We start from the raw sequence: 57,671 nt of genomic DNA, 5'->3' as shown, positions 1-57,671 counted from the left end.
TGAGATTATGTTAACGATTGATGCAAGTACAGGACAAAATGCTATTAGTCAAACCAAATTATTTAATGAGGCAGTAGGTGTTACAGGAATGGCATTAACGAAACTGGATGGGACAGCAAAAGGTGGTATAATTTTTAGCATTGCTGATCAGTTTAATATACCTATTCGTTATATTGGGGTAGGTGAAAAAATTGAAGATTTAAGACCATTTGTTGCCGTGGATTTTATTAATGCTCTGTTTGATCAAACAGAAGAGTAAAAGAAATAATGATCCAATTTCAACGCGTGAGTAAAGTTTATTCTGGTGGAAAACCGGCATTGCAAAATATAAACTTTACTTTATTACCCGGAGAAATGGCATTTTTAACAGGTCATTCTGGAGCAGGTAAAAGCACCTTAATGCGTCTAATTTGTGGATTAGAAAAAGCCAATGATGGCAATGTATTGCTAAATGGCATTGATGTGTCGAGATTGAAACGACAAGAAATGCCATTTTTACGTCGTACTATTGGTATGATTTTTCAAGATCATCAATTATTAATGGATCATACTGTTTATGATAACGTTGCTATTCCATTAATTATTTTAGGAAAATCACCCGAAGAAATTCGTCGACGAGTTTCAGCCTCATTGGATAAAGTTGGATTGTTAAATAAAATGAAATTTTATCCAATACAGTTATCAGGGGGGGAGCAACAACGTGTTGGTATTGCTCGAGCAATTGTAAATCATCCTACTGTTTTACTTGCAGATGAACCCACAGGTAATTTGGATGATAAACTCTCAAAAGACATTTTAAAACTATTTGAAGAGTTTAATCAAACAGGGGTAACTGTTTTGATGGCAACTCACAATATGACGCTTATTCGCCACAAAAAGTATCGTATATTGCATTTAAATCAAGGGCGATTAGAGGTTAAATAAATGATGAGCAGTAATCTTAAACCGAACAAATCCAAGGGAAAAGATAAGAATATTTTTTTTTGTCGTTGGAGAAGACAAATTGGTTATGCTTGGCGTAATACCTTTAATAATTTTACTCAACATATTTTTGCCTCATTATTAACAGTTTTTGTTATTGCTATTTCAATAACATTACCGACAATTAGCTATTTACTTTGGAAAAATGCTAATCAAGCTTCAAATCAGTGGAACCCAACACCAAATTTAACTGTGTACATAAATAAAGAGTTAACTTCAAAACAGACCACTGAATTGATTTCTAAGCTTAAATCTTATCCTGAGGTTGAAAATATTGAATATCTTTCCCGAGATCAAACAAAAGAAGAATTTAAAACATGGTCAGGATTTGGCAATGCACTTGATCTTCTGGATGAAAATCCATTACCAGCTGTAGCAATTCTTATTCCAAAAGAAGAAGCAAAAAATACAGATATATTGCATGCTTTTCAATCTAAATTACTTAAAATTAATGAGATTGATGATGTTCAACTTGACGATAGTTGGTTTACTCGATTAACAGCGTTAACAGATATGGTAAAATCTATAGTGTGGATAATTTCGATATTCATGATTGGCGCTGTTTCGCTTGTCATAGGTAACAGTATTCGATTAAACATTTTTGCTCGTAGACAAGTCATTATGGTGATGCAATTAATTGGCGCCACTGAAGGTTTTATATTACGCCCATTTTTGTATAATGGTATATTAATTGGATTTATCAGCACTATTTTAGCATTGATTTTATCAGAAGTCTTTATTTTTCAAATCGATTCAATTATATTACATGTCTCTACTATTTTTGGTACAAAATTTACCCTTAAAGGACTTTCATGGGACGAAAGTATACTAATTGTATTGTTCTCTATAATTCTTGGTTGGCTTTCTGCACTGATATCGACTAAGAAATATTTAAAAACAATGCGTATTGCTTAATTATTTAAGCATAGTTTTTTGTTACTAAATTAATAATAAATGTGAACTAAATGATATTTTAGTAGTCTAATATTACAGTTATATTGTTGCTATTATGAATATGGCGACAAAACTAGTTTAAATTAAGGAGGGAATTTAATGAGTACTGATTTAAAAATGCAAGTAGGTGCTTTAATCCCACAAGGAAATATTGAATCATATCTTCGTATGATTAATACTTATCCAATGTTAACTGCAGAGGAAGAAAAATCATTAGGCGAAAAGCTTTATTATCATGATGATGTTGATGCTGCAAAACAATTAATTTTGTCACATTTACGTTTTGTTGCACATATTGCCCGTGGTTATTCCGGTTATGGTTTACCTCAAGCAGATTTGATTCAAGAAGGTAATATTGGTTTAATGAAAGCAGTACGTCGCTTCAATCCAGAAATGGGTGTTCGTTTAGTTTCATTTGCGGTACACTGGATAAAAGCTGAAATACATGAATATGTACTGAAAAACTGGCGTATTGTTAAAGTTGCAACGACAAAAGCTCAAAGAAAGTTATTTTTCAATTTAAGAAAGAATAAACAACGTTTAGGCTGGTTTAACAGTGCCGAAGTGGATATGGTTGCTGATGAACTTGGTGTAAGCCGTAAAGATGTTTTAGAGATGGAATCGCGCATGTCAGCCCAAGACATGTCGTTTGATATTGATACTGATGATGACGACAATTCAATTGTTGCACCCGCTCTTTATTTGGAAGATGGTAATTCTGATTTCTCTAAATCAATTGAAAATGACAATTGGGAGAATGATGCAACAGATAAGTTACATGATGCATTATCTCAATTAGATGAACGCAGCCAAGATATTATCAAAGCACGTTGGTTAGATGCAGATGACAGTAAATCAACATTACAAGTATTGGCTGATAAATACAGCGTTTCAGCGGAACGTATTCGCCAACTTGAAAAAAATGCGATGAAAAAATTGCGAGTTGCTATAGAAGCATAATTTTTTTCGTTAATGTTAACTTCCTGAGCCTTACTTGTAACAGAGTAAGGTTTTTTTATAACTAAATTTTACTCACTGTTGATTTTGCTGAATTATATTAATTTAATATTTAACAATAAAATATTATTGTATAACAGTAATATTTTATTGTTTTTGTTGTTTTCCTAAGATAAACTATGGTCAGTTTTTATCTAAAGGGAAATAAATATGAACACAACATTAGCTCGATCAAACTTATGCTTAAATCGATATTGTAGATTTATGGCACTCTTAACAACTCTAGTCATTATAACCATGCTGATTGGTGCATTCGCTCCATTACTTTTTTATTTTTTCAATATTGAAAATATTGGTTTAGGATCAGCTGGATATTCTTTTTTTATATCCAATAGTGTTGATGTTGATCCAACAGAATTGGATTTTTGGCAAGCTTTGTTAGCTGTGATAATTGATACGGCAAAAATCCTAATTTTAGTTTATGCTTTTTATCAATTGAAATTGCTTTTTGTAAAATATAGTCAATCTGATTTCTTTTCGGAAAGGTCAACCAATCATTGCTATATTTTTGGTAAAATGTTGGTCACTTGGTCTATTTTTAATATTTTATCTGAGCCTTTATTAACTTTAATTTTAAGTTTCAAACAAACTGAACGTTATTTTTCTTTTTCATTATCTAGCGGTGATATTATGGTATTGTTTCCTGCTATTAGCATTATGTTAATTGGACAAATATTGAAAAAAGCATGTCAATTAGCGGAAGAAAATCGGCAGTTTGTATAAGGAGTTAAACATGCCAATTATTATAAATTTAGATGTAATGCTGGCTAAACGTAAAGTTAAATCCAAAGATTTAGCGGCTGCTATTGATATTACTGAGCAAAATCTATCCTTACTTAAACAAGGTAAAGTAAAAGGGATTAGATTAGCAACACTAGAGGCAATCTGTAACTATTTAGATTGCCAACCAGGTGATATATTAGAACATATTAAAGAAGAAGGTTTTACGAATTAATTGCTAACCATGCTGCTTCTTGAGCATGTAATAGGGCTGTATCAAAAAAAGGAATGGCATAATCTTTCTGTGAAATTAACAAACCAATTTCGGTACAGCCCAAAATGACCCCTTTTGCACCTTGCTTAACAAGTTTATCAATAATATTGAGGTAAACTTGCTTAGACTTTGGTTTAATTTTCCCGAGGCAAAGTTCATCATAAATAATATTGTTGATGATTGTTCTATCTTTTTCATCAGGGATTAAGACACATAAACCTTTTTCAATTAATTTTGATTTGTAAAAGTCTTGCTCCATAGTGTATTTGGTACCAAGTAATGCAATGGATTTTATTTTATCTTTGATTAAATGTTTAGCTGTCACATCGGCGATATGAATGATTGGAATAGTAATGGCTTTTTGAATTTGGTCTGCAACTTTATGCATAGTATTTGTACAAATAATAATAAAATCAGCTCCAGCCAATTCTAATCTTTTTGCGGCATCGGTTAGGATAGTCGCACTTTTATTCCATTCATTATTTGCTTGGCAACTTTCTATTTCCTGGAAATCAACACTGTATAAAAGTGCTTTTGCTGAATGTAACCCACCAAGTGATTTGCCAATAAATTGATTGATGACTTGATAATAAGTCACTGTACTTTCCCAACTCATTCCACCAATTAATCCGATTGTTTTCATATTACTAATACCTTATTTTTTTATAATTACTTTTCATTAATATCATTAATATACATTATAATGATTTTGTTTAATTTAAATTTTTTAATATAGTTAATCGATTCTTATTAAGAATATTTGGCGCAAAATGTTTATTATATGGATCAGGAATGCCAAGCTAATGATGAAGAAATCATTAATTATCGCTATATAACACTAATAATTTTTTGATCGTTTATTTTCATACCGTTGCAGAATCTAAAGTCATTCCTGTATAAGTAGCTTTATGTGATAAAAAATATCAGAAGATACTGCATCAATAGTGGTCGAGATCCCAAAAATAATTTTTATTGGAGTGTTGCTTATGGTTTTAAAACCTATTTTGTTAAGCAAAAAGAGCAGTAAGTTGGAAAATATTAGAAGAGATAATTTATAAACATCAAAATAAGGATATGTATCTCATTACTCAAACATATGATGGTAAATATATTACTGATGTTGTTGATGACAATTTAGATTATGCAGCAGATAAAAAACTCAGCAAATTAGACTTCATGATAAAACCATAATGGCAGGAGGAAGTCCCGATCTTGTTATCTATATAGATGATGATTTTTTTAATGGAATCATCATGGCGTGATTATCTATTTGAAAGTTGGTGTTACAATACCTTCTTAAAAACAGAGTAAGAAAAACAAAATTACGTTATGCAGCGGTACTTACCTGTAAAAGCCAGAAATATTTCACTCTACCATTATTTCGTTTAGGTATTACACCATTAATTTTAACCTTGCATTGAATGGTATTTGAAGCTTATCGTGTGCATATAATAATTAACAATAGGTTAGATGGTGAATCGAAAGATGAAATAAGGTTTAAAATATCAATCTTTTATAGCCAATAATCTGTTTTTTTTAGTAAATTAGTTAACTTATTAATTAAAAGGCAAATAGATATGTTGAAAACACCAAAAATAGTCATCTTAACCGGTGCAGGTATTTCTGCTGAATCAGGGTTATCGACATTTCGCGCACAAAATGGCTTATGGGAAGGTCATGATGTTAATGATGTAGCAACTTACGAAGGATATATGCGTAATCCGGTTGCTGTTCATGATTTTTATAATATGTTACGTCGAAAATTACAAAATCCTGAAGTAAAACCTAATGCCGCTCATTTTGCACTAGCTCAACTAGAAAAAACGTTAGGTTCGGATAATGTATTAATCGTCACACAAAATGTGGATAACTTGCATGAACAAGCCGGATCTAAAAATATTATCCATATGCATGGTGAATTATTAAAAGTGCGCAATGAAAAAACAGGACAAATAATCGATAATTATTATGATGTGAATTATAATGAAAATAAACTAATTCGTCCGCATATTGTTTGGTTTGGTGAGATTCCATTACAAATGGAAGAAATTTATAACGCACTTTTGCAAACGAATTATTTTATTTCGATTGGTACATCAGGTAATGTTTATCCAGCAGCGGGGTTTGTTCAAATAGCCAATCAAGCAAGTGCAAAAACAATTGAACTCAACTTAGAGCCAAGTTTAGGTGAAAATTTATTTGAAATAAAAATTTATGGTCCAGCAAGTAAAACTGTGCCGGAGTTTATAAAAAATCTCATATAAAACATTTAATTAGTTTAATTGTTTTAAATAATTGTTACCACCAAGATTATTCATTTGATTACGAATCCATTGCGCTTTTTTTTGGATATAATGATTTGGTTTAGCAGGGTTCCATTTTCTTGGATTAGGTAATATAGCGGCGAGCAAACTTGCTTGATAGGGTGTCAACTGTTTAGCACTTACATGAAAATAGTATTGTGAAGCTGCTTCTATACCAAAAATTCCATTTCCCCACTCAACACTATTTAGATAAATTTCAAGAGTTCGTTTTTTAGACCAGAGTAATTCAATTTCAAGAGTAAACCAAGACTCAATACTTTTACGAATCCAACTGCGCGAAGACCATAAAAAAATATTTTTTGCTACTTGTTGAGTAATAGTGCTTGCGCCACGAATTTTTTTGTTGTTTTGATTATGCTTTAAGGCTCGCTCAATGGCTTTAAAATCAAATCCCCAATGATTGGCAAAGTTTTGATCTTCAGCGGCTATGACCGCAATTTTAATATTATCCGAAATATGATCCCAATCTTTCCATGTTCGTTGTTGAATAATCTTCTTATCGGAAAATTTTCTTTCTACCATTAGCATTGAACTAAAAGGATCAATCCAGCGCATTAATAAAACGAGTGAAACGGATAACAGCATAAACAATATTATCAATTTTTTAGTAATGTTAAAAATTTTTTTGAATAATGATTTCATGCTGATTAAGACAGATTTTCGTTAAAAATAGGTAAGTAAGATACGATATATTAACATTTAAATAAATGAATTTTTATAAATTTGGTAATTGGATAAAACTGAACATGATGAATCGTACTGAGATAATTGTGGTATATAAGAATTTAAATTAACAATAATTTCTAAAATTTGATAAAGATATTTAATGTTATTTGCAATAAATTTATGATATTTTAACATCAATTAGCATCGTTAAAAATAGTATAAAAATATAATTAAAAAAGGAACGAACTTGGACGATTTTGATTTAATTTTTACCTTAATCGGCATATTTTGTGTGTCCACAGTTACTAAAATGTTTTATGATAAAAAAGATGATATTTTTGTTTTTATTGGTTTTATACTATTAATTTTACTCTTCTTACATATGCTAGATATCATGTCATCTCAAAACAGATATTAATTCTTTTAATTGTAGAGCAGTCTTAATATTAAATGAATTTAAAAAGTAATGGTATCAATCTTAATCATTAAGCTGGTGCTATCGAAATTTTTCATTACCTCCTTATTTTTATCTTATCCAATACATCTTGTGGACGAAATGGTTATTTAATCGATTTAATGAATGAATATAGTTTATCTAATCTATCAGAAAATCAACTTAATAAAATTGTTCCTCAGAATGAAAAATAATGATCGCATCTTAATGCCAACAAATAATAACAACATGCTTTTCAGGTTTTTTTATATCTAAATAATTATATTATGAAATTGAAAAATAACTTTTAATAAATTCGACAATTTGAATCGGTTCATTGATGTCAAACCCTGGTAATGCAGTGTCTAACGGCATATCACTGGCAACAGCAATAGTAAATTCATCGATAAAAAGTGGTTTTTCAGTTGTGCTTCGATGACAAATAATTTTAGGGATGATTTCATCTTTAAATCCTTCAATTAATATAATATCTACATCTGAAAACTGGTTGATTAATGTCGACAAGTCAGCTGATTTATTGGGTGTTTCACAAATAAAAGCATAACGATTATTACATGCAACGATAGTTTGCAAAGATCCAGCTTTACGCAATTTATAACTATCTTTTCCGGGAATATCGAGTTCAATATCGTGATGGGCGTGTTTCAATGTAGCCACTTTAAATCCTTGCTCAACCAGCAATGAAATCACCTTTGTTAATAATGTTGTTTTACCACTGCCGCTATACCCTGTAATTCCAATAATTTTTTTTCTATTCATAGACTCTTAACTCTAACGTGTTATATTTAAAAGTAAATATTACATCATTTTATACAAGATTAAAGGTAATGGTATGTACGATTTTTTAAATGATTATAATCAAACAGTTCACCCTAATTTATTAAAAAAATTTATTGATATTAATAATAAAAAGTTGAGTGGTTATGGATTAGATGAATGTTGTAATGAGGCAATAAATAGCATTAGGAAAATATTAAAATCACCGAATGCCGATATACATTTTATGGCTGGAGGAACCATTACTAATTTAACGGTAATTTCTCATATATTAAAACCTTATCAGGCGGTTATTGCTGCTGAAACTGGTCATATTAATGTTCATGAAACCGGAGCGATTGAAGCAACTGGACACAAAGTTGTAACAGTCAAAACTGAAGATGGAAAATTAACTCCTGAAATAATTACCCCCATTTTGGATTTTCATTGTGATGAACATATGGTGCAACCGAAACTGGTTTATATTTCAAATACTACCGAAGTAGGTACCTTATATACAAAACAAGAGTTGAAAAAACTGTACCAATTTTGTCAAAAAAATCATCTTTACCTTTATTTAGATGGAGCACGTTTAGCAATGGCATTGGCAGCTAAAGATAACGATATTACTTTCCCAGATTTAGCTAAATACACCGACGCTTTTTATATTGGTGGAACCAAAGTTGGCGCTTTTGCTGGTGAGGCATTGGTATTTAATAATCTTACAATCAATCATAATTTCCGTTTTAATATGAAACAGAAAGGCGCAATACTAGCAAAAAGTTGGATTGTTGCTGTACAGTTTGAAGCATTAATGGAAAATAATCTTTATGTTTCGCTTGGTAAGCATAGCAATATTATGGCTGAAAAATTAAAAAACTTGTTTGAAACTGAAGGATTAACATTTGCAGCTAAACCACAATCCAACCAACTGTTTGTTAATTTTCCTAATCAACTTGCCAAAAAAATCGTGTCACTGTATACCGTAGATAATCTAGGGCAAATTGATCCAAAACATATTTGCTTACGTTTTTGTACTTCATGGGCAACACAAAAACTTGAAATTGAAAATTTTTCTAAACAGTTAAAGACACTATTTGGAAAGCAATAATGTATTTTTTTGTTTGCATAAATTTATTTTCACCGCAATATAATTTAAATTGAAAATATCGCTAGACTATCTAAGAAAGGGGGTAATGTTCGAAATTACCTTTCACTTTTTAAAAACACTATAACAATTATATATTTATCTTTTATTTATAGTATGTTATGTTTAAATTCTTCCTTGTATAAATCGACAAAATACCATTTAATATTCATGACTTGATTAAAACGTTAGCTTTTTCCAGCATTTCCAGAGTATTAATATTAGTAAAACCAGACGGATTTTCACTAAAATCAACAGCGATTGCATTAATTTGCTTAAGAAACAGCATAAGCTTACGATCACCATTGACTAAATATTTATTTAATTGCGGAGCGATCGATTTGTGGATCAATAAAATAGTGGGATGATCATTTTTTCCATCAAAAGGATAAATTGCTTGGTGAGTTGTTGTAAATTTTACTAATCGATCAATAAGATCATCTGGTAAAAAGGGGGTATCACAGCTGACAAATAAATTCCAATCTGTCGTGCTTTTTAACAAACCACTGTAAATTCCTGATAAAGGTCCTAAAAATCCTTTTAAATCATCACAAAAAACTAAATAGCCTAACGAGCTATATTGATCAATGTGTCGATTACAATTAATCATTATAAAATTGACGTGAGGTTTAATACGATCAATAACATGTTGATAAAGCGGTTTTCCTGCTAATAACATTAGACCTTTATCCTTACCATTCATGCGGTTGCTTTGACCTCCAGCTAAAATAATTGCAGTAATTGATAGTTTTTGCATAAATTATTTCTCTTTTACATTGCCAAAAAACAAAATAGCATTACTATATATCAAAGTTATTTTTTAGTCGCAAAATAACATATGTCAGCAGTTTATGAATCTTTCTAAATGCACTGTTTAAATTTAAAGTCGAGTATATAATAGAGGCTTTTTAATATATAGATAGTACTATAAAGATTAACATAAAGTTTTATATCATCACCTTCAACTTAGTTGAATATTTAATAAGGTAGTTATTATGAAATGTCACCGTATAGATGAGTTAATAGAGTTATTACAACCAGCATGGGAAGCGGATTCAGATCTGAATTTATTGCAACTTTTAGATAAATTGGGTAAAGAAGCTGGTTTTGACGGTGACCTACAAGATTTGAGTGATGAAGTGTTAATTTATCATTTAAAAATGCGTAACTCAGATAAAAATGAAGCAATACCTGGGTTGAAAAAAGATTATGAAGATGATTTTAAAACCGCATTGTTAAAAGCCCGCGGAATTATTAAAGAATAAGGAGAATAAATTAAATGAAAAAAACGCTTATTGCTATGGGTATATTATTATTTTCGGTAAATTGTTTTGCGGATAACTCTTCAACAAGTGCAATACCAAAGACATCCCAAAGCGAAACACCTGCAACAACACAGGCACCAATTGAAGAGGGTAAACAATATATTGTGTTACCAACTTACCCATCACCTGAAAAAGAAGTGATTGAATTTTTCTCGTTTAATTGTCCTAGTTGTTTCCGTTTCGAATCAAAATTTCATGGTACAAACCTCATAGCTAAAGCTTTACCAGAAAATATGAAAGTTAAACGCTATCACTTATTAGACTTTGGATCGCTTGCTATGGAATTATCCGAAGCATGGGCGATAGCTAACGTTCTTGGTATAGAAGATAAAGCATCACAGGCACTTTATGATGCAGTACAAAAAGATAGAACAATAAAAACCGCTGATGATATTAAAGCAGTATTTGCTAAATTGGGTGTTGATGCGGAAACTTATGAAAAAACTAAAAATAGTTTTTTAGTGAAAGCATTTATGGTTCAACAAGCTGATGCTATTAAAGAAATGAAACCTTCATCTATTCCTTCTATTATTGTCAATCGTAAATTCTATATTAATTCTTCTGGTCTTGATGCATCAAACGATGCTGCATATATAGCGGATTATGTTAGAGTTGCTACTTTTTTATCCAATTTAGATTCTAGTGTTAACGTTGATTCAAAAAAGAAAAAATAATTAAAAGACTCAAGTTTTAGTCATTAGTTAAAAAGCCTTTATATGAAGCAATTCATTAAAGGCTTTTTTTGTAACGATTATGGTTATTCTCTTTCTAAAGCATAAATCGGATCGAGCTTTGCAGCACGTTTGGCAGGAAAATAACCAAAAATAATGCCAATGATACTTGAGCAACTAAAGGCAGCTACAATGGCTATGGAGGAAAAACTCATAGCAAAAGATGTAACTAATGCATTAAAAATAAATCCTACAACAAATGACAACAAAATACCTATTATTCCGCCAGTTAAACATACTAATACTGCTTCAATTAAGAATTGTTGCAAAATGTCACTTGAGCGAGCTCCAACCGCCATACGAACGCCGATCTCTCGTGTTCTTTCAGTGACCGATACTAGCATGATATTCATTACTCCAATACCGCCAACAATAAGTGAAATTAATGCAATGGTTGACACTAATAATGTTAAGACCCAAGCTGAAGAGTTTATTGTTTCACGGATACTATCTGAATTAAAAATGAAAAAGTCTTTTGTGCCATGCCGTTGTAACATGATTCGAGTAACGGCTTGCTCGGCAATCGACAAATCAATATTATCATTAATACGCACTGTAATGCTTTTTAATGAAGTTTGTCCAACCATACGATTGATAACAGTGGTATAAGGTAACCAAACATTTAAACTTTCATTACTACCAAATCCTTGTTGCTGCTTTGAAGCAATGCCGATAATTTTAACTGGTAGCTGACCAACCATTAAAATTTTGCCAATTGGATCTTCATTTGTAAATAATCGCTTAACGGTATTTTCATCGATTACAGCATCTTGTGCCGAATTGTCAATGCTGGTTTGATCAAAAGAGGTGCCTTGTGTAATATCATAACCACGAACAGCAAAAAATTGTTCACCGACACCATTAACTGTTCCGGTTACAGCCAGGTTATTAATTCGGAAATAAACGCTAGTTGATAGATTTGGAGTAGTACTATGAACAAAACTTTGTTGAGCTAAAAAATCAGCATCCGATGATCGTAAAGTTGTAATCTTATCTGCATTACGATCTCCAAAACCATTACCAGCATAAATTTCTAATGTACTTGTTCCCATAGCATTAATATTTGATAATATTTTTTGTTTTGTCCCTTGTCCTAATGCCACCATTGAAACCACAGATGCAATACCAATGATAATACCTAACATTGTTAAAAAGGTTCGTAACCGCTGTGAATACATTGATAAAATTGCCATTTTAAAGGCATCACGAAAACGATAATATTTTGCTAGTAAATTATCTTGTGTTTTAGCTTGTTCAATTTGTTTAACTTGGCGATTGTCGTTAGTTTCTGATTGATAATTAGGATTGATTGAATCTGAAATAATATTGCCATCACTAATTTCAATGATTCGCTGTGCGCTTTGGGCAATATTTGCATCATGTGTGACAATAATAACGGTATGACCTTGGCTGTGCAGTTCGCGCAATATTGTCATAACTTCTAAACCACTTTTACGATCAAGAGCACCAGTTGGTTCATCGGCTAAAATGATTTGTCCACCATTAATTAGAGCACGACCGATACTTACACGTTGTTGTTGCCCACCCGACAACTGATTCGGTTTATTGTGAATTTTATCCCCTAATCCTAAACGAGTTAAAATTTCGGTTGCACGTTTTTGTCTTTTCTCTCCACCAACGCCAGCATAGATAGCAGGAATTTCAACATTTCCTTGAGCAGTCAATGCATTTAATAAATGGTATCGTTGAAAGATAAAACCAAAATGTTCACGACGTAGTTCAGCTAATTCATCAGGCGTTAATTTACTGGTTATTCGACCACTTATCGTATAATTACCACTAGTAGGTTTGTCTAAGCATCCTAAAATATTCATTAAGGTCGATTTACCAGAACCAGATGCTCCAATAATTGACACCATTTCACCAGCATTAATTGTTAAATTTATACTTTTAAGAACTTGCACGGTTGAATCCCCTGCAGGGAATTCACGGATAATATTTTCAAGCTTAATTAGAGGTGTGTTTTTGTTTGTCATATTTAGAATCGCATCCTTGGTGCTTTTGCATTACCTAGAGATGCACCATTAGTGCTACTAACGATAACGGTATCCCCTTCTTTGATACCTGATTTTATCTCGACATTTATATTATTATTAATACCTACTGTGACTTCCCGTTCTTCAATCTCTTTATTTTTATTTATTAGATAAACAATGGCTTTATTTTCTCCTAAACTTTTTTGGAGAGCTTGAGATGGAATCGTCAATACATCTTTTGCAGAAGATAATACAATAAAAACTTGTGCCGTCATGGATATGCGTAAAATATGATCAGGATTATCAACATCAAATAACCCATTATAGTAAATAGCACTTTTCGTTGTTGATGAGCTTGAACTTGTAGTAGTTTCAGTATTAATTGAATCTGGTGCTGGTTCAATTGCGCGTAATGTTAAACCATCAAAACGCTTATTAGGTAGACCTAAAATTGTAAAATAGATTGGCATACCTTTTTTAACATTAATGACATCGGCTTCGGAGATTTGAGCTTCAATCGTCATTTTATCGAGCTGAGCCACTTTTACGATAGTAGGCGCACTTTGTACTGAATTAACGGTCTGACCTTGATCAACGGGAATGGCAACAATCACACCATCAATCGGCGAGCGAATTTTGGTATAGCCTAAATTAACTTTGGCGGTATCTACAGCGACTTGGGCATTTACGATATCTGCATCAAGAGCTGCAATATCGGCTTTAATTGCATCAAGATCGGCCTTTGCCGCATCTAAATCTGATTGAATGCCGACCCCTTTATTAACCAATTTTAATTGTCTGTTGTAGGTCAACTGATAGTTTACCAATTTCGCTTTTTTAGATTTGCGTTGCGCTTCAAAGCTATTAAGGGATGCTTCGGATTGCTTTAAATCATTATTTTGTTTTAGATCATCAATCTCGGCAATCATATCACCTTGTTTAACTTCGTCACCTAATTCAACATAAAGCTTTTTGATTTGTCCTGAAACCTGAGCCCCAACACTTACTTGTTTAAAAGCGCTAATTGTACCGTCTGCTAATACTGATTTTTCAATGTTACCTTTAGTAACGGGTGAAGTAATATAATTAACCGTTGTTTCTGTTGGAAATATAATTAATTTCGCAATATAGAAAATTACGAAAATAATAATTGCTATTAATATGTATTTGATTTTAATTAACTTTAACAATCTCTTTCATCCTTTAAATTTGTTATTTTTGTGATATTGTGTATTTTATCTTAATAAGTTAAATGATATTAATAATTACTCTTAATAAACTGTAATGAATATGAAAATAAATAAAACACTATGAAATATAAAATAATCTAGTTTATTTTTTTCTTAGAAAATAAATAATAAAAATATGTTATTGAATTCATAGAAAAAACAGAATATTCTCGTAATAGGTAACCCCTAACCCTAATTTATACATGTAATTAGATAAATTAGTATACCGAAGTCTTTTTCAAAATGCCTGTTTTATTTTATAACATAATGTTTTTTAATGATAAATAAGCAATGACTTATTTAAAAAGTATTTCTGTGTAGGGCTCAGTAAATGTTTTTTTCTAAACAATAAACTAGGTGAGTTAATGCCTTAACTGTACTTGAAATTAGTAACCATTATTCTTCAGGAAATTCTTTAGCAGAAATCATTAAATTAAGTCAGATAGCAAAAATAACCGTATTGAGAATTTTAGACATATTAAAAAAGACAATATCTCTGCTATCACGCTTTTACTGAAAAATATTTTTCAGTTGGATATCGATTTTTTTAAAACAAATTTCAGCAAAACTAAATGACACCTGCTTCTTAGCCGTCTATCGTGATGGCAGTGCTATGCTTTTGTATAAAGCTGAAGGTGAGCTTGCTGTTAAAACCAACTCACATACTGGTAGTAGCCAAATGCCTTTATATTGTACTGGGCTGGGTAGATTCATTGTTAGCTTATCAACTGTTAGTTGAAATTAATAAAGTTTTAAGTCGTCCATTAGTACAATTTATCAGTAAAACCTTGTCGACCGAGCGCCCATTCATAATAGTATTGCAAAAGTGTAGATTGATGGTTATTCCATGCATGATGAAGAAGGTTTTGTTTGTATTGCATCAGGTATAGTCAATTATAGTAACGAGGTTATAGTAGCTTTAAGAATTGCTGATCTCAGCCATTGAATGCACAATCAAATTGAAAAATACGCTTTTTGTTAAAAGAGACGATAAGCTCAACTTCAAAGCAATTGACGTGTATTTCGACATAACATTAAATTAATCGTGTGTTTCACAAGGAATGATCGCACCAAGATAGTGAATACTCATTGCAACTAAGTCATGTTATAACTTAATTGCTGCCACAATTTAACCAACGAGTAATATTATTAATGTAGGATGCTGCAATTGTATGTGTTCTGATACAAATAATAGTGGTGAAAAAGGTCAAGTTAGTATTGATGTTATGCTAGTGTTTAAAAAAACCGTGAAGATTGGAAATGATTAATGTACCAGGTCCATAAACTTCAGCAATAATACTTGAAAATATTAAAAACATTTTGATTTCAATAAAAAATAATAAAAGCGCTTCTGGTCAGTATTAATTGGATCAATAGCGCTTAAATTTTTTAATTTACTGGATATTTATATTTCATAAATGTAATTGTTAACACTAATTTGGTCGAGTTTTTATACTCAAACATATAGTTAATCTGAAACTTTTTGACAAGAATTGATCTTCTTAAACAGTGATAATGTGATCTTTATTCGGAATTATTGGTGATTGCGCTATAATGACGCCAATTTTTTTCAGTTAATTAAAGATAGCAAAGAGAATGGCATTAAAAATAACCAACAAATGTATTAATTGTGATATGTGTGAGCCTGAGTGCCCTAATGAGGCAATCTCAATGGGCTTTGATACTTATGAAATTGATCCTAACAAATGTACAGAATGTGTTGGCTATTATGATCATTCGACATGTCAGCGTGTTTGCCCAATACAAAATGCTATTATTGCAGATCCAGAGCATGTTGAAACACAGGAAGAACTATTAGCAAAATTTGAACGACTTAAGCACTGATCTTAAGTTAGACTGTCTTAGCTTCTATTCGCAATTCTTTAGGAATTTCAAAAGTGATATTTTCTAAAATACCCTCGGTTTCAATAAGAGATGTGCAACCTAAACCTTTTAAGTGCTCGATAACTTGTTGCACTAAAATATCTGGTGCTGATGCACCAGCGGTTACCCCAATTGTACGTGCATTAATTAACCATTCTTGTTGAATATCCGATGCATAATCGATTAAATAAGCATTTTTACTGTTTCGTCGCGCGAGTTCTGCTAAACGATTTGAGTTTGATGAATTTTTAGATCCGACAACTAAAACAATATCAGCACGTGATGATAACTGTTTAACCGCTTGCTGACGATTGGTTGTGGCGTAGCAAATATCATTTTTACGAGGACTACGAATATTTGGAAAGCGTTGTTTTAGCGCGGCAATAATTTCCGCTGTATCATCAACAGATAAGGTTGTCTGAGTGGTAAAGCAAAGATGATTTTCATTTTTAATTTTTAACTTATTTACATCTTCAGTCGATTCAATTAAATAGATACCACCTTTAGGATTGTTATATTGCCCCATAGTACCATCGACCTCAATATGGCCTGCATGACCGATTAAAATGACTTCTTCACCGCGATAACTTGATCGAGCTACTTCCATATGCACTTTGGTTACTAATGGGCAAGTTGCATCAAAGACGCGCAATTTGCGCTGTTTGGCTTCTTCTCGAACTGCTTTAGATACGCCATGTGCTGAGAAAATAAGAATGGTATTGTCGGGTACATCCCTAATATCTTCGATGAATATGGCGCCTAATTGCTTAAGGCGATTCACCACATAACGATTATGTACCACCTCATGGCGGACATAAACAGGAGCACCAAAAAGTTCAATAGCTCGCTCAACAATTGTAATGGCGCGATCAACACCAGCACAAAATCCACGAGGATTAGCTAAAATTATTTGCATATTACTCAGCAGTCTGTTTCGGTTTTTTACAGTTACAAAAAATAAATAATCCAATGCCTATACAGATAGCGCAGTCTGCAATATTAAAAGTTGGATAGTGCCAATTGCCAAAATTAACATCTAAAAAATCAATCACAAAACCATGGTACAAGCGATCGAATAAGTTACCCAATGCACCACCTAAAATTAGTGATAAGGAAAAATTTTCTAATTTTTTGTGGCGTGAATTACGATAGAGCATATGCATAATTACAACGCTGATAATTAAGGCAATAGCAACAAGCATCTCACGTTGTCCTTCAAAAAAACTAAATGCTGCACCGATATTACGCACATAAGTAATCGAAAAGAACGGTAAAAGATTTACTGATTCAAACAGAGAAAATTTATCAATAATAAAAAATTTGCTTGCAATATCAATTACAAAAACCACAATTGTAACGAGTAACCAGTAAAGTCCATTATCTTTTTTCATATAGTATGCTCATTATTATATTTCCGCCGACAGCTGTCGGCGGTTAAAATATTGAATTGCTATAGATTTTCTTCTATAGCGGTTTTAAATATCAAATTATTGATGCTAGGCGAAATGTCTAACTTCACCTTTACCATTAATATTTTCTTCACAGCGTTTACATAGATGCGTGATTGGATCATTATCGATAGTATAGTGCCAGCAACGCGGGCATTTATCGCCTTGCGCTTTGGTAAGTTCAATTTTTAATCCATTAATATCACTTTGCACGGCATTTTCTGGCGCTGCTTGTAATGGCTTAACATCTGCTTGTGATGTTAATAATACAAAGCGTAATTCGTTTTCTAATTTAGCTAAAGTTGTGGTGATATCTTCATCAGCATAAAGGGTAACCGCCGCTTCAAGAGCCCCTCCTATCACTTTATCATTACGACCTTGCTCAAGCACTTTATTAACTTCACTACGAATCGCTAGAATTTGTGCCCAATATTCACTGTTTAATGTTTCATTGTCTGATAATGTAAACAGTTTTGTGTACCATTCATCTTCAAAAACAAATTCTTGTTTTTCTGTTGCTGGTAGATATTGCCAAATTTCATCTGCAGTGAAGGATAAAATTGGCGCAATCCAACGTACCATCGCTTGTGCAATATGATACAGCGCAGTTTGGCAACTATGACGAGCAATACTATCGCTTTTGGCCGTATATTGACGATCTTTAATGATATCTAAATAGAAAGAACCCATTTCGATTGAGCAAAATTGCATAATACGTTGTACAACTTTATGGAAATCATAGTGCTCATAAGCCTGAATGATTTGATCTTGGGCTTCTTTTGCCATACTCACTGCCCAGCGATCAAGTACCACCATATCTTCTGGTTTAATCATATTTTTGGCTGGTTCGAAACCATTTAAGTTTGCCAGTAAAAAACGTGCGGTATTACGGATACGGCGATAGCTATCCGCAGCGCGTTTAATAATTTCATCTGAGTAGCTCATTTCGCCCGAATAATCGGTAGAAGCAATCCATAAACGTAATATATCGGCACCTAATTTATTCATAACTTCTTGTGGTGTCACAATATTACCGAGTGATTTAGACATCTTACGACCTTGCCCATCAACTACGAAACCGTGAGTTAAGACTTGTTTGTAAGGGGCTTTATTATCAATAGCTGTTGATAACATTAATGATGACATAAACCAACCACGATGTTGATCGGAACCTTCTAAAAACATATCGGCTTCGTGTCCTGCAAATTCAGGACGAACACGAACCACTGAATAAAAAGTTGATCCTGAATCAAACCATACATCTAATGTGTCAGGTACTTTACGGTAATCATCGGCATCAGGACCAAGTAGATCTTTAATATCTGCATCCCACCATGCTTGAATGCCATTTTGTTCAACTAATTTCGCTATTTTTTCAATAAGTTTTAAAGTATCTGGATGCAGTTCTTCTGTCTCTTTATGCACAAATAGCGTCATGGGTACGCCCCATGTGCGTTGGCGAGAAATGCACCAGTCTGGACGGTTCGCTACCATAGTTTCAATACGTGCTTGCCCCCAGTCTGGGATCCAACGAACTTGTTTGATCTCTTTTAATGATTGAGCACGTAGACCTTGTTTATCCATACTTATAAACCATTGTGGCGTTGCACGGTAGATAACTGGCGTTTTATGTCGCCAGCAGCATGGATAGCTATGTTCAATATTTTCAAAGTGTAGTAACGCATTACGTTCTTTTAATAGTTCCACCACCACTTTATTGGCTTTAAAAACAAATAAACCATCTAAACCAGCACCTGTTCCAGGTAAGTAACAACCATTTCCTCCAACAGGATTAGCCACTTCCAGACCATATTTTTGACCAACAACAAAATCTTCTGCTCCATGACCTGGGGCTGTATGTACTGCGCCAGTACCAGCATCAACCGTAACATGTTCACCAAGGACAACGGGTTCATCAAAATCGAGAAAAGGGTGTTTAAAACGCAATAATTCAAGATCCTCACCATGGCAAGATCCTAAGATTTTCCAATTAGCTATATCAGCACGTTTCATGAACGATTCAACTAATTGTGATGCTAAAATTAAGCATTCTTTATCATTGATTTGTACGAGTTGATATTCCACTATTGCATTAAGTGCAATTCCTCGGCTAGCAGGAAGTGTCCAAGGTGTGGTTGTCCAGATAACTGCATAAATCGTTAAATCTGTATTGATTCCAAATTTATTTGCTACCGCTTGATTGTCGGTTGCTTTGAATTTAACATCAATCGCTGGCGATGATTTATCATAATATTCGACTTCAGCTTCCGCTAACGCAGACATACAATCCGTACACCAATAAACTGGTTTAGCGCCTTTAACTAAATGTCCATTTTGAATCACTTTACCTAATGCACGAATAATATTTGCTTCAGTATCATAGTTCATCGTACGGTATGGATTTTGCCAATCGCCAAGTACACCCATGCGAATAAAATCAGCTTTTTGTAGTTCAACTTGTGAAGCAGCATAATCGCGGCAAATTTGACGAAATTCAGCGGGTGTTACTTTTACACCTGGCTTACCGACTTGTTCTTCTACTTTTTGCTCGATAGGCAAACCATGACAATCCCATCCTGGAATATACGGGGAGTCATAACCACTTAATCCTTTTGATTTGATGATAATGTCTTTAATAATTTTATTGACAGCATGACCAATATGAAGTTTACCGTTTGCATAAGGAGGACCATCATGCAAAATAAAGGCTTTTTTCCCTTTTTTTACTTGGCGGATTTTACGATAAAGCTCTTTATCGTACCAATTTTGCAACATCGCAGGTTCACGTTTAGCAAGATCTCCTCGCATTGGAAACCCAGTTTCCGGTAAATTCAATGTGTTTTTATAATCTGTCATGCTGATTTATTCCAGTTAATTTTGTTGATACTACTTTTTAATTGGTTAATTTTGCCCTGATCTCTTTCGCAGTGCAAATATCTTGTGTTATTTGTTCTTTTAAGTCTGACAATGAATCAAATTTTTTCTCATCACGTAATTTACGAACAAATGTAACGTCTAAATATTGTCCATAAATATCACCTGAAAAGTCAAACAGATTCACCTCTAATATTGCTTTTTTGCCTTGAATTGTGGGTCTTATACCTATGTTGGCTATACCTTCATAATCTTGATTGCTACAGCAATTTTTGATTTTAACCAGATAAACACCTTGTAGCGCTGGTTTTTTGCGGTGCAGATGAATATTGGCTGTGGGAAATCCTAATTGTCTTGCTAAAGCATTGCCATGTATTACGCGCCCCTCAATGGTATATTCACGCCCTAAAAGGCAATGTGCTAATTTAAAATTACTATTGAACAACGCTTCTCGCACCGCAGTGCTACTGATTCTTAAATTATTCCAAACCAGTGTTGGCATACTCTGAATAACAAAGTGGCGGTTATAAGAAAAATGTTGTAAAAAATGAATATCGCCTTTACGTTCATGTCCAAACCGAAAATCATCACCAATAGCAATATATTTGGCATTTAGTTTGTTAATTAACCAATCTTGAACAAAAGTATTGGCTGACATATTGGCAAAGGTTTGGGTGAATGGAATTGCAATAATATAGTCGATACCGAGCTTTTCAATTAACATCACTTTTTGTTTAAATGATGTTAATCTTGCAGGCGCTTGCTCTTTACAGAAAAACTCTAATGGCTGAGGTTCAAATAACATAACCACTGTTGGTAAATTTAATTTTTTACCTTGTTCTATTAAATGATTAATTAATTGTTGGTGCCCTAAATGTACACCATCAAAGTTGCCCAATGTTAGTACACATTGAGTAAATTCATTGTTTAAATTACCAATACCGCGGATTATCTTCATTAAAGCGAGTTAATTAATTGTTATGTTTTAACTAAAATAGTAGTCAATTATACCAATCTTTCTTGAAGATGCACGCAATAACAACTGTGCTTTTTATGTTATATATGCAATATTACGCTTATTGAATGAATAACGCGTGATGGTAATATCAAGCTTTAAAGCATTTTTATCACTTTACGTAAATGGACATTGATCATTAAAGAAAAATCACATAATAAAACAATTTGCTATCTTATGATTGTAAATTCTATTGTTGTGCTCATAAAATAAGACACGACTTTCTTTTTATCGTTTAATTGCTATTAATAGTGTTTTAACGCCCTTAAAAATTCTTGCCGGGTGCTTGGATTCGTTTTAAATCCTCCACCTAATGCGGTTGTTGTTGTTAGACTGTTTGAATCTTTAATACCGCGGGCTTTTACGCAATAGTGTGTGGCATCAATTGAAACTGCAACATTAACCGTTCCTAACAGTGTTTGTAGTGCAACCAGAATTTGTTGGGTTAATCTTTCTTGCACTTGGGGGCGTTGTGAAAAAAACTCAACAATCCGATTAATTTTCGATAAACCAATCACTTTATCTTTTGGAATATAAGAAACCGTCGCTTTACCATCTATGGTAACAAAATGGTGTTCACAAACACTCGTTAAAGTAATATCCCGAACAGTAATCATTTCATCAACCTGCATTTTATTTTCAATTAAGGTGATTTTGGGGAAGTTATGATAATTAAGTCCAGAAAAGATTTCATCAACATACATCTTTGCAACACGGTGCGGAGTTTCAGCTAGGCTATCATCACTCAAATCAAGTTCCATGAGTTTCATAATTTCTCGAAAATGTGTTTCGATTTTAGCTTTCCGTTCGCTATTATTCATATCTAAACGACTCGATGGGGTTTCCAGATTTTTAGCGGCGAGTGCTTCTTTTACTTTTTGCGCAGCAAGACTTAATTCTGTCATCTATTACATACTCAGGCGAAAATAAATGCACTATTATATAACATTTATTGAACAATATACAGTTGTTTACTGGTTTTTTATACTGAAACGTATAGTTAATCTGAAACTTCTTTACATTATATTATGGTCGTGAATAAGAATATTATGGTTAATTAGGTTATACTATCAGCCATTGACTTGAATAACATTTGGGTAATAGAAATGCCAAACAATACGCCGATCATCTTAATTGATGGATCTTCTTATCTTTACCGAGCTTTTTTTGCATGCCCTCCATTAACTAACGCCCAAGGTGAGCCAACTGGTGCTATTTTTGGTGTGATTAATATGATTCGCAGTTTGATTAATCAATATAATCCTACCCATATTGCGGTGGTCTTTGATGCTAAAGGGGGATCATTTCGTAATGAGATCTATAGCGAATATAAAGCAACACGTGAGGCCATGCCCGAAAATCTTCGCCCGCAAATTGATCCCATTCATACTATTTTGAAAGCAATGGGATTACCATTACTATGCATTGAAGGTGTTGAGGCTGATGATGTTATTGGTACTTTAGCCAGACAAGCTGAACGCGAAAATTTGGAGGTATTAATTAGTACTGGCGATAAAGATATGGCTCAGTTGGTGAGCGATAAAATCACACTAATTAATACAATGAATAATGCTGTGCTTGATCCAAAAGGGGTGATGGATAAATTTGGTGTTCCACCTGAAAAAATTATTGATTATTTAGCTTTAAGAGGCGATTCATCTGATAATATTCCTGGAGTGCCAGGTGTAGGTGAAAAAACGGCACAAAGCTTATTGACTGAATTTACCAGTATTAAAGATATTTATGCGCGCTTAGATGATATTGAAAAATTATCGATCCGTGGTGCAAAATCTTTAAAACAAAAATTGATTGATAATCAAACTGAAGCTGAACTTTCCTATTTGCTTGCTACCATTAAAACTGATGTAAAATTAGATTTTACTAATGAGCAATTGCTTATTTCCGACATTGATGTCAATAAATTGGTCGAATTGTTTTCTTATTATGGTTTTCATCGTTGGCAAAAAGAGTTAATTGCTGGTACGTTCCTAAAACAGCAAAACAATGCTATCGTAGATGTAGATAAAAGTTCATCTTTATTTGTAGAGCAACAACATCCAACTCTAGCACAAAAAAAAGAGACCGATTATCAATGTATATTAACGCATGAGCAACTGGATGATTGGGTTATCAAGTTATCCAATAGTAAGCAATTTGCTTTTGATACTGAAACGGATAATGTTGATCATGTGCATGCTAAATTAGTGGGTATATCGCTGAGTGTTAAACCCTATCAAGCCGCTTATTTACCACTGGCACATCAGTATTTAGGTGTTCCAGAGCAATTACCCTTAACCGATGTGTTAGCCAAATTAAGCCCCGTACTTGAAAATTCAAAGATCAAAAAAATTGCGCAAAATGCTAAATTTGATTATAGCGTATTAGCTAATTATGGTATTAAGGTAAGTGGTATTGCCTATGATACCATGCTTGAATCTTATGTATTAAATAGTACTGAGCGTCATGATATGGATAGTATGGCACATCGTTATCTCAATCATAAAACCATTACTTATGATGAGCTAACCAAAGTAGATAAAAAGAAAGTTACCATTGATGCTATTGAGATAGAAAAAACGACTCAGTATGCGGCTGAAGATGCGGATATTACTTTGCAACTGCATGAAAAATTGTGGCCAGAACTTGAAAAAGACCAAAAATTAACGAAGCTATTTACTGATATTGAGATGCCATTAGCTATTGTACTGGCTGAAATGGAAAGAACAGGTGTTTTGGTTGATGCAAAGCAATTAAATGAGTACTCTAATGAGTTAGCTAAACAGTTAATTGAAATTGAAGCACAACTGCAATCATTAGCAGGCGAAAAATTTAATCCAGCTTCACCAAAACAGATTCAAGCTATTTTATTTGAGAAACACAATTTACCTGTTTTAAAAAAGACCCCAAAAGGTGATCCTTCAACCAGTGAAGAAGTATTAAGTGAGCTGGCCAACGAATACGAATTACCACGAATGATTTTGTTTTATCGTGGGTTAGCTAAATTGAAAAATACTTATACCGATAAACTACCATTGATGATAAGCCCAATCGATCAGCGTATTCATACTAACTATAATCAAATTGGTACTATCACAGGTCGATTGTCATCCAACGATCCGAATTTACAAAATATCCCAGTACGCAATGAAGAAGGACGCCGTATTCGCCAAGCATTTATTGCACCGAAAGGTTATAAGATCATTTCTGCTGATTATTCACAAATTGAGTTACGTATTATGGCGCATTTATCGCACGATAAAAGTTTACTTAATGCTTTTGCCCATGATAAAGATATTCATCGAGTAACCGCTGGTGAGATTTTAGGTAAAACCGAATCAGAAGTCACCAATGAAGAGCGAAGACGTGCTAAAGCAGTTAATTTTGGTTTAATTTATGGTATGAGCGCTTTTGGTTTATCTAAACAGATCAATATTCCTCGTAAAGAAGCGCAGTTTTATATCGATCGTTATTTTGAACGCTATCCAGGCGTTCAACAATATATGGAACAAACACGCCAACTTGCTGCCGAGCAAGGTTATGTTGAAACCTTGTCTGGTCGCCGTTTGTATCTACCTAAGATTAGATCAACTAACGGTATTGAAAAGCGAGGAGCTGAACGCGCAGCAATTAACGCACCAATGCAAGGTACCGCGGCGGATATTATCAAAACAGCCATGATAAAAATGAGTGAGTGGATAAAAAATCAATCCGCAGGTAATATCAAAATGGTGATGCAGGTACACGATGAATTAGTGTTTGAGGTAAAAGATGCATTTGTTGAACAGTACTGTACAGAAATTAAAAAGATTATGGAAAATTGTTATCAGTTATCCGTACCTTTAAAAGTTGATATAGGAATCGGCAATAACTGGGATGAGGCACATTAATTATTCAAAATACAAAGGTTAAGTATCAATGTTTTATACTCAAACGTATGCTTAACCTCAAACTTTTTTACAACGTTGATCATTAATTCTTTAACATTAACATGACTATTGCCGAAACCTTTTAGCATGTTAGAATAAGCAACTAAAATGAATTTATATCAAAAAGTTATTCTATTAATTTGATATTGACAAAATAAAAGGGCGCAAATGATGACCTTATAGTATCGGCGCTCATTTCTGTTATTATTAGGATTATTTCATGAAAATTAAAACTCGTTTTGCACCTAGCCCAACAGGCTATTTACATGTAGGTGGTGCACGTACAGCGCTTTACTCTTGGCTCTTTACTCGTCATGCAAAAGGTGCGTTTGTATTGCGTATTGAAGATACTGATCTTGAGCGTTCAACACCAGAAGCGATTGAAGCCATCATGGAAGGTATGAATTGGTTAAAATTGTCATGGGATGAAGGTCCTTATTTTCAAACGAAACGTTTTGATCGTTACAATCAAGTTATTGATGAAATGTTAGCTAAAGGTTCGGCTTATCGTTGTTACTGTTCAAAAGAACGTCTTGAAAAATTACGTGAAGAGCAAATGGCGAAAGGTGAAAAAGCGCGTTATGACGGTCATTGTCGGTGTGATGATATTCAAAAACAGCATTCACATACTGAGCCGCATGTTGTTCGTTTTGCTAATCCAGTAGATGGCGTAGTTATTTTTAATGATCTGATTCGTGGTCCAATTGAAATTGCCAATAAAGAGCTTGATGATTTAATCATTCGTCGTACTGATGGTTCTCCGACTTATAATTTTTGCGTCGTTGTGGATGATTGGGATATGGAAATCACTCATGTTATTCGTGGTGAGGATCATATTAATAATACGCCTCGCCAAATTAATATTTTAAAAGCATTAGGTGCACCATTGCCTGAATATGGTCATGTATCAATGATTTTAGGTGACGATGGACAAAAGCTCTCTAAACGTCATGGCGCAGTGAGCGTGATGCAATACCGTGATGATGGTTATTTGCCAGAAGCGTTGCTTAACTATTTAGTTCGTCTTGGTTGGTCTCATGGTGATCAAGAGATATTTTCAGTGCCAGAAATGATTGATTTCTTCTCATTAGATGCAGTGAGTAAATCTGCAAGTGCATTTAATACTGAAAAATTACTTTGGTTAAATCATCATTATATTAATCATTTAGATGCTGATTATGTTGCTCAACATTTAGTTTGGCATATGAATCAACTTGGCTATGATTTATCACAAGGCCCAGATCTGATTACGATTATTAAGTTATTTGGCGAACGTTGCAAAACGCTAAAAGAGATGGCTCAATCATGTGCTTATTGTTATCAAGATTTTACTGATTTTGATGCTGATGCTGCAAAAAAACATCTACGCCCCGTTGCCAAAGAACCATTAGAAAACATCCGAGAAAAAATTGAAGCGATTGCTGATTTTGATTGGGAAATTAAAAAAATCCATCAGGTTATTGAAAAAACAGCTGCGGAGCTTGAAATAGGTATGGGTAAAGTTGGTATGCCACTTCGTGTTGCAGTAACCGGTATTGGTCAATCCCCTTCTGTTGATGCAACGGTATTTGCTGTGGGTAAAAAACGCACGCTAGCAAGAATTGATAAAGCGCTTGCGTATATTAACCAGAGAGAGCAAACATCAGCATAATCATCCTATTATTGCCGGTTGATTCCGGCAATAATTTTAGCTAAGTCGAGAATGAATATGGCTCGTTTAAAAAAACGCTATTGGATTTCACTAAGTATTTTAATGTTTATCATCGTACTTAGTCTGTTTGGCTGGCGTTCTTGGCAAGAATTTAGACAAGAGTACGGATTCTCAATAAACTGGTATGGAGCGCATATTAACCTATCCGGTCTTTCATTTGAACAATTGACGGTTTATAAAGAGTCGCAATTTACTGTTACGGCTAAAGATGTACTGATTTCCTGGTCAAAACTATCAGTCCAAAATCTTAATATTGATTGGCAATTAAGTGACAATAAGATGGTCACTGATAAAACCAAAAATGTCGTTAATGTGACGACTGAAAAGCAAAATCAATCGGAGTTTAGTTATTCGTCGTTGTTAACCATTATTTACTGGTTACCCTCAACGATCCATATTGACTCTTTACGAATTTATGAACAAAATCGTGAGCTTTTTGATGTGGAGATGACAGCAACTAAACAGCAAGAAGCTATTCATTTGGACGTATCGTCGAATAACCAATATGTTGCTAATCTTTCTGCCACTTTACTATTCAATCAAAATGATTTGCGTATTGATATCCAAAATGGTGTTTTAACCACAACTATAAATCAATTTGGTGTACAAAATGGGAAAATATTACTGCCGTTTACGGGTTGGATTACCGATAATCGATTTGAATTCAATAATTCTGGCAATGCCTCAGTAACTATAGAAAAAGCAAATTTGTCGGACGACTTTCAATTTAACCAATTAAATGGAACGTTAACATTTAAAGTACAATCACTCATTCCGATTAAACCTAACCAGATATCAACCACAGCTAAATTAGCCCTTAATAAATTCAATGGTATTTATAAAAATAGTGAAATAAAATCTGCTGCGGGTAATATCTATGTTGATATCAAAAATCAGCAATTTACCATTTCAGTACCATCACTTAATATACAAGAAATCAATATGGGGATTGCTTTACAACAAGTGAAATTATCTGGTAGTTATACAGCGCCATTTAATACACCAAACAAAGGTATAATTATTTGTAAAAAGGCACAAGCAACGATTTTTTCAGGTTCTATATTTCTTCAAGCCAATAAATTGAATTTAGCTAAATTACCCCAACAATTAAATTTAAGGTTAAAACAGATACAATTAAAAGATATTCTTGCCACATATCCTGCTGAAGGACTCGCTGGTGATGGTGCTATTGATGGTTTATTACCCATTACTTTATTATCTGTAAATAACAAAGATGGTGTAACTTTTAAGCCTATAATTAAAAAAGGACAGCTAACCACAACCCACCAAGGCTTTTTACAGTTTGAAAATTCAGCTTTAAAAAATTATGCCAAAAATAATCCTAATATGAAAATACTCACAGATATTATAAAAAATTTTCATTATACTAAACTGGATGGAACGGTTGATTATGCTGATGATGTCGCTAAATTAGGGCTTCATATCCAAGGAAGTAATTTGGATGTTGAAGATGGCAAAGCTGTCAATTTAAATGTAACATTAGAAGAAAATATCGCCAAACTGCTAACGAGTTTACAATTATCGGATCAAATTAGTGAACCAATTCGTAAACGTATTGAAGCGCATTTAAAAAAGGAATCTGCAAAATAAGAGGTCATTTTATGATACGACGAATTATTGCAATATTGGTATTAGGTAGTGTGTTAATGGGATGTTCGCCGACGGTTAAAGTACAAACACCAAGTGAACCTATTAATATTAATTTAAATGTAAAAATCGATCATGAGATTAATATTAAAATGGATAAAGCATTAGATAATATTATTAATAAATCTGGATTATATTAAAAAATAAATTTTTGTTAATGAGTGATTTAATAAGAAAATAGCAAAGATGGTCAACACATACTAATTGTGAAGCTCAACAATCTTTTGCTACTTTTAAATTTAATAATAAAAAGTATGATTAAGGAGTGTGCTATGAGTATCTATAAAAAAGTGACAATAGCTTTATTTACTGCTGTTTTATCTTTTTCTGTATCTGCACTGACTTTGGAACAAGCCATCGATTCACTAAGCCAAGCTAAAGCGCGAGGATTAGTAGGAGAACAGGCAGATGGTTATTTAGGTGTAGTAAAAAATGAAGATAATGCCAGTGAGATTGCAAATTTAATTAATCAAGCTCGTAAAGCACAGTACCAAAAAGTTTCTGCTGAAAGTAACGTTCCATTAAATGAAGTAGAAAATCGAGCTGGTAGTAAAGCGCAAGATAAAACACCAGCAGGTCAATATATAAAGCAACAAGGTCAATGGCAAAAAAAATAATTGTGATCTTTTTGCAATGATAGGAAGAGCATAACGATATTGTACTTTAATTGTGTATCAATAATGTGTATGCTGTTTATTTAGAATTTTGCTCACATTAATTTTTGAAAAGGGCATAATTACCATAACAACAAAATGATATGAATATTTTCATACAGATAGTTAGTTTTTACTTGTAAATTGTATCGCTCAGGCGATTTTAAATGGAGAAAATCAATGTGTTCGATTTTAGGTATTCTTGATATTAAATCAGATCCAGAACAACTACGAACAAAAGCATTAGAACTATCAAGTCTACAACGTCATCGTGGTCCTGATTGGTCTGGTATTTTTGCTTCTGATAAAGCTATTTTAGCTCATGAACGTTTATCAATTGTAGATGTTAATACAGGATCTCAGCCACTTTATAATAAAGATAAAACTTTAGTTTTAGCAGTCAATGGCGAAATTTATAATCATCAAGAACTCCGAAATCAGTACAAAGATCGTTATGAATTTCAAACAGGCTCAGACTGTGAAGTAATCTTAGCCCTTTATCAAGAAAAAGGTATACACTGTCTTGATGACTTACAAGGTATGTTTGCGTTTATTCTTTATGATATTAATAAAGGCACCTATTTTATTGGTCGTGATCATATCGGTATCATTCCGATGTATATGGGGCATGATGAAAACGGCACGTTTTACGTTGCATCTGAAATGAAAGCATTGGTTCCGGTTTGTAAAACGATTGAGGCTTTTCCTCCTGGAAGTTACTTATCAAGTACAGAAGGTGAAATTAAAACCTATTACAAACGTGATTGGATGGAATATGATAACGTCAAAGATAATAAGACAGATATCAATGAACTTCGTGTTGCACTAGAAGAGTCTGTTAAAAGCCATCTTATGTCTGATGTACCTTATGGTGTTTTATTATCTGGCGGTCTTGACTCTTCAGTTATCTCAGCAATTACCAAAAAATTCTCAGCGCGCCGTATTGAAGATCATGAAAAATCTGAAGCATGGTGGCCACAGTTGCATTCATTTGCAGTAGGTTTAAAAGGTGCGCCAGATTTGAAAGCCGCGCAAGCTGTTGCAGACCATTTAGGCACTGTTCATCATGAAATTAATTTTACTATTCAAGAAGGTATTGATGCAATTCGTGATGTCATTTATTACATCGAAACTTATGATGTAACCACCATTCGTGCTTCAACGCCAATGTATTTAATGGCGCGTAAGATCAAAGCAATGGGAATAAAAATGGTTCTATCAGGTGAAGGTGCAGATGAAGTATTTGGTGGTTATTTGTATTTTCATAAAGCACCAAGTGCAAAAGAATTCCACGAAGAAACTGTACGTAAATTAGCGGCATTACATATGTACGATTGTGCGCGTGCAAATAAAGCTATGGCAGCTTGGGGTGTTGAGGCTCGGGTACCATTCTTAGATAAAAAATTCTTAGATGTAGCGATGCGCATTAATCCGAAAGATAAAATGTGTGGTAGCAATGGTAAAATGGAAAAACACATTGTCCGTGAAGCGTTTGAGTCCTATTTACCTGCATCAGTCATCTGGCGTCAAAAAGAACAATTCTCTGATGGTGTTGGTTATAGCTGGATTGACACATTAAAAGAGATTGCAGAGAGCAAGATTACGGATCAACAGCTAGAAAATGCAAAATTCCGCTTCCCTTACAATACGCCAACTTCGAAAGAAGCGTACATGTATCGTGAAATTTTTGATGAATTATTCCCAGTAGAAAGTGCTGCCCATTGTGTACCGGGTGGTCCAACCGTTGCTTGTTCAACTGCGAAAGCAATTGAATGGGATGAATCATTTAAAAACTTAAACGATCCATCTGGTCGAGCAGCAGTTGGTGTGCATAATGATGCTTATAAAGAATAATAAGCTTTAATCGCTCTTATTAGGCATAAAAAAACGGGGATATTTCCCCGTTTTTATTACTTGCTTATTAATGATTGTAGAGCTGCTTAATTTTACTAATGCGCTGCGCCTTTAGGTGCACCGATAGGCAAAATAGTACGACCAAATTGTTCGTTAATTACTTCTGCCATTGCTAAATAAATTGCACTTGCACCACAAATAATGCCTTCAAATCCAGCAATATGAATAATATCATGATTACCTGAAATATTTCCAATTGCTAATAGAGCAAATAACAGCGTTAGGCTAGCAAAAACAAATTGTAATACACGATTGCCTTTTAAGGTACCAATAAACATAAAACCAGTAAAAATTCCCCATAAAGCAAGGAAAATACCTACAAATGTTGCATCAGATGGTGCTGTTGCTGGTGAAGTTGGTAAATACCAAATGCCAACTAATACGATCCAAAAGAAACCATAAGAGGTAAATGCTGTTGTTCCAAACGTATTGCCTTTGCGGAATTCTAAAATACCAGCAATAACTTGAGCAAGACCACCATAAAAAATACCCATTGAGACAATTACAGTCATGGCAGGAAAAAATCCTGCATTATGAATATTTAATAAAATTGTTGTCATACCAAATCCCATTAAACCTAAAGGGCCAGGATTTGCAAGTTTTGTTTGTTCCATAAAGATCCTATAAATTAAGTTTTATCAAAAGAACGGCAATGATAAGTGGATAAAACTTAGCAATCAAGATATATTAAAAAATTTTTATATTGCCCCTTGATATTAACAATATTGTTCCCATTTATGTGGAAACAAAAAATATTTCTTTGTATAAATTTAAAGCTTGAAAATCAAAATTTAAGACTTATATACAAGAAATAAAATACAGGTTTTGAGGAGAAAAAGATTATGGGTAAAATTATAGGTATTGATTTAGGTACAACAAATTCATGTGTTGCAGTGATGGACAATGGTCAAGCGAAAGTATTAGAAAATGCAGAAGGCGATCGCACAACTCCTTCCATTATTGCTTATACACAAGATGGTGAAATTTTAGTTGGTCAACCAGCAAAACGCCAAGCAGTAACTAATCCACAAAATACATTATTTGCCATTAAACGTTTAATTGGTCGTCGTTTTGAAGATGCTGAAGTACAACGTGATGTGGGTATTATGCCATACAAAATTGTAAAAGCTGATAACGGCGATGCATGGGTTGATGTTAAAGGTCAGAAAATTGCTCCACCACAAATCTCTGCTGAAGTATTAAAGAAAATGAAAAAGACAGCAGAAGATTATCTTGGTGAGCCAGTGACTGAAGCGGTGATCACTGTTCCAGCTTATTTCAATGATGCTCAACGTCAAGCAACAAAAGATGCTGGTCGAATTGCCGGTTTAGATGTTAAACGTATTATTAACGAGCCAACAGCAGCAGCGCTTGCTTATGGTTTAGATAAAGATGTGGGGAACCGCACAATCGCAGTATACGACCTTGGTGGTGGTACATTTGATATTTCAATTATCGAAATTGATGATGTTGATGGTGAAAAAACATTTGAAGTATTAGCAACAAATGGTGATACTCACTTAGGTGGTGAAGATTTTGACTCTCGCTTAATTAACTATTTAGTTGATGAATTTAAACGTGAACAAGGTTTCGATCTTAAAAATGATCCACTTGCAATGCAACGTTTAAAAGAAGCGGCTGAAAAAGCGAAAATTGAATTATCATCAGCACAACAAACTGATATCAACTTACCATATATCACTGCTGATGCGACTGGACCAAAACATTTAAATATTAAAGTAACTCGTGCAAAACTTGAATCTTTAGTAGAAGATTTAGTTAAACGTTCAATGGAACCAGTTAAAACTGCGTTACAAGATGCTGGTCTATCTGTCTCTGATATTAAAGATGTAATTTTAGTTGGCGGTCAAACACGTATGCCAATGGTGCAAAAAGCAGTTGCTGACTTCTTTGGTAAAGAACCACGTAAAGATGTAAACCCTGACGAAGCAGTTGCGGTGGGTGCGGCAGTACAAGGTGGCGTGCTTGGTGGTGATGTTAAAGACGTATTATTACTTGACGTAACTCCATTGTCGCTTGGTATTGAAACGATGGGTGGTGTAATGACTACCTTAATTGAGAAAAACACAACTATCCCAACTAAACATAGTCAAGTGTTCTCAACAGCGGAAGATAATCAATCAGCAGTAACTATTCATGTATTACAAGGTGAACGTAAACGCGCTAGTGATAATAAATCATTAGGTCAATTTAACCTTGATGGTATTCAAGCTGCACCTCGTGGTATGCCACAAATTGAAGTAACTTTTGATATTGATGCTGATGGTATCTTACATGTATCAGCGAAAGATAAAAATACCGGTCGTGAACAAAATATTACTATTAAGGCATCTTCTGGTTTAAGTGAAGAAGAGATCCAAAAAATGGTAAATGATGCTGAAGCAAATGCCGATGCTGACCGTAAGTTTGAAGAATTAGCTCAAGTGCGTAATCAAGCCGATCATCTTGTTCACTCAACTCGTAAAAAAGTGACAGAAGCTGGTGATCAATTATCAGCAGATGATAAAAAAGCAATCGAAGATGCAGTAAGCGCTTTAGAAGTTGCCGCTCGCGGCGAAGATAAAGCCGAAATTGAAGCAAAAATTAATGCGTTGATGGAAGCATCTAAAAAATTGCTTGAATTAGAACAACAACAAGCTCAAAGTGACCAATCTGCAAACCAAACAAACAGCGGTTCTGCGGCGCAAGATGATGTTGTTGATGCTGATTTCAAAGAAGTTGATGACGAGAAAAAATAATAAGCATTAATAAAGATGTTTTTTAATGAGTTATTTCAACGAGTTTTAAACATGTAACACATTAAACGGGCGCGAGGTAACTCAAGCCCGTTTAGTTGTTTATGTTATGATAAAAATAAAGGTTAATTATGGCGAAGAAAGATTATTATGAAATATTAGGCGTAAGCAAAACAGCCACTGAAAGTGAAATAAAAAAAGCCTATAAACGCCTAGCCATGAAATATCATCCTGACAAGAATCAGGATAATAAAGCCGAAGCTGAATCAAAATTTAAAGAAGTCAAAGAAGCATATGAAATTTTGACCGATGCCCAAAAGAAAGCTGCTTATGATCAATATGGACATGCAGCGTTTGAACAAGGTGGCGGTGCTGGAGCTGGTGGATTTGGCGGTTTCAGTGGTTTTGGTGGTGGTGCATTTGATGACCTATTTAGTGACTTCTTCGGTGGTGGGCGTGGACGCGGTCAAACCGCATCTCGAGGTGCAGATCTTCAATATAATATTACATTAACACTTGAAGAAGCGGCTAACGGTGTTAGCAAAGAAATTAAAGTACCAACTTGGGTCACATGTGATACTTGTCATGGGCAAGGTACTGAAAAGTCATCTGATGTAGTTACTTGTGATACCTGTCATGGTGCTGGCGTTGTCCAAATGCGTCAAGGATTTTTTGCTGTACAACAAGAATGCCCAACCTGCCATGGTCGTGGTAAAGTTGTTAAAAATCCATGTAAGAAGTGTCATGGTGAAGGTCGTGTACAAAAAAATAAAACACTATCAGTTACTATTCCAGCTGGTGTTGATACTGGTAATCGAATTCGACTTGCTGGCGAAGGTGAAGCTGGTTTAAATGGTGCTCCAGCTGGTGATTTATATGTTCAAGTACAAATCAAACAGCATGCGATTTTTGAACGTGATGGCACTAATTTACATTGTGAAATACCAATTAATATTGTTTTAGCGTCACTTGGTGGTGAAGTTGAGGTTCCAACCCTTAACGGTAAAGTAAGTTTAACTATTCCAGCCGAGACACAAACAGGCAAAATGTTCCGATTACGTGGTAAAGGTATTAAATCCTTACGTAGTAGTTCGGTTGGTGATCTTTACTGTCATGTAGTAGTTGAAACACCAGTTAACTTAACCAGTAAACAAAAAGAACTATTGAAAGAGTTAGGTGAAAGTTTTAAAGCAGATAAAAGCTCCAAACATAGTCCGAAAGAAAAAAACTTTTTTGATAAAGTGAAAAAGTTTTTTGGTTAATATTAATTAATAATAATAAAATCGAGCCACTAAGGCTTGATTTTGTTATTATTCTCATGTTGATTGTAAATTTTAATTTCTTTTTTCTTCTATACATCAAATATTCAAAATTTTCACTAAACTCAACTTGTCGTTATTATTTTTTGCGTTAGTTGGTTTCCTTTTATTTCCAGTAAATGTTAGAGAACTCTACAAGCATTTGGTAGGCTTATTTATCTAATATTATGGTGAGACAGACATACATGACCAATACCTATAATTACTGAATTGGTCAGGATAAAAAATTTAACTTGCTTATATAAATATTAATTATATGGAAGGATTGGGTATTTTCACATTAATTTATTTATTAGGTTAAATCAATTGATTATGATGATTATTTTTGAAACGCTTATTTGTGGTGATCAATCTTATCAATTCGTTTTGATCAAATAATAGGGATGTTTGATTATGGACTTACAATTAAAAATATTAAAATGTTTAATATTGATATAAGTAAATTATTTTTTCATAAAAAAAAGGATAATTTTTAATTATCCTTTTTATGCTAATTATTATTAGGTTTAAAACATATTGATACTAATTACATTTTTGTAGTAAAAGTACGGGCAATAACATCACGTTGTTGTTCTGCTGTTAAAGAATTAAAACGTACAGCATAACCAGAAACACGGATAGTTAATTGTGGATATTTTTCAGGGTGTTTTACTGCATCTTCCAAAGTTTCACGACGAAGAACATTAACATTCAAATGTTGACCACCTTCAACTTTGATTGTTGGTGCTACATCTAAAGGTACTTCACGATATTCAAATTGACCAAGTTCAGCAGTTGGAATAATTTGATCTTCTTTATAAACAGATTTAGCAGCTACACAACGTGCTTCTTTAGTTGAATCATCTAATAACCAAAAAGAGTTAAGTAGTGCAGCATTGTCAGCTTTAGTAATTTGGATACCTGTAATCATTTTTAAATCCTCCTAACGGGCCTTATTGCCCTTATCTATTGTGAGTTAATATAGCACTTTCATAATTTGATTAAAGTCAAAATAAGCTATCAATTCAATAAGTAATACCTTTGGTTATTTTTTTTTGCTTTAATTGCAATGCTTGTAAGCAACTCTTTAAATTTTTTAAAATTTATTGGTTAATTTATATGGATCTTTTTTTAAGAAAATTTAAAAAACACTTTGATAAGTAAAACACCAAAAATTAATTTGATCAATAAGAGATATAAATATGATCAGCTTAAAATTTAATCTCTTCTTGATTCATACATAATAAGTAATGACACTAAGTGTAAAAGCAAATTTAAATACCTTACCAAAAACTCATTATTACTTAGACAATGATATCTTGATGAACTAAAACACCATTATGGGCATTTTATATCAATCACCTGAGCAGTCGTACCTTCTGCCTTTGAATAAATTTTAAGACTTATACCTCAGCAGTGCAGATTAAACAGATTCATTTACTGGCAGCTTGGTATAATTGAATAAATATAATCACATCTGGTTTTTACCTAAATTCAACTTTCCGTCGGTTCCACCAGAAAAAATGATGGCTGGTCACGATAATCTGGTTTGGCATGCTAACAAATAAACTTCAATCTTGAGACGACAAAACGAGTTAAAAATAATTAATGCTTCAGCTTTCTCAAGACCTCCTATTAATGAAATAGCCACTCTTGGATTCGTCATATAAAAACTCACCATTTTGGTATGAGCTGCTTAGCTTATGGTGTCATTTTTATGACCCTTTAAGTGATATTCATACACTGTTGATTATTGTATCGGCGATAGCGGGATTAGGCCGAAGAGGGGATCAACTATATTCCTTGTAATATCCATACTTACATTTCTGATGTCGATGAAATTATTACCGGTAAACGTCGAGAAGGAATTTTTGCAGAAGTAATGATCTTCACACGGAAAGCTTCTCAAGCAGGGGCAGTAATGCTAATTGTCATTTGTTTGCAAAACTCAGGATTTGTTAAAGGACATAATGAGCAACCACTAGGGGTATCACAAACTATTTTAATCTTATTAATCGTTAGCACTATTTTTGTTTTAACTTTAGGTTTTTTAATTTCATTAAAATTTAAACTGGATTTGAAAACTCACAAAATATTAATTGATGAAATTAATAATATAAAAAAATTGGAACAAATTCAGAAAAAAGAATAAGTGATAAAGGAAAACCCATTATCGAAATGTTGACTGCAATGCCTGTTACCGAACTTTGGGGCAAAATAAATAAGTATTAGCTGTTTTATATAAATTTATAAAAGGATGAGAAAGATGCAAATATTTCCTGTAAAACATAGTAAATTGCTTTGTAAACCCGAGTATTTAGTTTCTAAATCTGAATTACAAAAATTGATTCAAAACATTATTAATAATTTAATTAATATAAAAGATGAAACAGGTGAATTTTTATTGCGACTGGATGATGGACAGGTTATTGATACTAAAGATTGGGATGGATGGGTATGGACCCATGGCATCGGTCTTTATGGTATGCATCAATTTTATCAACAGACTGGCGATAAGGTTACGTTAGAAATTATTGATAATTGGTTTGAACAGCGTTTGTCTGAAGGAACATCAACTAAAAATGTAAATACTGTATGCCCATTTCTGACATTGGCTTATCGCTACGAAGAAACTAAAAATTCTGTTTTTTTGCCTTATTTAGAGAGTTGGACTGATTGGGTGATGTATGATATGCCTTGAACTAAATTTAGAGATTTACAACATATTGTTTATAATAATGAAAATCATCAACAACTTTGGGATGATACTTTGATGATGAGTGTATTACCAATTGTTAAAATTGGTAATACACTCAATAAATCTGAATATATTCAAGAAGCAATTTATCAAATATTGATTCATATTCAATATTTAATGGATCGTCAGACAGGTCTTTAGTTTCATGGTTGGACCTTTGACGGTAATCATCATTTTGTTAAAGCAAAATGGGCAAGGGGAAACAGTTGGTTGATCATAGTGATCCCGGAATTTATCGAACTACTTGATCTTCAGAAAAGATCCGATTCGTAAAATGCTTATTGAAATTTTAAATGCTCAAGTTGAAGCATTAGCCTAATATCAAGATGAAAGTGGTTTATGGCATACTATTATTGATGATACTACCTCATATTTGGAAACATCAGCAACAGCAGGTTTTGCTTATGGAATATTAAAATCAATTAGAAAACGCTATATATCGTATGATTATAAAATTATTGCTAAAAAAGCGATTAAAGGTGTGATGGCTAACATTAATGATGAAGGTAAACTCTTAAATGTCTCATTTGGAACGGCAATGGGTAACGATCTGGAGTATTATAAAAATATTCCACTAACATCCATGCCTAAAATTGATTAGCAATAGGTTTATTATGATTTTTAGGTATAATTAATACAACCATTAAATAATGTTGTTAAGCCACAAAAGAATATAGGTATTGTATGACGAATCAATTAACCTGGCATGATGTCATCGGTTCTGAAAAAGAAAAACCTTATTTTCAACAGATAATGCAATTTGTAGCATCGCAACGTGCTGAAGGAAAGATTATTTACCCTCCTAAGCACGATGTTTTTAATGCTTTTCGTTTTACTCCATTTAATGAAATCAAAGTTGTGATTTTAGGGCAAGATCCTTATCATGGTCCTAATCAAGCACATGGGCTTTCATTTTCAGTGTTACCAGGTATAAAACCACCGCCTTCTTTATTAAATATTTATAAAGAACTGTCTACTGATATTGAAGGATTTAACATTCCTTCTCATGGATACCTTGCCTCTTGGGCAAGTCAAGGCGTATTATTGTTGAACAATGTATTGACTGTAGAAGCAGGGCAAGCTCATTCACACGCTAAAATAGGTTGGGAAACATTTACCGATCACGTAATTGCTGCAATCGATCAATATCTTGAAGGGGTGGTTTTTTTGTTGTGGGGATCACCTGCGCAAAAGAAAGGACAGTTTATTGATCGTCAAAAACATCATGTATTAACTTCAGTTCATCCATCCCCTTTGTCTGCTCATCGTGGTTTTTTAGGATGTAAGCATTTTTCAAAAGCGAATGATCTTATTCGGCAACACGGTAAAACACCAATAGATTGGCAACCGAAGCTTCCGGAAAACATTAATGTGTAGTATGAAAAAACGCCGTACAGGTTTGCAAGAAATAGCGGATTTTATAGGTATTAGTAAAATGACGGTAAGCCGTTTTTTACGTGATCCTAATCTTGTATCAAAGCCACTTCAGTTGCAAATATCCGCGGCAATAGATGAACTTGGTTATATCCCTAATAAAGCGCCGGATATGCTGTCTAATGCAAAAAGTAATGCAATTGGTGTATTACTACCATCATTAACCAATCAGGTGTTTGCTGATGTATTAAAAGGTATCGAACTTGTAACAGACAAATATGGTTATCAAACCATGATTGCGCATACAGGCTATAATCCGGAAAAAGAAGAAATGCGGTTACGGTCGTTACTAGCTTATAATATTGATGGATTAATATTAACTGAACGTACTCATACCGCTGCAACACGAAAAATGATTGAAATATCGGGCGTGCCCGTTGTTGAAATTATGGACAGTGTTTCGCCTTGCATTGATATGGCTGTGGGTTTTGATAATTATGGGGTAACTAAAAATATGGTCAATTGTATGATTAAAAAAGGGTATAAACATATTGCTTATTTTAGTGCTCGTCAGGATGATAGAAGTATTATTCGCCAGCAAGGTTATGAACAAGCTATGCAAGAAGCTGGGCTTTTTGCCAAAACTTTTGCAACAAAAAAATCTTCATCTTACTCATTAGGTAAGCAATTACTTCATCAAGCATTGAAAGAGTATCCACAAATTGATGGTGTTTTTAGTACTAATGATGATTTAGCGCTCGGGGTATTGTTTGAATGTCAACGATTGGACATAAAAGTACCTAAACAATTGGCTATTGCGGGTTTTCATGGGCACGATGTTGGACAAGTTGTCACGCCAAAATTAGCTTCTATTTTGACACCGAGGATGAAAATTGGTCAGAAATCAGCAGAAATGTTATTACAATGTATTAATGGTGAGCAGATTGATCAGAATGTAATTGATTTGCCAGTTGAGTATTTAAACGGCGAAAGCATTTGATAATATAGCTGATGCATAAACTAACCTCATTATTTTAAAATAATCAGGTTAGTGTCCATGAGTTATTTATAACTCTTTAGGATATTGACCAAATCGGTTAAGTCCGGGTGTTGAATCCATTAAGAAAAAGATGAATAATATAATATTGCCAAATGGAACAAGCTGTAGCAGTAACCACCAACCTGATTTGTCTGTATCATGTAAACGTCGTACTGACACAGCCAAAGTAGGGAGTGTTGTTGCTAACAAAAATATGGTTGTTATATTTAAGTCTAGTCCCAACGACTTATCAAGTATTATTGTAAAAAAGGAGGCAATAAGAATAAATAACATATACATCCAATACTCTTTTCGACGTGCTCTTCCTTTAAAATTTATGTAATTTTTTGTAATACAATCAATAAACCAGCCCATTTCTTATCATCCTTGTTAATTTAATTAAAAAAAATCCTATTGATTTGATATTTTAATAAAAAAAAATTGAAAATAAAACTGATTTTTATCATTAAAATTTCTTTTTTTTATTATATTACTAATAGTTATGTTATCAGAACTGTTGTTGATTTCAGGTTTTCATAAAGTCAGATTTATGTTAGAATTATCGCTCAGTGGTTATTTATACCTACTAATTTATCTTCAAAGAATAACACTGAGGCCCCCATGAAAATTGTTGAAGTAAAACACCCTCTTGTACGTCATAAAATCGGCTTAATGCGTGAAAGTGATATTAGCACAAAAGATTTCCGTGACCTTGCCAGTGAAGTAGGCAGCTTATTAACTTATGAAGCAACGGCAAATCTACCGACCGAAACTGTAACCATAGAAGGTTGGTGTGGTCCAGTTCAGGTAGAACGCATTAAAGGCAAAAAAATTACTGTAGTGCCAATTTTGCGTGCAGGTTTAGGTATGATGGATGGTGTATTGGAACATGTACCTAGTGCAAGAATTAGCGTCGTTGGTTTTTATCGTAATGAAGAAACTCTTGAACCTGTGCCTTATTTCCAAAAATTAACTTCTGATATTGAAGAACGAATGGCTTTGGTTGTTGATCCAATGCTTGCAACCGGTGGTTCAATGGTTGCAACTATTGATCTGCTTAAGAAAGCGGGTTGTAAAAATATCAAAGTATTGGTTTTAGTTGCTGCTCCAGAAGGAATTAAAACGCTTGAGCAGGCGCATCCAGATGTGGAACTTTATACCGCTTCAATTGATGAAAGATTGAATGATAAAGGCTACATCTTACCTGGGCTTGGTGATGCCGGAGACAAGATATTTGGCACCAAATAAAATTTCAAATTTTAGACCGGTTTATCCGGTTTTTTTATGCCTGTTAATTAATTATCAAATTCTTTATGAGCTACAGATTAAGTTGAAAAGGAGATTGTCAACGTGGTAAAAATCACAATAGATGAAGTAAAGCATGATGCCCCTCTGTCTAAATTTTCATGGCAGGATATTTTCACTGGTGCTCAAATGTTATTTGTCGCATTTGGTGCATTAGTTTTAGTTCCTTTATTAACTGGATTAAACCCCAATGTCGCACTTTTTACAGCTGGTGTTGGAACGTTATTGTTTCAACTTACTACTAAAGGAAAAGTACCAGTATTTTTAGCTTCTTCCTTTGCTTTTATTGCGCCGATTTCTTTTGGTGTAGCACAGTGGGGAATACCGGCAACGCTAGGAGGTTTAGTTGCTGCCGGTTTTGTGTTTATGTTTTTTGCTTTTTTAGTAAAAATTAACGGAAATAATGTCATTAATCGAATTTTACCACCAGTGGTGACGGGTCCTATTATTATGGTTATTGGATTATCGCTGGCCCCTGTTGCTGTCGGCATGGCAATGGGTAAAGATAGTGGCTTAATGGCTGAAAATTATCAGTTAATTATTATTTCAATGGCATCACTAATCACTACCTTAGCTATGGCGATTTGGGCAAAAGGTTTTTTTAAATTAGTGCCTATTATTGCCGGTATCATCGTAGGGTATGTATTTTCCTGCTTATTTGGTATTGTCAATTTTCAACCTGTTATTGATGCTCCTTGGTTTAAAGTTCCTGATTTCACGTTTCCAACATTTCAATGGCAGTCTATTTTATATATGATTCCAATTGTTATCGCACCAACTATCGAACATGTAGGTGATATTATGGCAATTAGTTCTGTTACTGGTAAAGATTATACCTGTGAACCCGGCTTACAACGTACTTTGTTAGGTGATGGATTGGCAACTTCTACTGCTGGATTTTTTGGAGGTCCACCTTGTATTACTTACGCTGAAGTTATTGGTGCAGTAACATTAACTCGTAATTTTAAAACAAGAGTGATGACGTGGGCTGCAATTTGGGCGATTTTAATGTCTTTTGTTGGAAAGATTGGCGCTTTTTTAAGCTCTATTCCAACAGTAGTTATGGGGGGCATTATGGTACTCTTGTTTGGATCAATTGCATCGGTAGGCATTAATATTTTAGTCAAACATAAAGTGGATTTATCCGTTTCCCGTAATATGTGTATTGTTTCGTTAGTTTTAGTCTTTGGTATTGGTGGAATGATTTTTGATTTTGGCTCGTATGCCCTTCAAGGAATTAGCTTGTGTGGCATTTTAGCTATCGTATTAAATTTAATTTTACCTCATCACACTAAACCAACCAATGTTGGTTAATCTAAATTAATAGACCGTTTATGAAGAACATCATGAACGGTTATTCTTTTTTCTTATAACAGACTATTTTATTAATATCGCCGTGACTTTATGTCAGTGATGACTTTCTTTTAAAAAGTTTAAGTCTTCGATAAAGATCTTTAGTTAAACTTTTTCTTTTATTATTAAAAAATAACTTAATCAATATTGATTAGGAACGTTAACCATGGTTTTTAATAGATGAATTAGCAAATTTAATTATTATGATTAATTATTGACTCATTGATTTTAAAGATAATGGTTAAAAGGCTGTAAGCATGATTTGTGAAGTTTTGAGTTAGTATGATTAATTGTATTTTACTTTAATTTAATTTAATTGATTACTGTGAACAAAAACATTTAACGTAATTATATGATTTTAATTAAATGGGAAACAGTTGAATAAAGGTAATATCCATTAATTTTTATTAGAATAAAGAATAAATCTTGTAAAAAAGTTTGAGGTTAACTATACGTTTGAGTATAAAACCTCACTTATTATAAAATAAGTGAGGTTTATTAAAGTAAAAAATTTTATTTTATTGGGCGCATGGTCGGGAATAGAATTACGTCACGAATGGTATGGCTGTTAGTAAATAACATCACAGTACGATCGATACCAATACCGAGTCCTGCCGTTGGCGGTAAACCATGTTCAAGTGCTGTGATATAATCATCATCATAAAACATCGCTTCATCATCTCCTGCATCTTTTTGTGATACTTGATCAGCAAAACGTTGTGCTTGATCTTCAGCATCATTAAGTTCTGAAAAGCCGTTACCAATTTCACGTCCACCAATAAAGAATTCAAAGCGGTCTGTTACAAATGGGTTTTCATCGTTTCGACGAGCAAGTGGTGAGACTTCTGCCGGGTATTCGGTGATAAATGTTGGTTGAATAAGGTTAGCTTCAGCCACTTCTTCAAATATTTCAGTTACCACTCGACCAAGTCCCCAGCCTTTTTCCACTTTGATTCCTACGGCTTTTGCAATCGCACAGGCTTTGTCAAAATCATCTAAATCAGCATTGTTAGTTTCTGGACGATAATGGCAAATTGCTTCACGCATGGTCATTTTGATAAATGGTTTGCCGAAATCAAAAGTGTGTTCGCCATATTGCACTACTGCATTCCCCGTCACGGCAATGGCTAAACGACGGAATAACGCTTCAGTTAATACAATCAAATCTTTATAATCGGCATAAGCCATGTACATTTCCATCATGGTAAATTCAGGATTATGTCTTGGCGATACCCCTTCGTTTCGGAAATTGCGGTTGATTTCAAATACACGCTCAAATCCACCTACCACTAGACGTTTTAAGTAAAGTTCTGGCGCAATTCGTAAATACATGTCTAGATCAAGCGCATTATGGTGCGTAATAAATGGTTTGGCTGATGCACCACCTGGGATGACTTGCATCATCGGGGTTTCAACTTCCATAAAGTGGTTTTCTAACATGAAGTTACGAATTTCAGTTACCACTTTTGAGCGCGCAATAAAGGTGTCACGTGATTGTTGATTAGTAATTAAATCAAGGTAACGTTGACGATAGCGCATTTCTTGATCTGCTAAGCCGTGGAATTTATCGGGTAATGGGCGTAATGCTTTTGTTAGTAGGCGGATTTCTTCACAGTGGATTGATAGTTCACCTGTTTTGGTTTTGAATAAGTAGCCTTTAGCACCAACGATGTCACCAAGATCCCATTTTTTGAATTGTTCATTATAAAAGTTTTCAGGTAGATCATCACGAGTAACATAAAGTTGGATTTGCCCTGCAACATCTTGTAATGATACAAATGAGGCTTTACCCATAATACGGCGCATCATCATTCGACCCGCAACGGTTACAATAATTTTATTTTCAATTAATTCTTCGTTAGTTTTATCATCATACAATTTATGAAGATCGCTTGAAATTGCGTCACGGCGAAAGTCATTAGGGAAAGCAATACCTTGCTCACGAATATGTGCAAGCTTTTCACGACGTATTGTAAGCTCGTTATTTAACTCTTCAATAGGGTTTTGTTGCTCTTGCTGTGTTGACATAATTTTACCTTTTCTTTATCACCAAGCAGGGTTATAAACCTGCTTTTAAGCTTTCTTCAATAAATTGATCTAAATCACCGTCTAAAACGGCTTGAGTATTGCGTGTTTCTACACCAGTACGTAAATCTTTAATCCTTGAGTCATCAAGGACATATGAACGAATTTGACTGCCCCAACCGATATCGGATTTATTGTCTTCCATCTGCTGTTTTTCTGCATTTTTTTTCTGCATTTCAAGCTCATACAATTTAGCTTTTAACTGCTTCATGGCTTGATCTTTATTACTGTGCTGAGAACGATTATTTTGACATTGTGTTACTATGCCAGTTGGAATATGTGTAATGCGTACCGCTGATTCAGTTCTATTAACATGCTGACCACCCGCACCGGATGCACGATAAACATCAATACGGAGATCGGTAGGGTTGATATCAATATCAATATTATCATCAATTTCAGGGTAGACAAAGACTGATGCAAATGATGTATGACGGCGGTTACCTGAATCAAATGGACTTTTACGTACTAAGCGGTGAACTCCTGTTTCGGTGCGCAACCAACCATAAGCATAATCGCCAGATACCTTAATTGTCGCTGATTTTATACCAGCAACATCACCATCGGATACTTCCATTACTTCGGTTGTGAAACCTTTTGATTCGGCCCAGCGCAAATACATTCTGAGTAGCATTTCTGCCCAATCTTGTGCTTCAGTACCACCTGAACCCGATTGGATATCCAAATAACAGTCAGCACTATCATAATCACCTGAAAACATACGGCGGAATTCAAGCCCGGCTAGTTTTTTTTCTAATTGTTTAAGTTCTAAATTGGCTTCATCAAAAGTGTCTTGATCTTCAGCTTCAACAGCAAGCTCAAGCAAGCCTTCGACATCGTCAAGCCCTTGCTCTAATGAATTAATGGTATTAATGATATCTTCAAGTGTTACTCGTTCTTTACCTAAAGCTTGTGCTTTTTCAGGATTTGCCCAGACTTCAGATTGCTCTAATTCGGCGTTGACTTCTTCTAGTCGTTCTTTTTTTAGATCATAGTCAAAGATACCCCCGAATCACAGCACTGCGTTCGGTAAGTTCTGCTATTTTTGATTTAACCGGATTAATTTCAAACATGTTTTAAATTGGATACTCAGTTTATGATTTTTAGATAAGCTTTCATTGTAGCGGATTTAAGTATAATTTAGCAATTACCAATTTAGGCTTGGTGTATGGTGATTCAATAATTTTATCCAACAAAGTGGAAGATAAAATAACATTATCAAAAAGAAGTGAACATGAATAAAAAACAGTTCAAGTTCTAACAATGAGTTAATCGTGATATCGGCACAATAGTAAAGAATCATTACTAAAAACTCATAATGACGCGAGAGGCGTCATTATGAAGTAATTTGGATAAAATGATCGATAAAAATTATTTTTTAGCTTCTGCGTATAACTCAGCAACTTTATCCCAATTAATGACATTCCAAAATACACCAATGTAATCGGCACGACGGTTTTGATATTTTAAATAGTAAGCATGTTCCCAAACGTCAAGAGCCAAAATTGGTGTGCCAGATACACCAGCAAATTTTTCACCCATAATTGGTGAATCTTGGTTAGCCGTAGAAACAACCTCAAGCTTACCATTCTTGAGTACTAACCAAGCCCAACCTGAACCAAAGCGGGTTGCTGCAGCAGCAGAAAATTTCTCTTTAAAAGCATCAATTGAACCAAAATCTTTTTCAATGGCCGTTTTCAACTCACCTTTGAGTTCAGTTCCGACTTTTAACAACTCCCAGAACAAAGTGTGATTAACATGACCACCAACGTTGTTTTTAAGACCGGTAACTTTGTCAGATGGGACTTTATCTAGATTTTTTAGTAAAGTTTCAGGACAAAAATCTTTAACTTCAGTAGGTAACGATTCTAATAAAGCGTTAGCATTGTTTACATAAGTTTGATGATGTTTATCATGATGAAGATGCATGGTTTCAGTATCAATATAAGGCTCTAAAGCATCATAAGCATAGGGTAGAGGGGGTAATATATAAGCCATGAAATTGCTCCTTTCATTTATTGAGTTTTTTTAACTTTTTATGCTAAAAGTATACGAGCTATTACTGGTGCCCACAAACTATTATTTAGATAGTTCATGACTATCTAAGCAATAGCTATATTTTTAAACACAGTACAACGTTTGAATTAAAGCAAAAAAGATTTAAATCATCTACATTAATTTTAAATCAAACTGATTTTTATTAATGATAATAGATAAAAGCATTATCATTACCGGATTTTATAAGTGGTTTTTTCTTAACGTTGTTCATCAACTCGATAGAGCTTGAATGGCTAGATTGAAAAGCGTCGATTCAGTTTAGTGATAAGGCCATCAAGTTTTTCAATTATTAAACTAAAATTAGTGATTTTATTACATTATCGATACCTATCAACATGGTTAAGTACTTGTGACAAAAATAACACCCTATTGTTTATGGGGATAGCAACAAGTATTTTTTATCAACAACACAATTGGATTAGATATTTAGTATAAAATACTTTTCATTTTGCTTTAATCTTAACTAATTGTATTATTGAGATTTTCGAACAATATTGCCATGCGTCATTTCATTTTCCTAATGGTTAACTTTCTATCTATTTTGGGCTTGATAGATAATCTAAACTCAACTTATCAAGAAAAACAAAAAGTTTTAAATTCATTTGGCTGTAATCATGATTACGTAACATATCTGGTGTATCAACAAAGCGATAATTCGCAGCTTGATTGAGATCATTTAGTGAATGAGAGATAAGTTTTTCAACTACTTTGTGTGTTAACTCCAAATGACATTGAAAACCATAAACGAATTTACTGTAAGCAATAATTTGCCGCGGACAGCCTTCACTATAAGCAATTATTTGAGCATCTTTAGTTAATCCTGGCATATCATTGTGCCAATGACCTACCGCTAATTTATCACCGAAATGCGTAAATAGAGAATGATGCTTGCCCACATCAGTTAATGTAATTGGAAATTTGCCAATTTCTTTTTCTGGACTGTGTTCATGAGTGGCACCTAATGCTTCACCAATCAATTGTGATCCTAAGCAAACACCAATAACAACTTTATCTGATTGAATTGCTGATAAAATTACTGCTTGTTCAGCTAATGAATCAAAATACGTACATTCTTGCTTTGTCGTTGCCGGGGATTGTGGTCCACCCATAATAATTAAAAAATCAATGTGATTGATATTATCAGGTAGTGCTTCGCCAAGATAAACACGTGAATAACTAATAGTATGTTGGTGTATTTTTGCCCATTGTTCGTAGGCGCCTGGTGTTTCAAATTCTTCATGAATAATAAAATGGATATGCATAGATCTCTAATATATTGAAATTATTAAATTAGTAAATAAGAAATTTAATATTAATTATCTTAAAAAAACACTCAACACTATATTAAGCGATAACAGGGATAAAAACAAAATATTTGTATTTCAATAATTGCATATGTAATGATAAATTCGATGAGTACCGTTATATTCATCTTTAATTACATCGTTTAAACCATTTTTTAAAATAAGAAAAATAACATTATTTTTCTATAAACTCGTCTTCATCATTATTTTAACTAAGTGGTTAATTTATAATCTTAAAATTAAATTAAATGACATGAATAAATAAAGGTTACGAAAAATTGATATTTTCATGTTCATAGTTTGATGTGATTTAGTTTGCTAACAAAGCAATGTTAATTATGCTAATAATGATTATTTGACTATCGCATGATAAAAAGAAAACCAAATATATTAGAAGAAAATTATACCAACGATGATTATGGTACTTTTTTTAATTATTTTTATAGCGGATAAATTAAATCATCGTATCAAGTCAGTAAGTTTTGTTTACTTGTTTAATTAAAATTTTTAGTATGGGGATTAATAAGAATAAGCAAGAAGTGAAAGGTAAAAATCTTCGCTACAAATGGAAATAATGTGAAAAGTTGGCTCCTCCAACAGGACTTGAACCTGTGACATACGGATTAACAGTCCGCCGTTCTACCGACTGAACTATGGAGGAATCCAATGTGGCGTGCATATTATAGATTTACTGGGGTTATGTCAATAGTTAATTATCGGAAATTCTTTGTTTGATTAATTTTTAACTTATTATCATTATTTAATTGTTAGGATAGTTTTAAATAGTTTCTTTTGTCTTAATAGTTGTTGTGGATGTGATCCAAGCTCCCCTTGAGGGATCATTTGTTTTAGTTCTCGATAATAATTGATCCAATATGGGAGAATCTGACCAGTGGTTAAATTCTTAAAGTTCATAGGATAAAGGTTGAAATAGTCTTTACCTGATTCATATTTAAAAGCATAAGTAATAAGTTGACTACAGTAAAATCCTTTCGCATCTGAACGAAAACTATGGTTATAGGGTAATCCTAAACAGTCTTGAACACGAATTAATGCATTTTTAATGACAACGTTATTGTTAATAGTTGCAACCCAATTATATTGAGCTGTTGCTAAAAAAGATTTAATAGGTTGCTTAATAACTCCATGTTTTGGGGTCGCTTCAATGACCAGATCGTTGCCAATATATAAGCCGACATGGTTTATTTGATTCATTATGTCGTTTGAATTCATCAAGGAACCAGAATGAGTAATTGCTTTATTAAACTCGCTTTGCTCATTCTGAGATTGAAAAATGATATCACCAACTTGCATCTTTATCGGTGTTTTCTTGCATGATAACGCCATAATGAAAACATAACACAAGTAGCAATGATAAACTTGAGCGCATCAACACCTACGAAAGGAAAATAACCTACTTGTAATGCTTCAGTAAGTGAAATATGTAAATAACCCATTAAATAAGTTACGCCAAATACAAAGATTAATTGATGGGCACAAGCAAAGGCGATCAATCCTAAAAGAAAGCGACGATCGTAACCTTTCTCGGCAGCAAATCCAGCAATATAAGCACTAAATGCATACCCATATAGATAACCAGCAGAAGGCGATACTAGTGCCATAAATCCACTGCTGCCATTGGCAAACAGTGGCAATCCCATTGCGCCTAAAAACAGGTATTGAAGTATGGCTAATGCACCGAGTTTACGACCTAAAAAAGCGCCAATTAGCAATACGGCTAATGATTGTAAAGTAAATGGCACAGGGTAGGTTGGAATACTTACATTAGCTGCTACACCTAACAGTAATGCGGAACTTGTTGTAGCCAAGAGCTTACGTTGCCATGAGGATAAATCAATCATTGTTGTGATAAATGTTGGATAATAAGACGTCATTTGTTTATTCATTGTTTTCTACCTTTAATACCTAAATCATAGCGTTATAATAGCGCAATGTTTTAAGTTGTAAACTATTTTTTATTTTAAAAGTTTACTTATATAATGGTTAAGGCGAGATCCATTATCACATTTTCATATAAAAAATGTGATAACAAAAGAAATAATGGATTGTTTAAACTAAATATGGGTTATTGTATTGCTCATTACCAAATGTGGACATAGGGCCATGTCCCGGCACAAAAATAAAATCTTCACCAAGTGGCAATAACTTGTTTTTAATTGACGAAATTAAATCAGAATGGTTACCACGTGGAAAATCTGTGCGTCCAATACTATTTTTAAAAAGTACATCACCGACAAATGCCAGTTTATCTTGCTTATTGATCAATACGATATGACCTGGTGTGTGTCCCGGACAAAATAGCACATCAAGGGTGATATTTCCTACTTGGATTTGATCCCCTTCTTTTAACCAACGATCGGGTAAAAAACTTTCGGTATAAGGAAAACCTAATTGCATAGATTGTTGTGGTAAGGCTGTAAATAAGAACTCATCTTCTTGACTAGGACCAAAGATTTTAACATCATAATGTTTCGCTAATTCAGTGGCGGCGCCCACATGATCTAAATGACCGTGTGTTAATAAAATCTGTTTGATATTAACCCCGAGCTTTTCAACCGCTTTCTTGAGTAATTCTGGCTCTCCACCGGGATCGATAAAAGCAGCCTCATTTGATTCGTTACACCAGATAATACTGCAATTTTCTTGAAAATCCGTAACTGGAATGATTTGATACTGAAACATAATCGTTATCTCCTTGTCGCTTAATGGCGAGCCGTTAAATTCTGACCATCTTGTTTTTTTAATTGAGCAAAAATCACGCTTGATAGCATAGTTACAATACCTAGTATAACAAAGGTTAATTGAAAAGCGTGAATAGTCGTTGTTGTTTTACCAAATAATCTTACCAATAAAGCACCAAAACCAGTACCAAAACTGATAGCTAACTGTTGATTGACAGCCATTAAACTATTACCACTACTTGTGCTTTCTCCTTGTAAATTGGCTAACGTTATACTGTTCATTGAAGTAAATTGCATTGAATTGATGCCTCCAATACAAAATAGCAAAACACCTAATATCAAAAGAGGAGTAGTTAAATTTAATAATGACATTAAAAGGATCAAAATTCCTGCTAAGATGGTATTTGCCATTAGTACAAAACGATAGCCTAAACGAGCAAGAATCCGAGTAATAAAAAACCTTGTACAAATCGATGCAATTGCCATTGGCATGAGCATCATTCCAGCAAAAATTGCCGAATAACCAAAACCAACTTGTAGAAATAAAGGAATAAGAAAAGGCACTCCAGAAATACCTAATCGACAGACTAAATTACCGATAATGCCTATTTTAAACGTTCGTATATCAAATAAAGAGAGAGGAAATAGAGGGGCTTGTTTCTTTTTTGCATAGCTGCGATAAATAAATAAAAAAACTAGACTAGTGACAGCAAGACCCAGCGGTAAATAATATTGTTGACCTTGATTTAAACATTCAACACTAAGGGTTGCACTAATAAAAGTGATAATGATAAAGATAAATCCAAATGAATCAAAAGGCATTCGTTTGCCTTTTATATTAGGCATATATTTTAAGCTAATCATTATCCCGACAATACCAATTGGTAAATTAATAAAAAAGATCCAGTGCCAACTTACCATATCTACAAGGTAGCCTCCTAAAACCGGTCCTAGTACTGGACCGATTAAACCTGGAATCGTTGCTGTGTTTAACGCGGCTAAGAACTCATTGCGTTTAAATGCTTTAATCAAAACTAAACGTGAAACAGGTACCATCATTGATCCGCCGACACCTTGAATAACCCGTGATATATCTAAAAAAAATAATGAATTGGACAAGGCACAAAGTAGTGATCCTAAGGTAAAAAGCGATACAGCCATTACAAAAATATTTCGTGTCCCGAATTGGTCCGATAAAAAGCCGCTTACTGGAATAAATAACGCTAATGTTATTGCATAACATATTACTGCTGATTGCATGTTTAGCGGTGATTCTTTGAGATCTTTAGCCATAGTTGGCAAAGCCGTATTTAAAATTGAGGTATCAAGTGATTGCATAAAAAATGCAAATGCAGCAATCCAAGGTAATATTCGATAAACAAAGGGTGGTAACTGGAATTCGCTATTCATTTTTTCAGCCTAAAATTGATTGTTATGCTGGAAGAGAAGGATCATAGTAAATCCTAAGGTTATACTCTCATATCGATTATTATTAAGTAAGAGAGTGAGTAAATGTTATTTTACAATATTCACAATTAATTGTTAGATTTTTTCTTATTTTTAACGGGTTTCCCTAAATAATAGGAATGAGAACAATTTGGATAAGATGCACTAACATATCCCAAACGGGAACTTCAACCGTTGTACCAACGAGTAAAAGAGTGGGAATTGGAGTAACCACTACACCGATAAGAGTTGAAACTGATGAGACAGTAACTGACAACGCCACATCACCTTTAGCTAGATAGATCATCACATTGGAGGCTGTACCGCTAGCTACGCTACCAACTAGAACCAGCCCGACTAATAACTCAGGTCGCATAGTAAGTAATTTAGATAAGATTAAAGCAGTGAATGGCATAACAATATAATGCAGTAAGATACAAATGATGACTGCCTTAGGTTTCGCCACCACTCTTTTAAAATCATTAATACTTAACGTTACTCCCATAGAAAACATTACAAACATCAATAAGTGTGATGTTTGTGGTCGAACTGGAAGGAATGCATTAGGTAATAAATAGGCAACTATTGCGCAAAGAATTGCCCATAACGGAAATAATCGAGTAAGCGAAATAATGGTTTGCACAAAAATACGACTACGGCGTTGAAACATAAAGCATCACCTTGTGTCTAATTAACCTATTAATAATTAAAAAGTTATTGATGTGCTTGGTTTTGAATTTTCATATTATTAATTCTGCTAAATAGCGTCAAGGTATTTGTTAGAATCGTTCTACATATTTGTTCTGAATCTTCAATACGTAATTGACAAAGAATATTAAATATATTGACAATGTTTTCAGGACGGTTTATTTGCCCTTGTCGACCGCTTAAAGGCATATCAGGGGCATCAGTTTCTAATACTAGGCTTTCGAGAGGTAACTTTGCAATGGCATGGCGTGTTTTATTTGCTCTAGCATAACTTATTACGCCACCTACACCAATATAATAGCCTAATTTGATAAATTGCATTGCTTGTTGATAGCTACCGGAAAAACCATGGATCACGCCACGACACGGTAAATTAGCTTGATGTAACTCATGATAAATTACATCATGAGTTTTACGTGAATGAATTAAAACGGGTAATTCATAGCGGTTAGCTAACGCCAGTTGAGCTCGAAAAAAAGTAAGTTGTTGTTGCCAATCTACGGAAATGTCATAACGGTCTAAGCCGATTTCGCCAATGGCAACTAATTTTTTAGGAGAAGTACTAATGATATCGGATAATTTTTCAAGATCAGTATGAGAATGTTGATAGATAGGATGCAAGCCCAGTGCGGCATAAAGTTCATCATATTGCTCAGTGAGTTGCAGAATTTGACTGAAATGATCTGCTGATATGGCAGGCATAATTAAACTGGCAATTTTAGCTTGTCGAATACAATTCATTGAGTTGTCTAACGCTGTCAAAAAAGCAGGAAAATTGAAATGACAGTGTGTATCTATGAACATAATGCCTCCTATTCTACTGTTACTTGATGTAATAAAATTGGCAATAAAAATTGCTTAGCAAAATCGATGATTTGTTCAACTTGTTCTTCAGTTAATTCAGGATACAAACGTTCATAGTAGCTGTCGCATTCTGATGATTGAAAAAGAATCCCTTGCCAAGTATTCATAAGCTGATTTTTAGCCCTATCACTATCAACAATTTCGCCTGTTTTTTTATTATAAGCAAAGGTTAACCAATTCCACGCACTTTGAATTGGCATTAATAACGGTTGATTGATGCCTTGCAAAAAACTTTCAACTAGTGGGGTTAAGTAAGTTAATGCCTCGTTGGCATCTAAATGCGAAAATCGCCATTCTTGATCATCACGACCATAAATGCGGCTTTGGCTATCAACTTTCTCACGGTATAAAATGCAATAAACCAAGTGATCTATCCATAATGAAATACCATCACGAATTGAAAGTTTTGATGGTCGCCAAGTTAAAATACCATCGGATTGCAAATGTGTTAGCCAACCTTGAAGTGGGTAATGTTGATTATTTACCTCAATTGTTATATTGACTTCCTCACTGGTCATCTCTAACCGTTCTTGACAGATTTTATCTGCTAAAGATTGCATAGCTTCGCTTTGCTCATCATAAATGATCTCACCAAAAGCGCCATCAGGCAGCTCACCAGTTAATCTTAATTGCTGATAAAGAACTTTTGAATCTTTAGATGTTTGAGTAATTAATTGATTTAAAATTTGCACATTGAGTTGATAACGTTTTAAGTTATCCAGATTAAAGTTTTCGGCATCAGGTAAAGTATCATCAAGATAACTGACATAAAAATTAAACCGTTTTTGCAAAAAAAACCGAATAGAGTGTTGAAAAAAACGTTTTAATTCATCAAGATTAATACAATCAATACTGATAGCTGGTATTTGACTAATGAATGTTTGGCTTTCTCCTTTTTTCAAGGCAGCCGGTAACCACTCATCGGCATAACTTTTCGGTTCTTGTAAAAAGTTTAAAGGATTAAATGGCGTTCTAGTGTGAAAAACTTTTAAAAAATCAATATTGTTTTCTGTGTTTTTTGTTGATTCACCATAATATTGAACAATATATTCCCAAAGTTCATCAACCAGTACGGATGGGTAACGTTCGCTATTATCTTTCATATCACGTCCGACATAACTGATATAGAGTTGATATTGAGTGGATAAAATGGCTTCTAAAAATAGATAACGATCATCAGTTCGACGACTGCGATCGCCTCGTCTTGGATATTTGGCAATTAAATCAAAATCCAGCGGTAGTGATGTTCTTGGGTAGTCGCCATCATTCATACCGAGCAAACAAACTACTTTAAATGGAATAGATCGCATAGGCATCATAGTACAAAAATTGATTTTACCGACTAAAAAACGATGTGCTAAGTGATTTTGTTCTAAACGAGCCTGCATTGCATCATGCAAAACAGTGATCGAAATAAGTTCGGTAAATTGAGCTGTTAGGCCACTATTAATTAATTGTTCCCATTCATCTTCTATCATTAATAAAAGAGCATCGCGTTGCTCATTATGCTTAAAAAAGTCATTAATTAGTTCAAGGCAATAACCTTGCCATTCAGATAATGGTTTGGCTTCATTTAGTATCATAAACCATTTACGAACAACTTTAATGAACTGAGCCAATTGACCGATAAGCTCAGCATCTAATCCTGTGGCACCATCATAAGGTAAAATTTGTTGCCAACCCCCTTGTTCACTATTCATGGTATAACCAAGCAATAATCGCTCAAGTCCGAATAGCCAACTGTGTGCACTTTCCAGACCAAAACGGATACCAGATTCGATAATCCATGTTCGCAATAAAATTAATTGTGATTCATTAATAGCAAAATTTTCAGCAATGGCGGGAATTTCCAGTAAATTAAATAGCTCTTCTGCAGTGAATCGACTATTGGGAAAGTTTAAAATAGCAAAAAATCCCTGAACGATTGGATCGATATTACGAGCCTTTTGGTCAGAAATCGTAAATGGTAAATAACGATCACCACTGGCATTACCGAATACGGCACGAATATAAGGTACATAGCGATCAATATCTGAAACCATCACAATACAATCGCGAAGTTCAATGTCAGGATTTGCATCAAAAACCGATAACAGATAATCGTATAATATTTCGACTTCACGTTGTTCGCTATGACAAATATGGAACGAAATGGATTTATCGGACATAGCGAGGTGTTTATTATTCGAATTATTATGATAAAGTTCTAAAATATCTTGCTGAATAGCGTGTAACAAGCAAGAGCGTTCTTGATCGACGAAGGCTTCAATATCTTGTTTACTATTAAATTCTTGTAATAAAAATAAATTGTCGCGACCTAATTTTCCCCACGAGGTTAATAATGGATTTGGGATCTTATCCGGTGTATTTAAAATGTCGGATAGCTGTTTTTCGACAATATCGCCCCAGTACCATTTACAAGGATTATTAAACATTAAATGTACATCAATATGTAGCCCTAGTGCTGATAGCAAGGAAAGATAAATAGGTGGTAGCGAGGTGATACCAAAAATAAAAATACGTTCGGGAAGCTGATTTAGTCGAGTGCTATCGAAATTATCATCTAACAAAATTTCTAGCATTTGTTGATAAATATTCGCACGGTGATAGGGCTGGCTAATTGCAATCAGTTGTCGCCATAATTCTGCTTGCCAAATTTCATCGGCATGATGATTGAGTTCGTCAACAGTTTGATTCGCTTCCCATTTTGCTAGCCAATCAGGACGATAAACCAAATATTGGTCAAATAAGCGGGCAATGCGGGTTGCTAACTGATAAAGCTTTCGATCTTGCTTATCAATATTAAGATAATGTTTAAGTGTGTTAAATTCGCCTTGCTCAATAATTTGTGGAAGTAAATAATACAAACGCCAAGTCATTGTCTCAATACTATAACTGTTTTCAACTGGCGCATCAGGCAATAAACTTTGATAAAGTTGCCAAATAAACTGGG

At 33.8% G+C, this 57,671-nt stretch carries 49 protein-coding genes, 1 tRNA gene and 2 pseudogenes (2 of these 52 only partly in view); 26 read left to right on the top strand and 26 right to left on the bottom strand.

Annotated features, from left to right (window positions below; translation table 11 throughout):
* The 6 genes and pseudogenes from ftsY to J3U19_RS04560 form a co-directional block, all read left to right on the top strand.
* Positions 1-259, top strand: a pseudogene (ftsY, locus tag J3U19_RS04585) (signal recognition particle-docking protein FtsY); its annotated part reaches 665 nt to the left of the window's first position; the annotation flags it as partial.
* A gap of 8 nt (positions 260-267) precedes the next feature.
* Positions 268-924 (top strand): cell division ATP-binding protein FtsE, encoded by a 657-nt coding sequence (gene ftsE, locus J3U19_RS04580; RefSeq protein ID WP_267340158.1) that lies wholly within the window; start codon positions 268-270, stop codon positions 922-924.
* On the top strand, positions 925-1,896 hold the full coding sequence (ftsX, locus tag J3U19_RS04575; RefSeq protein WP_267340159.1) for a permease-like cell division protein FtsX: 972 nt from the start codon (positions 925-927) through the stop codon (positions 1,894-1,896).
* Positions 1,897-2,034: 138 nt separating this feature from the next.
* Positions 2,035-2,895: an RNA polymerase sigma factor RpoH gene (gene rpoH / locus J3U19_RS04570; RefSeq protein ID WP_267340160.1), complete on the top strand. Its 861-nt coding sequence runs from the start codon at positions 2,035-2,037 to the stop codon at positions 2,893-2,895.
* A gap of 207 nt (positions 2,896-3,102) precedes the next feature.
* Entirely contained in the window at positions 3,103-3,675 is a 573-nt protein-coding gene (locus tag J3U19_RS04565) for a DUF2975 domain-containing protein (protein WP_267340161.1), read from the top strand.
* A gap of 10 nt (positions 3,676-3,685) precedes the next feature.
* Positions 3,686-3,907, top strand: a complete 222-nt coding sequence (locus J3U19_RS04560; RefSeq protein ID WP_267340162.1) for a helix-turn-helix domain-containing protein — start codon at positions 3,686-3,688, stop codon at positions 3,905-3,907.
* Here J3U19_RS04560 and J3U19_RS04555 read toward each other — a convergent pair.
* Positions 3,897-4,589 (bottom strand): aspartate/glutamate racemase family protein, encoded by a 693-nt coding sequence (locus J3U19_RS04555; RefSeq protein ID WP_267340163.1) that lies wholly within the window; start codon positions 4,587-4,589, stop codon positions 3,897-3,899. The genes J3U19_RS04560 and J3U19_RS04555 overlap by 11 nt on opposite strands.
* A 934-nt stretch (positions 4,590-5,523) precedes the next feature.
* On the opposite strand from J3U19_RS04555, the gene cobB reads away from it, so the two are divergent.
* Complete coding sequence (gene cobB, locus J3U19_RS04550; protein ID WP_267345526.1) at positions 5,524-6,210, top strand: Sir2 family NAD+-dependent deacetylase; 687 nt, start codon at positions 5,524-5,526, stop codon at positions 6,208-6,210.
* Between the two features lie 9 nt (positions 6,211-6,219).
* On the opposite strand, the gene mtgA is transcribed toward cobB, so the two are convergent.
* Positions 6,220-6,912 carry a monofunctional biosynthetic peptidoglycan transglycosylase gene (mtgA, locus tag J3U19_RS04545; protein WP_267345524.1) on the bottom strand — a complete coding sequence of 231 codons (693 nt, stop codon included), beginning with the start codon at positions 6,910-6,912 and terminating at the stop codon, positions 6,220-6,222.
* A gap of 742 nt (positions 6,913-7,654) precedes the next feature.
* Positions 7,655-8,149: a molybdopterin-guanine dinucleotide biosynthesis protein B gene (gene mobB / locus J3U19_RS04540; protein ID WP_267340168.1), complete on the bottom strand. Its 495-nt coding sequence runs from the start codon at positions 8,147-8,149 to the stop codon at positions 7,655-7,657.
* Between the two features lie 73 nt (positions 8,150-8,222).
* Between mobB and J3U19_RS04535 the strand changes: the two genes are divergently transcribed.
* Positions 8,223-9,257, top strand: a complete 1,035-nt coding sequence (locus J3U19_RS04535; protein ID WP_267340170.1) for a threonine aldolase family protein — start codon at positions 8,223-8,225, stop codon at positions 9,255-9,257.
* Between the two features lie 205 nt (positions 9,258-9,462).
* On the opposite strand, the gene mobA is transcribed toward J3U19_RS04535, so the two are convergent.
* Positions 9,463-10,050: a molybdenum cofactor guanylyltransferase MobA gene (gene mobA, locus J3U19_RS04530; RefSeq protein ID WP_267345522.1), complete on the bottom strand. Its 588-nt coding sequence runs from the start codon at positions 10,048-10,050 to the stop codon at positions 9,463-9,465.
* 238 nt (positions 10,051-10,288) lie between these two features.
* Between mobA and J3U19_RS04525 the strand changes: the two genes are divergently transcribed.
* Both J3U19_RS04525 and J3U19_RS04520 read left to right on the top strand, forming a co-directional pair.
* Complete coding sequence (locus J3U19_RS04525) at positions 10,289-10,558, top strand: YihD family protein (protein ID WP_267340174.1); 270 nt, start codon at positions 10,289-10,291, stop codon at positions 10,556-10,558.
* 14 nt (positions 10,559-10,572) lie between these two features.
* Positions 10,573-11,292: a DsbA family protein gene (locus J3U19_RS04520; RefSeq protein ID WP_267345520.1), complete on the top strand. Its 720-nt coding sequence runs from the start codon at positions 10,573-10,575 to the stop codon at positions 11,290-11,292.
* 83 nt (positions 11,293-11,375) lie between these two features.
* Here J3U19_RS04520 and J3U19_RS04515 read toward each other — a convergent pair whose 3' ends face one another.
* Both J3U19_RS04515 and J3U19_RS04510 read right to left on the bottom strand, forming a co-directional pair.
* A complete protein-coding gene (locus J3U19_RS04515) occupies positions 11,376-13,346 on the bottom strand; it encodes a MacB family efflux pump subunit (protein WP_267340176.1) in 1,971 nt (656 codons plus the stop codon).
* A gap of 2 nt (positions 13,347-13,348) precedes the next feature.
* Entirely contained in the window at positions 13,349-14,536 is a 1,188-nt protein-coding gene (locus tag J3U19_RS04510; RefSeq protein WP_267340177.1) for an efflux RND transporter periplasmic adaptor subunit, read from the bottom strand.
* A 652-nt stretch (positions 14,537-15,188) separates the two neighbouring features.
* Here J3U19_RS04510 and J3U19_RS04505 point away from each other — a divergent pair.
* On the top strand, positions 15,189-15,314 hold the full coding sequence (locus J3U19_RS04505) for a hypothetical protein (RefSeq protein ID WP_267345519.1): 126 nt from the start codon (positions 15,189-15,191) through the stop codon (positions 15,312-15,314).
* Between the two features lie 857 nt (positions 15,315-16,171).
* Complete coding sequence (locus tag J3U19_RS04500) at positions 16,172-16,420, top strand: YfhL family 4Fe-4S dicluster ferredoxin (RefSeq protein ID WP_267340178.1); 249 nt, start codon at positions 16,172-16,174, stop codon at positions 16,418-16,420.
* Between the two features lie 7 nt (positions 16,421-16,427).
* On the opposite strand, the gene ispH is transcribed toward J3U19_RS04500, so the two are convergent.
* The 5 genes from ispH to folE all read right to left on the bottom strand — a co-directional run bounded on the left by ispH (position 16,428) and on the right by folE (position 22,701).
* On the bottom strand, positions 16,428-17,375 hold the full coding sequence (ispH, locus tag J3U19_RS04495; protein WP_267340180.1) for a 4-hydroxy-3-methylbut-2-enyl diphosphate reductase: 948 nt from the start codon (positions 17,373-17,375) through the stop codon (positions 16,428-16,430).
* A 1-nt stretch (position 17,376) separates the two neighbouring features.
* A complete protein-coding gene (gene lspA, locus J3U19_RS04490) occupies positions 17,377-17,850 on the bottom strand; it encodes a signal peptidase II (RefSeq protein ID WP_267340182.1) in 474 nt (157 codons plus the stop codon).
* A 105-nt stretch (positions 17,851-17,955) separates the two neighbouring features.
* Positions 17,956-20,763 carry an isoleucine--tRNA ligase gene (gene ileS, locus J3U19_RS04485; protein WP_267345517.1) on the bottom strand — a complete coding sequence of 936 codons (2,808 nt, stop codon included), beginning with the start codon at positions 20,761-20,763 and terminating at the stop codon, positions 17,956-17,958.
* 37 nt (positions 20,764-20,800) lie between these two features.
* Entirely contained in the window at positions 20,801-21,739 is a 939-nt protein-coding gene (gene ribF / locus J3U19_RS04480; protein ID WP_267340186.1) for a bifunctional riboflavin kinase/FAD synthetase, read from the bottom strand.
* 302 nt (positions 21,740-22,041) lie between these two features.
* Positions 22,042-22,701 carry a GTP cyclohydrolase I FolE gene (gene folE, locus J3U19_RS04475; RefSeq protein WP_267340187.1) on the bottom strand — a complete coding sequence of 220 codons (660 nt, stop codon included), beginning with the start codon at positions 22,699-22,701 and terminating at the stop codon, positions 22,042-22,044.
* Positions 22,702-22,902: 201 nt separating this feature from the next.
* Between folE and polA the strand changes: the two genes are divergently transcribed.
* From polA to asnB, 6 genes are all read left to right on the top strand, one after another.
* On the top strand, positions 22,903-25,683 hold the full coding sequence (gene polA, locus J3U19_RS04470; RefSeq protein ID WP_267345516.1) for a DNA polymerase I: 2,781 nt from the start codon (positions 22,903-22,905) through the stop codon (positions 25,681-25,683).
* Positions 25,684-25,942: 259 nt separating this feature from the next.
* The gene (gltX, locus tag J3U19_RS04465) at positions 25,943-27,373 is read left to right on the top strand and encodes a glutamate--tRNA ligase (protein WP_267340190.1); all 1,431 of its coding nucleotides are present in this window, start codon (positions 25,943-25,945) and stop codon (positions 27,371-27,373) included.
* A 57-nt stretch (positions 27,374-27,430) separates the two neighbouring features.
* Positions 27,431-29,044 (top strand): intermembrane phospholipid transport protein YdbH family protein, encoded by a 1,614-nt coding sequence (locus J3U19_RS04460; RefSeq protein ID WP_267345515.1) that lies wholly within the window; start codon positions 27,431-27,433, stop codon positions 29,042-29,044.
* An 11-nt stretch (positions 29,045-29,055) separates the two neighbouring features.
* The gene (locus J3U19_RS04455) at positions 29,056-29,241 is read left to right on the top strand and encodes a YnbE family lipoprotein (RefSeq protein ID WP_267340192.1); all 186 of its coding nucleotides are present in this window, start codon (positions 29,056-29,058) and stop codon (positions 29,239-29,241) included.
* A 132-nt stretch (positions 29,242-29,373) separates the two neighbouring features.
* Complete coding sequence (locus J3U19_RS04450; protein WP_267340193.1) at positions 29,374-29,718, top strand: YdbL family protein; 345 nt, start codon at positions 29,374-29,376, stop codon at positions 29,716-29,718.
* 216 nt (positions 29,719-29,934) lie between these two features.
* Positions 29,935-31,608: an asparagine synthase B gene (gene asnB / locus J3U19_RS04445; RefSeq protein WP_267340195.1), complete on the top strand. Its 1,674-nt coding sequence runs from the start codon at positions 29,935-29,937 to the stop codon at positions 31,606-31,608.
* A gap of 95 nt (positions 31,609-31,703) precedes the next feature.
* On the opposite strand, the gene satP is transcribed toward asnB, so the two are convergent.
* Positions 31,704-32,282, bottom strand: a complete 579-nt coding sequence (gene satP, locus J3U19_RS04440) for an acetate uptake transporter (protein ID WP_267340196.1) — start codon at positions 32,280-32,282, stop codon at positions 31,704-31,706.
* Positions 32,283-32,510: 228 nt separating this feature from the next.
* Between satP and dnaK the strand changes: the two genes are divergently transcribed.
* Together dnaK and dnaJ are read left to right on the top strand one after the other, a co-directional pair.
* Positions 32,511-34,427, top strand: a complete 1,917-nt coding sequence (gene dnaK / locus J3U19_RS04435) for a molecular chaperone DnaK (RefSeq protein WP_267340197.1) — start codon at positions 32,511-32,513, stop codon at positions 34,425-34,427.
* 128 nt (positions 34,428-34,555) lie between these two features.
* Complete coding sequence (gene dnaJ, locus J3U19_RS04430) at positions 34,556-35,686, top strand: molecular chaperone DnaJ (RefSeq protein WP_267340198.1); 1,131 nt, start codon at positions 34,556-34,558, stop codon at positions 35,684-35,686.
* Between the two features lie 583 nt (positions 35,687-36,269).
* On the opposite strand, the gene grcA is transcribed toward dnaJ, so the two are convergent.
* Entirely contained in the window at positions 36,270-36,653 is a 384-nt protein-coding gene (gene grcA / locus J3U19_RS04425; protein WP_025314317.1) for an autonomous glycyl radical cofactor GrcA, read from the bottom strand.
* Positions 36,654-37,511: 858 nt separating this feature from the next.
* Here grcA and J3U19_RS04420 point away from each other — a divergent pair.
* The 4 genes and pseudogenes from J3U19_RS04420 (at position 37,512) to gntR (ending at position 40,854) form a co-directional block, all read left to right on the top strand.
* The gene (locus tag J3U19_RS04420) at positions 37,512-37,874 is read left to right on the top strand and encodes an MFS transporter (RefSeq protein ID WP_324123791.1); all 363 of its coding nucleotides are present in this window, start codon (positions 37,512-37,514) and stop codon (positions 37,872-37,874) included.
* 114 nt (positions 37,875-37,988) lie between these two features.
* Positions 37,989-39,081: pseudogene (locus J3U19_RS04415) on the top strand (glycoside hydrolase family 88/105 protein).
* A gap of 83 nt (positions 39,082-39,164) precedes the next feature.
* A complete protein-coding gene (gene ung / locus J3U19_RS04405; RefSeq protein WP_267345513.1) occupies positions 39,165-39,857 on the top strand; it encodes a uracil-DNA glycosylase in 693 nt (230 codons plus the stop codon).
* A 1-nt stretch (position 39,858) separates the two neighbouring features.
* The gene (gntR, locus tag J3U19_RS04400; protein ID WP_267340204.1) at positions 39,859-40,854 is read left to right on the top strand and encodes a gluconate operon transcriptional repressor GntR; all 996 of its coding nucleotides are present in this window, start codon (positions 39,859-39,861) and stop codon (positions 40,852-40,854) included.
* Between the two features lie 66 nt (positions 40,855-40,920).
* Here the strand turns inward: gntR and J3U19_RS04395 are convergent, their stop codons facing one another.
* Positions 40,921-41,268, bottom strand: coding sequence for a DUF805 domain-containing protein (locus tag J3U19_RS04395; RefSeq protein WP_267340206.1), 348 nt, complete (start codon positions 41,266-41,268; stop codon positions 40,921-40,923).
* Positions 41,269-41,514: 246 nt separating this feature from the next.
* Here J3U19_RS04395 and upp point away from each other — a divergent pair, with 246 nt between their 5' ends.
* Together upp and J3U19_RS04385 are read left to right on the top strand one after the other, a co-directional pair.
* Positions 41,515-42,141, top strand: a complete 627-nt coding sequence (gene upp / locus J3U19_RS04390; RefSeq protein ID WP_267340208.1) for a uracil phosphoribosyltransferase — start codon at positions 41,515-41,517, stop codon at positions 42,139-42,141.
* 111 nt (positions 42,142-42,252) lie between these two features.
* Positions 42,253-43,512 (top strand): uracil-xanthine permease family protein, encoded by a 1,260-nt coding sequence (locus tag J3U19_RS04385; RefSeq protein ID WP_416380250.1) that lies wholly within the window; start codon positions 42,253-42,255, stop codon positions 43,510-43,512.
* A 552-nt stretch (positions 43,513-44,064) separates the two neighbouring features.
* On the opposite strand, the gene lysS is transcribed toward J3U19_RS04385, so the two are convergent.
* The 12 genes from lysS to recC all read right to left on the bottom strand — a co-directional run.
* On the bottom strand, positions 44,065-45,579 hold the full coding sequence (gene lysS, locus J3U19_RS04380) for a lysine--tRNA ligase (protein WP_267340211.1): 1,515 nt from the start codon (positions 45,577-45,579) through the stop codon (positions 44,065-44,067).
* Between the two features lie 31 nt (positions 45,580-45,610).
* Positions 45,611-46,709, bottom strand: a protein-coding gene (prfB, locus tag J3U19_RS04375) for a peptide chain release factor 2 (RefSeq protein WP_324123813.1) whose coding sequence is annotated in 2 segments (ribosomal slippage) — positions 45,611-46,633 and positions 46,635-46,709 — 1,098 coding nt in all. Because the reading frame shifts where the segments join, the coding sequence is not laid out codon by codon here.
* Between the two features lie 298 nt (positions 46,710-47,007).
* Positions 47,008-47,634, bottom strand: a complete 627-nt coding sequence (locus J3U19_RS04370; protein WP_267345510.1) for a Fe-Mn family superoxide dismutase — start codon at positions 47,632-47,634, stop codon at positions 47,008-47,010.
* Positions 47,635-48,230: 596 nt separating this feature from the next.
* Positions 48,231-48,956, bottom strand: coding sequence for a type 1 glutamine amidotransferase (locus tag J3U19_RS04365; protein ID WP_267340213.1), 726 nt, complete (start codon positions 48,954-48,956; stop codon positions 48,231-48,233).
* A 627-nt stretch (positions 48,957-49,583) separates the two neighbouring features.
* Positions 49,584-49,659: transfer RNA gene (locus J3U19_RS04360), tRNA-Asn, on the bottom strand.
* A gap of 95 nt (positions 49,660-49,754) precedes the next feature.
* Positions 49,755-50,345, bottom strand: coding sequence for a YiiX/YebB-like N1pC/P60 family cysteine hydrolase (locus tag J3U19_RS04355; protein WP_267340214.1), 591 nt, complete (start codon positions 50,343-50,345; stop codon positions 49,755-49,757).
* On the bottom strand, positions 50,315-50,905 hold the full coding sequence (locus J3U19_RS04350) for a biotin transporter BioY (RefSeq protein ID WP_267340215.1): 591 nt from the start codon (positions 50,903-50,905) through the stop codon (positions 50,315-50,317). Before J3U19_RS04350 ends, J3U19_RS04355 begins: the two co-directional genes overlap by 31 nt.
* Positions 50,906-51,068: 163 nt before the next feature.
* Entirely contained in the window at positions 51,069-51,701 is a 633-nt protein-coding gene (locus J3U19_RS04345) for an MBL fold metallo-hydrolase (RefSeq protein WP_267340217.1), read from the bottom strand.
* A 20-nt stretch (positions 51,702-51,721) separates the two neighbouring features.
* Positions 51,722-53,110 carry an MFS transporter gene (locus tag J3U19_RS04340; protein ID WP_267340219.1) on the bottom strand — a complete coding sequence of 463 codons (1,389 nt, stop codon included), beginning with the start codon at positions 53,108-53,110 and terminating at the stop codon, positions 51,722-51,724.
* Positions 53,111-53,273: 163 nt separating this feature from the next.
* A complete protein-coding gene (locus tag J3U19_RS04335) occupies positions 53,274-53,816 on the bottom strand; it encodes a bile acid:sodium symporter family protein (protein WP_267345509.1) in 543 nt (180 codons plus the stop codon).
* 44 nt (positions 53,817-53,860) lie between these two features.
* Positions 53,861-54,658, bottom strand: a complete 798-nt coding sequence (locus J3U19_RS04330) for a TatD family hydrolase (protein WP_267340220.1) — start codon at positions 54,656-54,658, stop codon at positions 53,861-53,863.
* Between the two features lie 8 nt (positions 54,659-54,666).
* Positions 54,667-57,671, bottom strand: the 3' portion of a protein-coding gene (gene recC, locus J3U19_RS04325; protein ID WP_267340221.1) for an exodeoxyribonuclease V subunit gamma. Its footprint extends 196 nt past the window's final position; the window shows 3,005 of its 3,201 coding nt (coding positions 197-3,201); its start codon lies off the right edge, out of view; the stop codon is at positions 54,667-54,669.

Source organism: Gilliamella sp. B2828 (assembly GCF_026537125.1).
GTDB lineage: Bacteria > Pseudomonadota > Gammaproteobacteria > Enterobacterales > Orbaceae > Gilliamella.
The sequence above is the reverse complement of the archived record's forward strand: the minus strand, read 5'-3'. Positions and strand labels throughout refer to the sequence as shown.

Excerpts from the sequence above, each read along its gene's own strand:
- J3U19_RS04330 (WP_267340220.1), bottom strand. The coding sequence starts at position 54,658 with ATGTTCATAGATACACACTGTCATTTCAATTTTCCTGCTTTTTTGACA.
- J3U19_RS04505 (WP_267345519.1), top strand. The coding sequence starts at position 15,189 with ATGCTTTTGTATAAAGCTGAAGGTGAGCTTGCTGTTAAAACCAACTCA.
- J3U19_RS04355 (WP_267340214.1), bottom strand. The coding sequence starts at position 50,345 with ATGGCGTTATCATGCAAGAAAACACCGATAAAGATGCAAGTTGGTGAT.
- mobA (WP_267345522.1), bottom strand. The coding sequence starts at position 10,050 with ATGCAAAAACTATCAATTACTGCAATTATTTTAGCTGGAGGTCAAAGC.
- satP (WP_267340196.1), bottom strand. The coding sequence starts at position 32,282 with ATGGAACAAACAAAACTTGCAAATCCTGGCCCTTTAGGTTTAATGGGA.
- grcA (WP_025314317.1), bottom strand. The coding sequence starts at position 36,653 with ATGATTACAGGTATCCAAATTACTAAAGCTGACAATGCTGCACTACTT.
- J3U19_RS04365 (WP_267340213.1), bottom strand. The coding sequence starts at position 48,956 with ATGCATATCCATTTTATTATTCATGAAGAATTTGAAACACCAGGCGCC.
- ribF (WP_267340186.1), bottom strand. The coding sequence starts at position 21,739 with ATGAAGATAATCCGCGGTATTGGTAATTTAAACAATGAATTTACTCAA.
- ftsX (WP_267340159.1), top strand. The coding sequence starts at position 925 with ATGATGAGCAGTAATCTTAAACCGAACAAATCCAAGGGAAAAGATAAG.
- lspA (WP_267340182.1), bottom strand. The coding sequence starts at position 17,850 with ATGAAAAAAGATAATGGACTTTACTGGTTACTCGTTACAATTGTGGTT.
- J3U19_RS04395 (WP_267340206.1), bottom strand. The coding sequence starts at position 41,268 with ATGGGCTGGTTTATTGATTGTATTACAAAAAATTACATAAATTTTAAA.
- gltX (WP_267340190.1), top strand. The coding sequence starts at position 25,943 with ATGAAAATTAAAACTCGTTTTGCACCTAGCCCAACAGGCTATTTACAT.
- J3U19_RS04525 (WP_267340174.1), top strand. The coding sequence starts at position 10,289 with ATGAAATGTCACCGTATAGATGAGTTAATAGAGTTATTACAACCAGCA.
- J3U19_RS04520 (WP_267345520.1), top strand. The coding sequence starts at position 10,573 with ATGAAAAAAACGCTTATTGCTATGGGTATATTATTATTTTCGGTAAAT.
- ileS (WP_267345517.1), bottom strand. The coding sequence starts at position 20,763 with ATGACAGATTATAAAAACACATTGAATTTACCGGAAACTGGGTTTCCA.
- J3U19_RS04500 (WP_267340178.1), top strand. The coding sequence starts at position 16,172 with ATGGCATTAAAAATAACCAACAAATGTATTAATTGTGATATGTGTGAG.
- upp (WP_267340208.1), top strand. The coding sequence starts at position 41,515 with ATGAAAATTGTTGAAGTAAAACACCCTCTTGTACGTCATAAAATCGGC.
- J3U19_RS04340 (WP_267340219.1), bottom strand. The coding sequence starts at position 53,110 with ATGAATAGCGAATTCCAGTTACCACCCTTTGTTTATCGAATATTACCT.
- mtgA (WP_267345524.1), bottom strand. The coding sequence starts at position 6,912 with ATGAAATCATTATTCAAAAAAATTTTTAACATTACTAAAAAATTGATA.
- dnaK (WP_267340197.1), top strand. The coding sequence starts at position 32,511 with ATGGGTAAAATTATAGGTATTGATTTAGGTACAACAAATTCATGTGTT.
- cobB (WP_267345526.1), top strand. The coding sequence starts at position 5,524 with ATGTTGAAAACACCAAAAATAGTCATCTTAACCGGTGCAGGTATTTCT.
- J3U19_RS04460 (WP_267345515.1), top strand. The coding sequence starts at position 27,431 with ATGGCTCGTTTAAAAAAACGCTATTGGATTTCACTAAGTATTTTAATG.
- rpoH (WP_267340160.1), top strand. The coding sequence starts at position 2,035 with ATGAGTACTGATTTAAAAATGCAAGTAGGTGCTTTAATCCCACAAGGA.
- folE (WP_267340187.1), bottom strand. The coding sequence starts at position 22,701 with ATGACAGAATTAAGTCTTGCTGCGCAAAAAGTAAAAGAAGCACTCGCC.
- asnB (WP_267340195.1), top strand. The coding sequence starts at position 29,935 with ATGTGTTCGATTTTAGGTATTCTTGATATTAAATCAGATCCAGAACAA.
- J3U19_RS04345 (WP_267340217.1), bottom strand. The coding sequence starts at position 51,701 with ATGTTTCAGTATCAAATCATTCCAGTTACGGATTTTCAAGAAAATTGC.
- dnaJ (WP_267340198.1), top strand. The coding sequence starts at position 34,556 with ATGGCGAAGAAAGATTATTATGAAATATTAGGCGTAAGCAAAACAGCC.
- J3U19_RS04535 (WP_267340170.1), top strand. The coding sequence starts at position 8,223 with ATGTACGATTTTTTAAATGATTATAATCAAACAGTTCACCCTAATTTA.
- J3U19_RS04555 (WP_267340163.1), bottom strand. The coding sequence starts at position 4,589 with ATGAAAACAATCGGATTAATTGGTGGAATGAGTTGGGAAAGTACAGTG.
- J3U19_RS04560 (WP_267340162.1), top strand. The coding sequence starts at position 3,686 with ATGCCAATTATTATAAATTTAGATGTAATGCTGGCTAAACGTAAAGTT.
- J3U19_RS04350 (WP_267340215.1), bottom strand. The coding sequence starts at position 50,905 with ATGAATAAACAAATGACGTCTTATTATCCAACATTTATCACAACAATG.
- lysS (WP_267340211.1), bottom strand. The coding sequence starts at position 45,579 with ATGTCAACACAGCAAGAGCAACAAAACCCTATTGAAGAGTTAAATAAC.
- J3U19_RS04515 (WP_267340176.1), bottom strand. The coding sequence starts at position 13,346 with ATGACAAACAAAAACACACCTCTAATTAAGCTTGAAAATATTATCCGT.
- mobB (WP_267340168.1), bottom strand. The coding sequence starts at position 8,149 with ATGAATAGAAAAAAAATTATTGGAATTACAGGGTATAGCGGCAGTGGT.
- J3U19_RS04335 (WP_267345509.1), bottom strand. The coding sequence starts at position 53,816 with ATGTTTCAACGCCGTAGTCGTATTTTTGTGCAAACCATTATTTCGCTT.
- J3U19_RS04565 (WP_267340161.1), top strand. The coding sequence starts at position 3,103 with ATGAACACAACATTAGCTCGATCAAACTTATGCTTAAATCGATATTGT.
- J3U19_RS04370 (WP_267345510.1), bottom strand. The coding sequence starts at position 47,634 with ATGGCTTATATATTACCCCCTCTACCCTATGCTTATGATGCTTTAGAG.
- ung (WP_267345513.1), top strand. The coding sequence starts at position 39,165 with ATGACGAATCAATTAACCTGGCATGATGTCATCGGTTCTGAAAAAGAA.
- polA (WP_267345516.1), top strand. The coding sequence starts at position 22,903 with ATGCCAAACAATACGCCGATCATCTTAATTGATGGATCTTCTTATCTT.
- ftsE (WP_267340158.1), top strand. The coding sequence starts at position 268 with ATGATCCAATTTCAACGCGTGAGTAAAGTTTATTCTGGTGGAAAACCG.
- ispH (WP_267340180.1), bottom strand. The coding sequence starts at position 17,375 with ATGCAAATAATTTTAGCTAATCCTCGTGGATTTTGTGCTGGTGTTGAT.
- J3U19_RS04455 (WP_267340192.1), top strand. The coding sequence starts at position 29,056 with ATGATACGACGAATTATTGCAATATTGGTATTAGGTAGTGTGTTAATG.
- J3U19_RS04450 (WP_267340193.1), top strand. The coding sequence starts at position 29,374 with ATGAGTATCTATAAAAAAGTGACAATAGCTTTATTTACTGCTGTTTTA.
- gntR (WP_267340204.1), top strand. The coding sequence starts at position 39,859 with ATGAAAAAACGCCGTACAGGTTTGCAAGAAATAGCGGATTTTATAGGT.